Genomic DNA, 40,926 nt, shown 5'->3' on the forward strand with positions numbered 1-40,926 from the left:
CTTCTGATTTGTTAGCGCAACCAGTAGATCACACTTCATCGTGCTTTTCATTTTTCTGGGGAACCCTCAGCCCACGGGGAGAGGGCGCAAACACTAAAAACGGCAATCAGGGATTGCCGTTTTGCTTTTATTTCCGCGTTAATTTCTCAAGATCCGCTTCAATCTCGCTGATCTTGTTGGTGACAACGCTTTCAAGGTGACGCAGATCGTCGAGGATCTTACGCTTGAGATCGACTTCGGTGCGATCGCGCTGGCAAATCTGATCGAGTTCATCGATCACATAGCGCAGGTTAGGGCTGATTTCCTGCACCTCTTTGTACCCTTGTCCTACGCCGTCAGCGACGACGGTCTTACGCTGGCGTGGATATTTAAACTTCACGCTCTTGGCGAAAAACTCTCCTTTATCCTTGTGAAAATAGATTTTTAAAATGTCGTTGTTGGCTTCCTGGCGAAGGCTGTAACGATCGATTTCATCAGGATTGGTAATGCCCAGACTTTTCAGATTATCGTACATAGCGGTACCCTTATCTCAACATAACCTTTGAATAATTAATGAAAAAATTCCTTTTTGCCACCCTCATATACAAAAAAAGCGGGGTCGATCCTGATTACATTTCACTGAAATTACCGGGCAGGGAAGGTGCATTGCCCCCACTCGTTTATTGTTGTTTTTAACGACTACGTCAAGTGGAAATCAATTTAATACCAAAACCTGACGATCTGAGCGCTAGCGCAGTAAGGCGATGGAGGCCAGCATTTCGCTTTCCGTGGTGGTAATTTCCTGTTCCAACAGTTCGTCGATCCGCTGTTTTTTGATTGCCTGATTGACGCCGAACAGATCGAGCTTATCCAGCAGGATCATCACCAGCGCCGTAATCACGGCGGTCAGGACCGATGAGAGTAAAATGGGGAGCGGTCCTGGTAGACCAAGGCCGCTGAGCCATGACTCAAGGCCAATAGCCGCAAAGACGGAAAGAGAACCTGCTACAAGCTTAAGAATGGCATCGCCTTTTTGGGCCATACTGCTGTGTTTATCCCTGAGGATCGGTACCGTCTGCATCAGGACCTTAAAGCCTTCTTTTACCATCCGCATGATGTTTTTGAACACGCCAACGAAGCAGTTAACAATCCCTTCCAGCAGCATCGAAACGAAATTTTTAATAAAGCCGACGGCAACATCTTTTAATAAAACGACAGCGTTTTTGAGAATGTGATCTTTCATGCGACCAAGACGAATCGACAGAGCCTGCGAAAAATCGCTCGCACCTACGCCAGCTTCAATACCGTGCGTTAAACAGCTGCGCAGCTCATAGTAAAGAGGCTTGATAATGAAGAGAATGAGATCGCCCAGCGACTGATGACCTGATGCCTGGGCCGCATCTTTCGCCAGAACTTTTTGGACGTCGCGATCCTTGCGGATATTATCAAATACGGTTTCATTGGTTTTGGTATCCATCGTTTGCTGCGCGATGTCCATTTTCTCGACCATCGCCTGCCGCGTTTTGATTTCCTCTTCTGTCAGCGGATGCGCGACATCTTTTTTCCCTTTTTTGACAACTACAAAGCCCTGATCGATCTCCTGCTGGAGTTCTTCGCGGGTTTTAGCGAACTTACCGGTTTTCTCGCCACGGTTGTTTTGCATGCTGGTAACAGCATAATTTTCGTCAATATTGAGAATATTTTTGATGTCATCAAGCTTCAGAGCCTTGTTGCTTTTGAGGTTGTTGCATACTTCGGCGCAGGAGACGACATGATCGACTTCGGCAGCCTGCTTCTGCTCTCCCTCGCTTTTCGCATGTTTTTTGTACTGGTAGATCGTGCCGTTACCATATTCATCCTCAGCGCGCAGATTACCGGAGAAATGGTTCTCTTTACGGGCCTTCATTTTTGCACCATCGCGCATGTTCAGAGAGTCGTTGTTGCGCGTCATTTCGCCGCCGTTAAACGACGATTGTTCAGAAAAACGGTCAATGTTTTGACGCTCGTTCAAGTGCTCGCTGTAGCTATCCAGCATAAAGGCATTTCTTTCGGGCGCTTCGTAACTGAACGCCCGGCACTCCTGGTACAGGCGGGACGGGGTAACACCTTGTCGGGTGCCGATATTGCAGGCGCGCATTGTGCCGTCGAGCAGGCTGAGAAACACGGGTTCGAGGATATTGTCGATGGCGCTGCCCGTTGAGATTACCTCCAGGCGGGCCATAACGTCGTCGTTGCTGACCGTCAGGTTGGCCCCCATGATCGCTTCGCGGTAAATGCTGCCGGTATCGCACCCCTTTATAAATGCAGCATCGACTTCTCCGGTCAGATGAGCTTCGATGGCGGACGCCGTCGCCACGGATTTTAGCGCAGGGGCATTCCGTACCTGTTGCAGCTTTTTCATTCTGGCGAGATGTGCATTAAGATTTGTCATCCGTCGTCCTCAGGCCGCAACCAGTAAGTTCCAGGAGGCCATAAAATCACTTTCACTTTGTGTTCTTGGCTCATCCTGACTTGCCATCATGCCAACAATGAGGCTAAACCTCTCCAGGCTTTTCGCATCGTTAAGCTGATATTCATTTATAAGTGACCAAACCGTTGGCAGATTGGGCGGTGTTTCGACCATCTCGACGATCTTCTGCTGAACGGCTTGAGGTAACTTTTCCCGCGGAACAAGACCAGACACTGCATCATCCAGCAGGGCAATATTTTCCGCCGGGGGCTTGCCATTAGCCTTGATGCAGCATGTCCCCAGCGCATACGCCGCGAGGATAAAGTCATCCCGTTTACTGATATCGCGCATCTTGTCCGCCAGTTCAGTCTGGAGTTTTTTGATCTTTTCGGCGTATTCAGCTTTTGCGATCTGCTGCCCTTCAGCAATCCCTTCGTCTTTGCCGTTATTTTTTCCCCATAAATACGTCCCGGCCAGAGTGACCAGACCTGCGATCCCCGCACCAATTATTTTGCCGTAATGACTCATTGCACGATTCCCGTTTATTGCCCGCAAGGCCAGATTATTATTTGCAGTTCACGAATAATATCGTTAATCCTGTTTTTCAACAAACCTATGTTTTAAAAGAAAAAAATTTGCATTAAGTAACGAGGTGAACTTGCTTGTAAAGAGATTCATCATTGTTACTTCAGCTGAGAAAAGGCGAGCGAGACGGGTATTCAAAAGCGGGGAAATGAGGCAAAGTTATCGCACGAAAGCGTAGCCCGCGGGGATAATGACATGTCAGGACGCATTGATTATCAGATCGAAAAATACAGCTTTGGCGCCGCAGATGAGAGCCCAAGGCTCACGCACCAGTGGGCAGAAGTTGCCGCAGAGTGCCGCCAGCTAAAGGCGGGTGCGGAAGAGCGTTTACGTATTGCCTTACTGAACGTGGATTATGTCACCAGCTTCGAACTGCCGTTCCGACTGGTGCTGACCCGCGCCCCTCAGCTTATCGCCGGGCTGCGCGATGAGTTTCAGCTAAGCCAGAAGAACGTCATCTTTAACGGCAAGCGCTTTGGCTGCGTCTACAGCCTGAAAGCCGATCTCAATGCGATTCCTGAGGCTTTTCAGTACCGCATGAGCACCCGCATTCGGCGGATCGATCCCACCGGGCTTACTGCAGAGCCCTTCCGGCAGATCGCCAAAGAGGTAAAAGCGCCGCGTGAGCGACTGAAGCTGGCGCTGGAGTCGGGTCTGGCCGTGACGGCTCTCGACGGGCTTTTCTGGCTGGGGAGCCAGCGTATGGCGGCGGATATCGCAGGGTTGAGAAAAAAGGGAATGGCAATCGCGACTGCGGAAACGGACGTTTTTGATGATTATACCGGGACGCACAGGCGCGTCCCGGTTTATCAACGCGTCGGGGATTAGTCGATGGTGCGCAGCAGTTCGTTGATGCCCACTTTACCGCGGGTTTTCGCATCCACTTTCTTCACGATAACGGCACAGTAAAGGCTGTATTTACCGTCTTTTGACGGCAGGTTACCGGAAACGACCACTGAGCCCGCCGGAACGCGACCGTAGTGCACTTCGCCGGTTTCGCGATCGTAAATGCGGGTGCTCTGGCCGATGTAAACGCCCATGGAGATCACGGAGCCTTCTTCCACGATCACGCCTTCAACCACTTCTGAACGCGCGCCGATGAAGCAGTTGTCTTCGATGATGGTCGGGTTAGCCTGCAGTGGCTCCAGAACGCCACCGATGCCGACGCCGCCGGACAGGTGAACGTTTTTACCGATCTGCGCGCAGGAACCGACGGTTGCCCAGGTATCGACCATGGTGCCTTCGTCAACGTACGCACCGATGTTCACATAGGATGGCATCAGCACGGTATTACGTGCGATGAATGCGCCCTGACGAACTGCCGCTGGTGGGACTACGCGAAAGCCTTCTTTCTGGAAACGCGCTTCGTCGTAATCCGCGAATTTCATTGGCACTTTATCGAAGTAGCGGCTTTCTGCTCCGTCGATAACCTGGTTATCGTTGATGCGGAAAGAGAGCAGCACGGCCTTCTTCAGCCATTGATGAGTGACCCACTGACCGTCGATTTTTTCTGCCACGCGCAGGGCGCCGGAATCCAGCAGGGAAATAACCTGGTTTACCGCTTCACGGGTCACGGTATCCACATTTGCCGGAGTGATCTCGGCGCGACGCTCAAAAGCGGACTCAATAACGTTCTGTAACTGCTGCATTGTTTACTCTTTCCATTTCACTAAAAAACACGTCACCCTTTATCGTTTGGATTGAGGGCTGCTGTCAACCGTTGTTGCACTTCAAGCTGCAGGTCATTATTAAGGGCACGCCGGTCGGCGGTGGCGATTATAAATAAATCTTCTACTCGTTCGCCAATGGTTGTAATTCGGGCCCCATGGAGCGAAATTCCCAGATCGGCAAAAACCTGGCCGACCCGGGCGAGCAGCCCTGGCTGGTCGAGCGCGATCAGCTCCAGGAACGATTTACGGTCGGTGTGGGTCGGCAGGAAGTTGACCTCGGTATCGACAGTAAAATGACGCAGTTTCGCCGGCTGACGGCGCGGCTGCGGTGGCTGCCAGCTGCGCTGCGTGATCGCCTGCTCCAGACCGAAGCGTATCCCTTCATGCCTGTCCGAGGACAGCGGGCTGCCGTCCGGCTCCAGCACAATAAAGGTATCCATCGCCATGCCGTCGCGGGTGGTAAAAATCTGCGCGTCGTGAACGCTCAGGTTACGCCTGTCCAGCTCGGCGCAGACGGCAGCAAACAGATAAGGCCGGTCCGGGCTCCAGATGAATATCTCCGTTCCGCCGCGCGTGGCCTGCGGGCTCAGCAGGATCATCGGTTGAGACAGATCGTGCTTCAGCAGGTGCCGCGCGTGCCAGGCAAGCTGGTTTGGGCTGTGGCGCACAAAATAGTTGGCACGGCAGCGGGCCCAAATCTGATGCAGCGCTTCTTCATCAATGTTATCCATCCGCAGCAGCGCCAGCGCCTGCAGCTGGTGATGACGCACGCGCTCGCGCATGTCCGGGGTGTTTTGCATCCCGCGTCGCAGCTGTTTTTCGGTGGCGAAGTACAGCTCGCGCAGCAGGCTCTGCTTCCAGCTGTTCCACAGGGTCTCGTTGGTGGCGCAAATATCGGCCACCGTCAGGCAGACCAGATAGCGCAGACGGTTTTCCGTTTGAACTTCTTCGGCGAACTGCTTAATAACCTCAGGGTCCTGAATATCGCGACGCTGGGCTGTGACCGACATCAGCAGGTGATGGCGCACCAGCCAGGCGACCAGCTGCGTTTCGCGCGAGTTGAGACCGTGCAGTTCGGCAAATTTCAGCACGTCCTGCGCGCCCAGCACCGAGTGATCGCCGCCGCGGCCCTTGGCGATGTCGTGGAACAGGGCGGCAATCAGGATCAGTTCCGGATGGGTCAGGCGCGGCCACAGCTCCACGCACAGCGGGTGGCGGGAGCGCGTCTCTTCTTTGGCAAAGCTTTCCAGCTTGAGCATCACGCGGATGGTGTGTTCATCCACCGTGTAGGCGTGGAACAGATCGAACTGCATCTGCCCAACGATGTGCGACCACTGCGGCATATAGGCCCACAGCACGCTGTGGCGGTGCATCGGCAGCAGCCCGCGGCTGACGGCACCCGGATGGCGGAGCATGCTCAGGAACAGTGAGCGCGCTTCCGGGATGTAACACAAAGGCTGCGTCAGATGGCGGCGCGCGTGGCGCAGATGGCGCAGGGTGGTGGAGTAGATCCCGGTGATGGTGCTGTTGCGCACCATGGTGTAGAACATCCGCAGGATCGCTTCCGGCTCGCGGATAAACAGCGTTTCGTCGCGCAGATCGATAAGCGTGCCGCGCAGCTGGAATTCATCGTCAATCGGGCGCGGCTTTTCGTCGGCAGTCAGGGCCAGAATGGCCTCGTCGAACAGCTGCAACAGCATCTGGTTCAGCTCGGTAACCCGGCGGGTGACGCGGAAGAAATCCTTCATCATCTGCTCAACCGGCTCGTTGCCTTCGCCCTGATAGTTCAGCCGCTGCGCTACGCTGAGCTGACGGTCAAACAGCAGACGGTTATCGTAGCGGGTAACTTCCAGATGCAGGGCAAAACGGATGCGCCACAGCAGGTGCAGACACTCGTTCAGCTCGTTACGCTCGGCCTCGGTCAGGAAGCCAAAGCCGACCATCTCGTCCATCGAGGTGGCGCCAAAGTGGCGACGGGCGACCCACTGTAACGTGTGGATGTCGCGCAGGCCGCCGGGGCTGCTTTTAATATCAGGTTCAAGATTATAGCTGGTGCCGTGGTAGCGCTGGTGGCGCTGGTTTTGCTCCTCGACCTTGGCGGCGAAGAATTTCTCAGATGGCCAGAAGCCGTCGCTGAAAATATGCTTTTGCAGCTCCAGAAACAGCGCGACGTCGCCAATCAGCAGGCGGGTTTCAATCAGGTTGGTGGCGACGGTCAGGTCCGATAGCCCCTCCAGCAGGCACTCTTCCAGGGTGCGCACGCTGTGGCCGACTTCAAGCTTGACGTCCCACAGCAGAGTCAGCAGCTCGCCTATTTTCTGCGCCTGTTCGTCCGGCAGCTTTTTGCGGCTCAGGATCAGCAGGTCGATATCGGAAAGCGGATGCAGCTCCCCGCGGCCATAGCCCCCCACGGCAACCAGCGCGACGTCGCTCACCTGCCCGAAACCGTAGTCGATCCACAGACGCTGCAGGAGCTGGTCGATAAATTCGGTGCGCGCTTCGATGAGCTGCTCGGCAGAGACGCCCGCGTCGAACGCGCTGCCCAGCCAGCGGTGGAAAACATCCATATGGGCTTTTATGTGCGCGCAGGTCAGCTCGTGCGGCGGCCAGACGCCCGGGTTATCGGGCTGGTCGGGGAGGGTGGGAAGTGCTGTGTTAGCATACTGTTCGGGTAATAGATTACTCATCGTGCGCCACCCATAAGAAAAAGCTATCGCCATTAAAAAAGCCGGCATTTGCCGGCTTCTTATCACTCAATGTTCGTCAGTATCGCCGGGATGGTGTCATCCTTGCGCAACGTCATAATTTCGCAGCCGTTGTCCGTTACCACAATAGTATGCTCGTACTGGGCAGACAAGCTTCTGTCTTTGGTTTTCACCGTCCAGCCGTCTTTCATAGTGCGGATGCGGTAGTCACCGGCGTTGACCATCGGTTCGATGGTGAAGGTCATCCCTTTTTGCAGTACCACGCCGCCGTCATCGGCATCATAGTGCAGAACCTGCGGCTCTTCATGGAAGACGCGGCCAATGCCGTGACCGCAGTATTCGCGCACCACGGAGAAACCTTCCGCTTCCACGAATTTCTGAATTGCGGCACCGAGGGTGCGCAGGCGGATGCCCGGCTTAACCATTTTTAGCGCCAGGTACAGGCTCTCTTGCGTCACTTTGCACAGACGCTCGCCCAGAATCGTTGGTTTGCCAACGATGAACATCTTCGAGGTGTCACCGTGGTACTCGTCTTTAATAACGGTCACGTCGATATTGACGATATCGCCATCTTTCAGCAGTTTTTCGTCGTCCGGAATACCGTGGCAAACCACTTCATTAATAGAGATGCAGACGGATTTCGGGAAACCGTGGTAGCCGAGACAGGCGGAAACCGCGTGCTGCTCGTTAACGATATAGTCATTACAGATGCGATCCAGTTCGCCGGTGCTGACGCCCGGCTTCACGAACGGCTCGATCATTTCCAGCACTTCCGCGGCCAGACGACCGGCGACGCGCATCTTTTCAATTTCTTCAGGTGTCTTAATAGAGATAGCCATGTAATCTGTCCATCGGTGTCGATTTTTTCGACAATACTAGTCTAAGTGTCGTCAATGGTATCAGTCAGGCACACCCCGTGCCAAATTGAGAATCATTAACAGCACACTCCGCCAACAACTGTTGGTTTCTGGTCGTGTTTTGTGGTATAAAGCGCGCCGGACTTCCGATCCATCTCAGATACACAGGCTGGACGGAAGCGACAAATCTCACTTTGTGTAACAACACACACGTATCGGCACATATTCCGGGGTGCCCTTCGGGGTCGGTAATATGGGATACGTGGAGGCATAACCCCAACTTTCAATATAGAGGTTTTAAAACATGGCAACTGTTTCCATGCGCGACATGCTCAAGGCTGGTGTTCACTTCGGTCACCAGACCCGTTACTGGAACCCGAAAATGAAGCCTTTCATCTTCGGCGCGCGTAACAAAGTTCACATCATCAACCTTGAGAAAACTGTACCAATGTTCAACGAAGCCCTGGCTGAGCTGAACAAGATCTCTTCCCGTAAAGGTAAGATTCTGTTCGTTGGTACTAAGCGCGCTGCAAGCGAAGCTGTGAAAGATGCTGCTAACAGCTGCGACCAGTTCTTCGTGAACCATCGCTGGTTGGGCGGCATGCTGACCAACTGGAAAACTGTTCGTCAGTCCATCAAGCGCCTGAAAGATCTGGAAACCCAGTCTCAGGACGGTACTTTCGACAAGCTGACTAAGAAAGAAGCGCTGATGCGCACTCGTGAACTGGACAAGCTGGAAAACAGCCTGGGCGGTATCAAAGATATGGGCGGCCTGCCAGACGCGCTGTTCGTAATCGATGCAGACCACGAGCACATCGCTATCAAAGAAGCTAACAACCTGGGTATCCCGGTATTCGCTATCGTTGATACTAACTCCGATCCGGACGGTGTTGACTTCGTTATCCCGGGTAACGACGACGCAATCCGTGCTGTTAGCCTGTACCTGAGCGCTGTAGCTGCTACCGTTCGTGAAGGCCGTTCCCAGGATCTGGCTTCTCAGGCGGAAGAAAGCTTCGTAGAAGCTGAATAATAAGGTTTTACCCCTTATTAGTACCGTGTATGAATAGGGGCCCATTATCGGCCCCTTTTTTCAATTTACACTGTTTGGCCTCCGGCCGGGCAGTTCACATCTCCCGAGGATTTAAGAATGGCTGAAATTACCGCATCCCTGGTAAAAGAGCTGCGCGAGCGTACTGGCGCAGGCATGATGGATTGCAAAAAAGCGCTGACTGAAGCGAACGGCGACATCGAGCTGGCAATCGAAAACATGCGTAAATCCGGTGCGATCAAAGCAGCTAAGAAAGCAGGCAACGTTGCTGCTGACGGCGTGATCATCACTAAAATCGACGGCACCTACGGCATCATTCTGGAAGTTAACTGCCAGACTGACTTCGTTGCTAAAGATGGCGGTTTCCAGGCATTTGCGAACAAAGTTCTGGACGCAGCGGTTGCTGGCAAAATCACTGACGTTGAAGTTCTGAAAGCACAGTTCGAAGAAGAACGTGTTGCGCTGGTTGCTAAAATCGGTGAGAACATCAACATCCGTCGCGTATCTTCCCTGGAAGGCGAAGTACTGGGTTCTTACCAGCACGGTGCACGTATCGGTGTTCTGGTTGCGGCTAAAGGCGCTGACGAAGAGCTGGTTAAACAGCTGGCAATGCACATCGCTGCAAGCAAACCAGAATTCGTTAAGCCAGAAGACGTGTCTGCTGAAGTGGTAGAGAAAGAGTACCAGGTTCAGCTGGACATCGCGATGCAGTCTGGTAAGCCAAAAGAAATCGCAGAGAAAATGGTTGAAGGCCGCATGAAGAAATTCACCGGCGAAGTTTCTCTGACTGGCCAGCCTTTCGTTATGGATCCAAGCAAGTCTGTTGCTCAGCTGCTGAAAGAGCACAACGCTGACGTAACTGGCTTCATCCGCTTCGAAGTGGGCGAAGGCATCGAGAAAGTTGAGACTGACTTCGCAGCAGAAGTTGCTGCAATGTCCAAGCAGTCTTAATGATTGAAAAGGAGCCGCCTGAGGGCGGCTTCTTTTTGTCACCCGTCACAGGAAATCAGACAGGCTCCAGTATCGCTGTACTGATTTGCGGCATATTATGTCGCCAGAATTAACTCCCATCTTAATCGTTGACAGTCTCAGGAAAGAAACATGGCTACCAATGCAAAACCCGTGTACAAACGCATTCTGCTTAAGCTGAGTGGCGAAGCGCTGCAGGGATCGGAAGGCTTCGGTATTGACGCAAGCATCCTTGATCGCATGGCACAGGAAATCAAAGAACTGGTCGAACTGGGTATCCAGGTTGGCGTGGTCATTGGCGGTGGCAACCTTTTCCGTGGTGCTGGTCTGGCGAAAGCGGGGATGAACCGCGTTGTGGGCGACCACATGGGTATGCTGGCAACCGTGATGAATGGCCTGGCAATGCGTGATGCGCTCCATCGCGCCTACGTGAATGCCCGCCTGATGTCCGCGATTCCCCTGAATGGCGTATGCGATAATTACAGCTGGGCAGAGGCCATCAGCCTGCTGCGCAACAACCGCGTGGTGATCCTCTCCGCCGGTACGGGTAACCCGTTCTTTACCACCGATTCCGCTGCCTGCCTGCGCGGTATCGAAATTGAAGCCGACGTGGTGCTGAAAGCGACCAAAGTAGACGGCGTGTTTACTGCCGACCCGGCAAAAGATCCTTCTGCGACCATGTACGATCAGCTGAGCTACAGCGAAGTGCTGGATAAAGAGCTGAAAGTGATGGATCTTGCCGCCTTCACGCTGGCTCGCGACCACAAACTGCCGATCCGTGTCTTCAACATGAACAAGCCTGGCGCACTGCGTCGCGTGGTCATGGGCGAAAAAGAAGGCACTTTGATCACGGAATAATTTCCGTCGACGATAAATACAGGTAAGATTCCGCTTTACTTTGTAGTGGTATCTTACCTGGACGCGCCTTTGGCGTTGTCATGAATTAAACGCGACTATACTTAGCACACCTGTAGCGCTGTGCTGGCGGATAGTCTGCCTGAGACAAGTTTTCAAGGATTCGTAACGTGATTAACGACATCAGAAAAGATGCTGAAGTACGCATGGACAAATGCGTAGAAGCGTTCAAAAACCAAATCAGCAAAATCCGTACTGGCCGTGCTTCCCCAAGCCTGCTGGATGGCATCATCGTAGAATACTACGGTACGCCAACGCCTCTGCGCCAGCTGGCGAGCGTGACGGTTGAAGATACCCGTACGCTGAAAATCAACGTCTTCGATCGCTCTATGAGCCCGGCCGTTGAGAAAGCGATCATGGCTTCTGACCTGGGGCTGAATCCAAGCTCAGCGGGTGCTGACATCCGCGTTCCGCTGCCTCCGCTGACGGAAGAGCGTCGTAAAGATCTCATCAAAGTGGTTCGCGGTGAAGCTGAGCAGGGTCGTGTTTCCGTGCGTAACGTGCGTCGCGATGCGAACGATAAAGTGAAAGCACTGCTGAAAGAAAAAGAGATCAGCGAAGATGACGATCGTCGTTCTCAGGACGACATTCAGAAAATGACCGACGCTGCCATCAAGAAAATTGATGCGGCGCTGGCAGAAAAAGAAGCGGAACTGATGCAGTTCTGATTTCTGTCGTACACTGATAAACGCCGTTCAGAGGGACTTCGGGTCTTGCTGGCGGCGTTTTGCTTTTATCTGGTCTAACTTTTTTCGGGCATCTCATGAAGCATTTAACACTCCTCGGCTCAACCGGCTCCATCGGTTGCAGTACTCTCGACGTCGTCCGCCATAATCCTGAATTTTACACCGTGACAGCGCTGGTGGCCGGTAAGAATGTGCAGCGTATGGTCGAGCAGTGCCTGGAGTTTATGCCCCGCTATGCGGTGATGGATGACGAAGAGAGCGCGCGCCTGCTAAAAGCCCAACTGCGTGAGAAGGGCAGCCGAACCGAGGTGCTGAGTGGCCAGCAGGCGGCCTGCGAGATGGCGGCGCTGGATGAGGTTGACCAGGTTATGGCGGCCATTGTCGGCGCAGCCGGGCTGCTGCCGACACTTGCTGCGATCGATGCCGGTAAAGATGTTTTGCTCGCCAATAAAGAGTCGCTGGTGACCTGCGGACGTCTGTTCATGGACGCGGTAAAACAGCGCGGGGCGCGTCTTTTACCGGTCGACAGCGAGCATAACGCCATTTTTCAGAGTTTACCGCAACCTTTTCAACAGAACCTGGGGTACGCTGACCTGGAGCAGAATGGCGTTGTGTCGATTCTGCTTACCGGGTCTGGTGGCCCGTTCCGTGAAACGCCACTGTCTGAACTGCGCGCAATGACGCCGGATCAGGCGTGCCGTCATCCGAACTGGTCAATGGGGCGTAAAATCTCCGTGGATTCTGCCACCATGATGAACAAAGGTCTGGAATACATTGAAGCGCGCTGGCTGTTTAATGCGTCGGCGAAACAGATGGAAGTACTGATCCACCCGCAGTCGGTGATTCACTCGATGGTGCGCTATCAGGATGGCAGCGTGCTGGCACAGCTCGGCGAGCCGGATATGCGTACGCCTATTGCCCATTCAATGGCATGGCCGAACCGGGTGAAATCTGGCGTGAAGCCGCTTGATTTCTGTAAGCTCAGTTCTCTGACGTTCAGTGAACCAGACTACGATCGTTATCCTTGTCTGAAGCTTGCAATGAACGCCTTTGACCAGGGGCAGGCGGCGACGACGGCACTGAATGCAGCCAATGAAATTACCGTTGACGCATTTCTGAATCAGCAGATCCGTTTTACCGATATCGCGTCCTTAAATTTATCGGTACTGGAAATGATGGATTTGCGCGAGCCACAAAGCGTGGAGGAGGTACTGGCGGTGGATACAGCTGCTCGTGATATTGCGCGTAAACAGGTGACACGTCTCGCAAGCTGGTGATAAAGCAAGCACTAGTGGTCGTGCTATTTGTTAGCGTTGGGCTTCAGTGATATAGTCTGCGCCACCTGATCGCAGGAATTTGACTTTATGTGGTCAGGTAAGCCGTGGTTTGACACGGCTTTTTTATGTACAGGCTTAAGTATTCCTGAGTACCGTTAAATCCTTTCAGGGACAAAAAACGCGTTATGTTGTCTGCGAATCAACCAATAAGCGAAAACTTGCCAGCTCATGGCTGCCGTCATGTAGCAATCATTATGGATGGCAACGGGCGCTGGGCGAAAAGACAAGGGAAAATACGAGCCTTTGGGCATAAAGCGGGAGCGAAATCTGTTCGCCGCGCCGTCTCTTTTGCCGCCAATAACGGCATTGATGCGTTAACGCTCTATGCTTTTAGCAGTGAAAACTGGAATCGACCTCCGCAGGAAGTGACTGCGTTGATGGAATTGTTCGTGTGGGCGCTAGACAGCGAAGTAAAAAGCCTGCACCGCCACAACGTTCGCCTGCGCATCATTGGCGATACCAGTCGTTTTAACTCACGTTTGCAGGAGCGGATTCGTAAAGCAGAAGCGCTGACGGAAAATAATACCGGTCTGACGCTCAACGTTGCGGCGAATTACGGTGGACGCTGGGATATTATCCAGGGCGTTCGGCATCTGGCCGAACAGGTTCAGGAAGGGCTGTTGAGACCCGACCAGATTGATGAAGAGGCGCTGAGCAAGCAAATCTGCATGAATGAACTGGCACCTGTGGATTTGGTAATTAGGACAGGGGGGGAACATCGCATAAGTAACTTTCTGATATGGCAAATTGCCTATGCTGAACTTTACTTTACAGATGTTCTCTGGCCCGATTTTGATGAACAAGACTTTGAAGGTGCGCTGCATGCCTTTGCCAATCGAGAGCGTCGTTTCGGCGGCACCGAGCCAGGTGGCGACAAAGCCTGATGGGGGTAGCTTTTGCTGAAGTATCGCCTGATTTCCGCTTTTGTTTTAATACCCATTGTCATTGCGGCGCTGTTTTTGCTGCCCCCGGTGGGATTCGCCATTGTCACGCTGGTAGTGTGCATGCTTGCCGCGTGGGAATGGGGACAGTTTAGCGGCTTTACCTCGCGCAGCCAGCGAGTATGGCTTGCGGTACTCTGTGGCTTTATCCTGGCCATAATGCTGTTTATGTTGCCTGAATATCACCATGATATTCATCAACCGCTGGTTGCCGGCTCCTTGTGGATGTCGTTGGCCTGGTGGGTTGTTGCGCTATTACTGGTGCTTTTTTATCCAGGTTCGGCCGCAATCTGGCGTCATTCAAAAGTGCTGCGACTGATTTTTGGTTTGCTCACCATTGTTCCGTTTTTCTGGGGCATGGTCGCGCTGCGCGCCTGGCATTATGACGAAAACCACTACAGCGGTGCGATCTGGCTGCTTTATGTGATGATTCTCGTCTGGGGGGCTGACTCCGGGGCCTATATGTTTGGTAAACTGTTTGGCAAACATAAGCTGGCACCAAAAGTTTCGCCGGGGAAAACCTGGCAAGGCTTCATCGGCGGCTTGTTTACGGCAGCGATCATCTCCTGGGGCTATGGCGTCTGGGCAGATCTGGCCGTGGCACCGTCAATACTGCTGGTGTGCTCGATTTTTGCTGCACTTGCCTCAGTGCTCGGTGATTTAACCGAAAGTATGTTTAAGCGTGAAGCAGGGATTAAGGACAGCGGACATCTTATTCCAGGGCATGGCGGTATACTGGATCGCATTGACAGCCTGACAGCGGCTGTTCCAGTATTTGCTTGCCTGCTTTTACTGGTATTCGGGACGATTTAACGGAAGGTTTTATGCTGAGCATTCTCTGGAATCTGGCGGCGTTCATTGTTGCACTGGGTGTACTGATTACCGTGCATGAATTTGGCCATTTCTGGGTTGCTCGCCGTTGTGGTGTGCGGGTAGAGCGATTCTCCATTGGTTTTGGCAAATCACTCTGGACGCGCACCGACCGTCACGGCACGGAATTTGTCATCGCCCTTATCCCGCTTGGCGGCTACGTCAAAATGCTCGACGAACGTGTTGAGCCTGTCGCTCCCGAACTGCGACACAGTGCGTTTAACAACAAAACCGTTGGACAACGCGCCGCTATCATCGCTGCCGGACCGGTAGCCAACTTCATCTTTGCGATTTTCGCTTACTGGCTGGTGTTTATCATCGGCGTCCCTGGCGTGCGTCCGGTAGTGGGGGATATTGCCCCTGACTCCATCGCGGCGAGTGCGCAAATTACCTCCGGGATGGAACTTAAAGCGATTGATGGCATCGAAACCCCTGATTGGGATGCCGTGCGACTGCAGCTGGTAGCCAAAATTGGCGATCCGCAGACAACTATCAGCGTATCGCCGTTTGGGTCAGACGCGCGTCAGGACAAAGTACTGGATTTACGCCACTGGCGTTTCGAGCCAGACAAAGAGGATCCCGTCGCTGCGCTGGGCATTCGTCCCCGCGGCGCGCAGATTGAGCCGGTATTAGCCGAAGTACAGGCAAATTCGGCGGCGAGCAAAGCGGGTTTGCAAGCTGGCGACAGGATCGTTAAAGTCGATGGTCAACCATTAACAGAGTGGATGACCTTTGTTACTCTGGTGCGCGATAATCCGGGGACGTCCCTCGCGCTGGAAGTTGAAAGGCAAGGCAGTCCGCTTTCGCTGACGCTGATCCCGGATACGAAGTCGGTCGGCAAAAAGGCAGAAGGGTTTGCAGGCGTTGTGCCAAAAGTGATCCCGCTGCCAGATGAGTACAAGACAATACGCCAGTATGGGCCGTTCAGCGCCATTCTTGAAGCCACGGATAAAACATGGCAACTGATGAAGCTGACGGTCAACATGTTGGGGAAATTGATAACCGGTGATGTGAAACTGAACAACCTCAGTGGGCCAATCTCGATTGCTCAGGGGGCTGGGATGTCAGCGGAGTTCGGGGTGATTTACTATCTCATGTTCCTCGCGCTTATTAGCGTGAACCTTGGGATTATCAACCTGTTCCCGCTTCCCGTTTTAGACGGGGGTCATCTGCTGTTTTTAGCGATTGAAAAGCTAAAAGGCGGGCCGGTATCCGAGCGAGTTCAAGACTTTAGTTATCGCATTGGCTCGATTTTGCTGGTGCTGTTAATGGGGCTTGCACTTTTCAATGATTTCTCTCGGTTGTAAGAGAGTTAGTTAGGAAGAACGCATAATAACGATGGCGATGAAAAAGTTGCTCATAGCGTCGCTGCTGTTTAGCAGCGCCACCGTATACGGTGCTGACGGGTTCGTAGTGAAAGATATTCATTTCGAAGGCCTTCAGCGTGTCGCCGTTGGTGCGGCCCTCCTCAGTATGCCTGTGCGCCCCGGCGATACGGTTAATGATGAAGATATCAGTAACACCATCCGTGCTCTGTTTGCCACCGGCAACTTCGAGGACGTCCGCGTCCTGCGCGATGGTGATACGCTGCTGGTACAGGTAAAAGAACGTCCAACGATCGCCAGTATCACTTTCTCCGGCAACAAGTCGGTGAAAGATGACATGCTCAAGCAAAACCTTGAAGCATCGGGTGTTCGTGTGGGTGAATCTCTGGACCGCACAACCCTTTCAGACATTGAAAAAGGTCTGGAAGACTTCTACTACAGCGTCGGTAAATACAGCGCCAGCGTGAAAGCGGTTGTCACTCCGCTCCCGCGTAACCGTGTTGACCTGAAGCTGGTCTTCCAGGAAGGTGTTTCTGCGAAGATCCAGCAGATCAACATCGTGGGTAACCACGCGTTCAGCACCGACGAACTGATCTCGACCTTCCAGCTGCGCGATGAAGTGCCGTGGTGGAACGTGGTTGGCGATCGTAAATACCAAAAACAGAAGCTGGCGGGCGACCTTGAAACCCTGCGCAGCTACTATCTGGATCGCGGTTATGCCCGCTTCAACATCGACTCGACTCAGGTCAGTCTGACTCCGGACAAGAAAGGTATCTACATTACGGTTAACATCACTGAAGGCGATCAGTACAAGCTTTCTGGTGTTGAAGTGAGTGGTAACCTGGCGGGGCATTCTGCTGAGATCGAATCGCTGACCAAAATTCAGCCGGGCGATCTGTACAGCGGATCCAAAGTCACCAAAATGGAAGACAGCATTAAGAAGCTGCTCGGCCGCTATGGTTATGCCTATCCGCGCGTACAAACTCAGCCGGAAATCAACGATGCGGATAAAACCGTTAAGCTGCACGTTAACGTTGATGCGGGTAACCGTTTCTACGTGCGTAAGATCCGCTTCGTCGGTAATGACACCTCTAAAGACTCCGTTCTGCGTCGTGAAATGCGTCAGATGGAAGGGGCGTGGCTGGGCAGCGACCTGGTCGACCAGGGTAAAGAGCGTCTGAACCGTCTGGGCTATTTTGAAACCGTAGATACTGAAACTCAGCGTGTACCGGGCAGCCCGGATCAGGTTGATGTCGTTTATAAAGTGAAAGAGCGTAACACCGGTAGCTTTAACTTCGGCGTGGGCTACGGCACGGAAAGCGGCGTGAGTTTCCAGGTAGGCGTCCAGCAGGATAACTGGCTGGGTACGGGTTACTCTGTTGGTATTAACGGTACCAAAAACGACTACCAGACCTACTCTGAGTTCTCCGTTACCAACCCATACTTCACCGTTGACGGTGTGAGCCTGGGCGGTCGTATCTTCTATAACGACTTTAAAGCGGATGATGCAGATCTGTCTTCCTACACCAACAAAAGTTACGGTGTGGACGGAACGCTTGGCTTCCCGGTTAACGAATACAACACCCTGCGAGCGGGCTTAGGTTACGTGCATAACGACCTGTCCAACATGCAGCCGCAGGTGGCGATGTGGCGTTATCTGGATTCCATCGGCCAGTCGGCGAGTACCTCCAGCGATGACAACGGTTTTGCTGCAGATGACTTCACCTTCAACTATGGCTGGACCTACAACCGTCTTGACCGCGGTTTCTTCCCAACGGAAGGCTCTCGCGTCAACCTGAACGGTAAGGTGACCATTCCTGGTTCCGATAACGAGTTCTACAAGGTGACGCTGGATACCGCGTCCTACTTCCCGATTGATGACGATCACAAGTGGGTGGTGCTGGGTCGTACCCGTTGGGGCTATGGTGACGGTATCGGCAGTAAAGAGTTGCCGTTCTATGAGAACTTCTACGCGGGTGGTTCAAGCACCGTGCGTGGCTTCCAGTCTAACAACATTGGTCCGAAAGCGGTTTATTACGGCGGTAATGATGAAGATAACTGCGCAAGCCGTGATCCAAAACAAGTATGTAGCTCTGATGATGCGGTAGGCGGTAACGCCATGGCCGTGGCCAGCCTGGAGTTCATCACCCCAACGCCATTTATCAGTGATAAATACGCGAACTCCGTACGTACGTCCTTCTTCTGGGATGCGGGTACGGTGTGGGATACCAACTGGGAGAATACTGCCCAGATGCGCGCGGCTGGCGTTCCAGACTATAGCGATCCGGGCAATATTCGCATGTCTGCCGGTATCGCATTACAATGGATGTCACCGCTGGGGCCGTTGGTCTTCTCCTACGCCCAGCCGTTTAAGAAATACGATGGAGACAAAGCGGAGCAATTCCAGTTTAACATTGGTAAAACCTGGTAATAATCCGCTGCAATGGAATGCGTTGGCAGTGTAGCGCTGACAACCGGCGATCGGTAAAACGGTCGCCTTGCCACGCAAAGAACGGTACCTTCTGGTGCCAATGGGATGGTAAGGAGTTAATTGTGAAAAAGTGGTTATTAGCTGCAGGTCTCGGTTTAGCGATGGCAACTTCTGCTCAGGCAGCAGACAAAATCGCAATCGTCAACATGGGTAATTTGTTCCAGCAGGTCGCTCAGAAAACAGGTGTTTCTGCGACTCTGGAAAACGAATTCAAAGGCCGTGCGAGCGAACTGCAGCGTATGGAAGGCGATCTTCAGTCCAAAATGCAGCGTCTGCAGCGTGATGGTTCTACCATGAAAGCAAGCGATCGCAGCAAACTGGAAAAAGACGTTATGGCTCAGCGCCAGACCTTCTCCCAGAAAGCGCAGGCTTTCGAGCAGGATCGTCAGCGTCGTTCTAACGAAGAGCGTGGCAAGCTGGTGACTCGCATTCAGACTGCTGTTAAAGCAGTTGCTGCCGATCAGAGCATCGATCTGGTTGTTGATGCGAACGCCGTTGCTTTCAACAGTAGCGATGTTAAAGACATCACCGCTGATGTTCTGAAACAGGTTAAATAAGTAATGCCTTCAATTCGACTGGCTGATTTAGCTCAGCAGTTGGATGCAGAATTACACGGTGATGGCGATATCGTCATCACCGCTGTTGCGTCCATGCAATCTGCTAAAGCTGGCACGATTACCTTCATGGTAAGCCCTAAGTACCGTGAACAACTGGCTCAATGCCAGGCGTCAGCTGTTGTTCTGACGCAGGACGATCTTCCTTTTGCCACTGGAAGCGCGCTGGTAGTGAAAAATCCCTACCTGACGTATGCACGCATGGCTCAAATTCTTGATACCACGCCGCAGCCGGCGCAGAACATTGCTGCCAGTGCAGCGATTGATCCGACGGCTAAGCTGGGTAACAACGTGGCCGTTGGCGCGAATGCGGTTATTGAATCTGGCGTTGAGCTGGGCGATAACGTCGTCATTGGCCCTGGATGCTTCGTTGGGAAAAATACGAAAATCGGCGCTGGCACCCGTTTATGGGCCAATGTGTCCGTTTATCATGACGTTGAAATTGGCGAAAACTGCCTCGTCCAGTCCAGTACCGTGATTGGTTCTGATGGCTTTGGTTACGCGAACGATCGCGGTAACTGGGTTAAGATCCCGCAGCTTGGTCGCGTTATTATTGGCGATCGCGTGGAGATCGGGGCCTGTACCACGATCGATCGTGGTGCACTCGACGACACGATCATTGGCAATGGTGTTATCATCGATAACCAGTGCCAGATTGCGCATAACGTTGTGATTGGCGACAATACCGCGGTTGCGGGGGGCGTCATCATGGCGGGCAGCCTGAAAATTGGTCGTTACTGCATGATTGGCGGCGCGAGCGTGATTAATGGCCATATGGAAATATGCGACAAGGTGACGGTGACGGGCATGGGCATGGTAATGCGTCCTATCACTGAACCTGGCGTCTATTCCTCCGGTATTCCGCTGCAACCCAACAAGGTATGGCGTAAAACAGCAGCTCTGGTGATGAACATTGATGATATGAGCAAGCGACTCAAGTCTCTTGAGCGTAAGATCGATCAACAAGACTAAACGTCACCCGTTTAACGCTATCTTTCCCGGCCTGTCGGCTTTCTAATAAACCGGCAGGCCGTGTTATTATTGTTATCAGTACATTTTGACAGGAAGAGTATTTTGACTACTGACACTCATACTCTGCATATTGAAGAGATTTTAGAACTTCTGCCGCACCGCTACCCGTTTTTGCTGGTAGACCGTGTGCTGGATTTTGAAGAAGGTCGTTTTCTGCGCGCAGTGAAAAATGTTTCCGTGAACGAGCCGTTCTTCCAGGGACACTTCCCGGGTAAGCCTATCTTCCCGGGTGTGTTGATTCTGGAAGCGATGGCTCAGGCTACCGGTATTCTGGCGTTTAAAAGCGTCGGTAAGCTGGAGCCGGGTGAACTGTATTACTTCGCAGGTATTGATGAAGCGCGCTTCAAGCGTCCTGTCGTGCCTGGTGATCAGATGATCATGGAAGTCACTTTTGAAAAAACGCGTCGTGGCCTGACTCGCTTCAAAGGCGTAGCGCTGGTTGACGGCAAAGTTGTTTGCGAAGCGACGATGATGTGTGCTCGTAGCCGGGAGTCCTGATACGTGATTGATAAATCCGCCTTTATTCATCCTACCGCTATTGTGGAAACGGGTGCCATCATTGGCGCAAACGTCCACATTGGCCCGTTCTGTATTGTTGGACCCCATGTCGAAATTGGTGAGGGTACAGTACTGAAATCTCACGTTGTCGTGAATGGTCACACGACCATTGGCTGCAATAACGAGATCTATCAGTTCGCTTCCATCGGCGAAGTTAACCAGGATCTGAAATATGCTGGTGAGTCGACCCGTCTGGAAATTGGCGATCGTAACCGTATTCGCGAAAGCGTCACCATTCATCGTGGAACAGTGCAGGGTGGTGGGTTGACGAAGGTGGGCAGCGACAACCTGTTCATGGTGAATGCGCACATTGCGCACGACTGTGCCGTGGGCGATCGCTGTATTCTTGCCAACAACGCAACGCTGGCAGGACACGTATCGGTTGATGACTTCGCAATTATTGGCGGCATGACCGCAGTCCATCAGTTCTGCATCATTGGTGCACACGTGATGGTCGGCGGATGCTCCGGTGTGGCGCAGGACGTCCCGCCGTATGTGATTGCGCAGGGCAACCATGCCACGCCGTTTGGCGTGAACATCGAAGGCCTCAAGCGTCGTGGCTTTAGCCGCGAAGCGATTACTGCTATCCGCAACGCGTACAAACTGCTGTACCGTAGCGGTAAAACGCTGGAAGAGGCGAAGCCGGAAATTGCCGAGCTGGCGAATAAGCATCCTGAAGTGAACGCGTTCATGGAGTTCTTTGACCGTTCCACGAGGGGTCTGATTCGTTAATGGTCGACAGTCGTCCGCTTACGATAGCCCTGGTCGCCGGAGAAACCTCCGGCGATATTCTTGGTGCAGGTCTCATCCGGGCGCTTAAGGCGCGCGTACCCAATGCTCGCTTTGTTGGCGTGGCTGGCCCGCTGATGCAGGCCGAAGGCTGTGAAGCCTGGTATGAAATGGAAGAGCTGGCCGTGATGGGCATCGTCGAGGTGCTGGGGCGCCTGCGACGCCTGCTGCATATTCGTGCCGATCTCACCCGCCGCTTTACCGAACTCAAACCCGATGTGTTTGTCGGTATCGATGCACCTGATTTCAACATTACCCTCGAAGGTAATCTGAAAAAGCAGGGCATCAAAACCATTCACTATGTCAGTCCGTCCGTCTGGGCGTGGCGACAGAAACGCGTTTTCAAAATCGGACGGTCCACCAATCTGGTGCTGGCTTTCCTGCCTTTCGAAAAAGCGTTTTACGACAGATTTAATGTTCCGTGCCGTTTTATCGGTCATACCATGGCGGATGCGATGCCGCTGGATCCGGATAAAAACGCGGCGCGAGACGTGCTGGGTATCCCGCATGATGTGCACTGTCTGGCGTTGCTGCCGGGCAGCCGTGGCGCAGAGGTCGAGATGCTGAGCGCTGATTTCCTGAAGACCGCGCAGATTCTTCGCCAGACCTGGCCCGATCTTGAAGTGGTTGTGCCGCTGGTGAATGCTAAACGCCGCGAGCAGTTCGAGCGTATCAAAGCCGACGTTGCCCCGGATCTTCACGTTCGTCTTCTCGACGGGAAAGGGCGGGAAGCCATGTATGCAAGCGATGCCGCACTGCTGGCTTCCGGCACGGCAGCGCTGGAGTGTATGCTGGCGAAATGCCCGATGGTGGTCGGTTATCGCATGAAGCCGTTTACCTTCTGGCTGGCAAAACGTCTGGTGAAAACGGATTATGTCTCCCTGCCAAACCTGCTTGCCGGGCGCGAGCTGGTGAAAGAGCTGTTGCAGGATGAGTGCCAGCCGCAGGCGCTTGCGGATGCCCTGCTGCCGCTGCTGGCCAACGGCAAGACCAGCCACCAGATGCACGATACTTTCCGTGAACTGCATCAGCAGATCCGCTGTAATGCTGATGAGCAGGCGGCTGATGCAGTGCTGGAGTTAGCAAAATGATGGAATTTACTTATCCCCACACGCACCTCGTTGCCGGAGTGGATGAAGTCGGGCGCGGCCCGTTGGTCGGTGCCGTGGTGACCGCGGCGGTGATCCTCGATCCAACGCGCCCGATTATGGGTCTGAACGACTCAAAAAAACTCAGTGAGAAGCGCCGTCTTGCGCTGTTCGATGAAATTAAAGAGAAGGCGCTGGCGTGGAGCGTAGGGCGCGCAGAGCCGAATGAAATCGACGAACTGAATATTCTGCACGCCACGATGCTGGCAATGCAGCGAGCCGTTGCTGGCCTGAAGGTTGTGCCTGAATATGTGCTGATCGACGGTAACCGTTGCCCGGCGCTGCCGATGCCTTCGATGGCCGTCGTTAAAGGCGACAGCCGCGTCGCAGAGATCAGTGCAGCGTCTATTATTGCCAAAGTGACGCGCGACGCCGAAATGGCCGCGCTGGACCTCACTTATCCCGCGTATGGTTTCGCCCAGCATAAGGGATATCCAACGGCTTTCCATCTGGAAAAGCTGGCTGAACATGGCGCAACTGAACATCATCGGCGCAGCTTTGGCCCGGTGAAGCGCGCGCTGGGACTGGTGTCCTGAATCAAGACGCAAGCAATTAAGTAACGCGGGATCTAAAGATGGCTGAACCACGTTTCGTACACCTGCGGGTGCATAGCGACTACTCCATGATCGATGGGCTGGCAAAGACCGGGCCGCTGGTAAAAAAGGCGGCCTCGCTTGGCATGCCTGCGCTGGCGATCACCGATTTTACCAACCTGTGCGGCCTGGTTAAGTTCTACGGGACGGCGCATGGCGCGGGGATGAAGCCTATCGTCGGTGCGGATTTCCATGTGCAGAGCGATCTCATCGGCGATGAACTGACGCAAATCTCCGTGTTGGCTATGAACAATACGGGTTACCAAAACCTCACTCTGCTTATCTCAAAAGCCTATCAGCGCGGTTATGGGGCGCTGGGTCCGTGGATTGACAGGGAATGGCTGGCTGAGCTGAACGAAGGGCTGCTGCTGATCTCCGGCGGCCGTATGGGCGATGTCGGTAAATCCCTGCTGCGCGGTAACAGCGCGCTGGTGGATCAGTGCGTCTCGTTCTATGAAGAGTACTTCCCGAATCGTTACTATCTGGAGCTGATTCGCACCGGCCGTCAGGATGAAGAGAACTATCTGCACGCTGCTGTCGCGCTGGCAGAAGAGCGCGGCTTGCCCGTGGTGGCAACGAATGACGTGCGTTTCCTGGAGTCCGGCGATTTTGATGCGCATGAAATTCGCGTCGCTATCCACGATGGCTTCACTCTCGACGATCCAAAGCGTCCGCGGAACTACTCATCGCAGCAGTATATGCGCAGCGAAGAGGAGATGTGCGAGCTCTTCTCCGACATTCCGGAAGCGCTGGAAAACAGCGTAGAGATTGCCAAGCGCTGTAACGTGACCGTGCGCCTCGGCGAATACTTCCTGCCGCAGTTCCCGACCGGGGACATGACCACGGAAGATTTCCTGGTCATGAAATCGAAAGAAGGTCTGGAAGAGCGTCTCGAATTCCTGTTCCCGGATGAAGAAGAGCGTAAAAAACGTCGTCCGGAGTATGACGAACGCCTGGATATTGAACTCCAGGTGATTAACCAGATGGGCTTCCCGGGCTACTTCCTGATCGTAATGGAGTTTATCCAGTGGTCGAAGGATAACGGCGTGCCGGTAGGTCCGGGCCGTGGCTCGGGTGCGGGCTCACTGGTGGCGTATGCGCTGAAGATTACCGACCTCGATCCGCTGGAATTTGACCTGCTGTTCGAACGTTTCCTTAACCCGGAACGTGTCTCCATGCCCGACTTCGACGTCGACTTCTGCATGGAAAAACGCGACCAGGTGATTGAGCACGTGGCCGATATGTACGGTCGTGACGCGGTTTCGCAGATCATTACCTTCGGTACCATGGCGGCGAAAGCGGTTATCCGCGACGTGGGCCGCGTGCTGGGTCATCCGTACGGTTTTGTCGATCGTATTTCAAAGCTGGTGCCGCCCGATCCGGGCATGACGCTGGCAAAAGCCTTTGAAGCTGAACCTCAGCTGCCGGAAATCTACGAAGCTGATGAAGAGGTAAAAGCGCTGATCGACATGGCGCGCAAGCTTGAAGGCGTGACGCGTAACGCCGGTAAGCATGCGGGGGGCGTGGTTATCGCCCCGACCAAAATCACCGACTTTGCGCCGCTCTACTGCGACGAAGCGGGCCAGCACCCGGTCACCCAGTTCGATAAAAACGACGTGGAATACGCCGGGCTGGTGAAGTTCGACTTCCTCGGCCTGCGTACGTTGACCATCATCAACTGGGCGCTGGAGATGATCAACGCCCGCCGCGAGAAGAACGGCGAGCCGCCGCTGGATATCGCGGCCATCCCGCTGGATGACAAGAAAAGTTTCGACATGCTGCAGCGCTCGGAGACGACAGCCGTCTTCCAGCTTGAATCCCGCGGCATGAAAGATCTGATTAAGCGCCTGCAGCCCGACTGCTTCGAAGATATGATCGCGCTGGTGGCCCTGTTCCGTCCGGGCCCGCTGCAGTCAGGGATGGTGGATAACTTTATCGACCGTAAACACGGGCGCGAAGAGATTTCCTACCCGGACGTACAGTGGCAGCATGAAAGCCTGAAACCGGTGCTGGAACCGACCTACGGCATCATCCTGTATCAGGAACAGGTCATGCAGATCGCCCAGGTGCTTTCCGGCTATACCCTTGGCGGCGCGGACATGCTGCGTCGTGCGATGGGTAAGAAAAAGCCGGAAGAGATGGCCAAGCAGCGCTCTATCTTTGAAGATGGGGCGAAGAAAAACGGCGTCGATGGCGAACTGGCGATGAAAATCTTCGACCTGGTGGAGAAATTCGCCGGGTACGGATTTAACAAATCTCACTCCGCCGCCTATGCTTTGGTTTCGTATCAAACGCTGTGGCTCAAGGCCCACTATCCCGCTGAGTTTATGGCGGCGGTAATGACCGCCGATATGGACAACACTGAGAAGGTGGTTGGCCTGGTGGACGAGTGCTGGCGCATGGGGCTGAAGATCCTGCCGCCGGATATTAACTCGGGTCTGTACCATTTCCACGTTAACGATGACGGGGAGATCGTCTACGGGATCGGCGCGATCAAAGGCGTGGGTGAGGGGCCGATCGAGGCGATCATCGAAGCGCGTAATAACGGTGGCTACTTCCGTGAGCTGTTCGATCTGTGCGCCCGTACCGATACCAAAAAACTGAACCGCCGCGTGCTGGAAAAACTGATCATGTCCGGCGCGTTTGACAGGCTGGGGCCACACCGTGCCGCGCTGATGAACTCGCTCGGCGATGCGTTGAAGGCGGCCGATCAGCATGCAAAAGCGGAAGCCATTGGCCAGGCGGATATGTTCGGCGTGCTGGCGGAAGAGCCAGAGCAGATCGAGCAGTCCTATTCCAACTGCCAGCCGTGGCCAGAACAGGTAGTACTGGACGGCGAGCGGGAAACGTTAGGTCTGTACCTGACGGGTCACCCGATCAACCAGTATCTTAAAGAAATTGAGCGCTATGTCGGCGGCCACAGGCTTAAAGACATGCATCCGACAGAACGTGGTAAGATCACCACGGCTGCGGGGCTCGTGATTGCTGCAAGGGTAATGGTCACCAAGCGCGGCAATCGTATCGGCATCTGTACGTTAGATGACCGTTCCGGGCGTCTGGAGGTGATGCTGTTCACCGACGCGCTGGATAAATACCAGCAATTGCTGGAAAAAGACCGCATACTTATCGTCAGCGGACAGGTCAGCTTTGATGACTTCAGCGGGGGGCTTAAAATGACCGCCCGCGAAGTGATGGACATTGACGAAGCCCGGGAAAAATATGCTCGCGGGCTTGCTATCTCGCTGACGGACAGGCAAATTGATGACCAGCTTTTAAACCGACTCCGTCAGTCTCTGGAACCCCACCGCTCGGGGACCATTCCAGTACATCTCTACTATCAGAGGGCGGATGCACGTGCGCGGTTGCGCTTTGGTGCAACGTGGCGTGTCTCTCCGAGCGATCGTTTACTGAACGATCTCCGTGGCCTCATTGGTTCGGAGCAGGTGGAACTGGAGTTTGACTAATACAGGAATACTATGAGTCTGAATTTCCTTGATTTCGAACAGCCGATTGCTGAGCTGGAAGCGAAAATCGATTCTCTGACAGCGGTAAGCCGTCAGGATGAAAAACTGGATATTAACATCGACGAAGAAGTGCATCGTCTGCGCGAAAAAAGCGTAGAGCTGACGCGCAAAATCTTTGCCGATCTCGGCGCATGGCAGATCGCGCAGCTGGCGCGTCATCCACAGCGTCCGTACACCCTGGATTATGTCCGCCTGGCGTTTGACGAATTTGACGAACTGGCAGGCGACCGCGCATACGCTGACGATAAAGCTATCGTCGGCGGTATCGCGCGTCTGGATGGACGTCCGGTGATGATCATTGGTCACCAGAAAGGCCGTGAAACCAAAGAGAAGATCCGTCGTAACTTCGGTATGCCAGCACCAGAAGGCTACCGTAAGGCCCTGCGTCTGATGGAGATGGCTGAGCGTTTCAATATGCCAATCATCACCTTCATCGACACGCCGGGTGCATACCCAGGCGTAGGCGCGGAAGAGCGCGGCCAGTCTGAAGCTATCGCACGCAACCTGCGCGAGATGTCTCGCCTGAAGGTTCCGGTCATCTGTACCGTTATCGGTGAGGGTGGTTCCGGCGGCGCGCTGGCGATTGGCGTGGGCGATAAAGTGAATATGCTGCAGTACAGCACCTATTCCGTTATCTCCCCGGAAGGCTGTGCGTCCATTCTGTGGAAAAGCGCCGACAAAGCGCCGCTGGCCGCGGAAGCGATGGGCATCATTGCGCCGCGTCTGAAAGAGCTGAAGCTGATCGACACCGTTATCCCGGAGCCTCTGGGCGGCGCGCATCGTAAGCCGGAAGTGATGGCTGCTTCCCTGAAAGCACAGCTGCTGGCCGACCTGGCCGATCTGGACGTCCTGAGCAAAGAAGACCTGCTCAACCGTCGTTACCAGCGTCTGATGACCTACGGTTACGCGTAAGCTTCACAATTATCTGAAAAGCCGCACATTGTTGCGGCTTTTTTTATACCTGCCGTTTACCTTAACTATGCTTATCTGATGTTTTTCAAGGAGGTAAACCATGAACATCATTGCCATCATGGGGCCACACGGCGTCTTTTATAAAGACGAGCCCATCAAGGAGCTGGAGCAAGCTCTTAAAGCACGCGGTTATCAGCTGATCTGGCCGCAAAACAGCGCCGATCTGCTGAAATTCATCGAACATAATCCGCGCATCTGTGGCGTGATATTCGACTGGGACGAATACGACATGGAGCTGTGCAGCGAGATCAACAGGCTGAATGAATACCTTCCGCTCTACGCCTTTATCAACACACACTCGACCATGGACGTCAGCGCGCACGATATGCGCATGGCGCTGTGGTTCTTCGAATACTCGCTCGGCGTGGCCGAGGACATTGCGACCCGCATTCAGCAGTACACCGGTGAATACCTGGATAACATCACGCCGCCGTTTACGCGCGCGCTGTTCACCTATGTGAAAGAGGGGAAATACACCTTCTGTACGCCGGGACACATGGCCGGAACGGCCTATCAAAAAAGCCCGGTGGGGTGCCTGTTCTATGATTTCTTCGGCGGCAACACCCTGAAAGCAGACGTGTCGATTTCAGTGACAGAACTGGGTTCTCTGCTGGATCACACCGGCCCACATCTTGAAGCTGAAGAGTATATCGCCCGCACCTTTGGCGCCGAGCAGAGCTATATGGTGACCAATGGCACCTCGACCTCGAACAAAATCGTCGGGATGTACGCCGCGCCAACCGGAAGCACGTTGCTGATTGACCGTAACTGCCATAAATCGCTCGCGCACCTGCTGATGATGAGCGACGTCGTCCCGATCTGGCTGTCACCCACACGTAACGCGCTCGGTATCCTCGGCGGCATTCCGCGACGGGAGTTCACGCACCAGGCCATCGAAAGTAAGGTTGCGGCGATCCCCGACGCAAGCTGGCCTGTCCATGCGGTAATCACCAACTCCACCTATGACGGTCTGCTGTATAACACGAACTGGATCAAGCAGACGCTGGACGTACCGTCGATCCACTTCGATTCCGCGTGGGTGCCGTACACCAATTTCCACCCGATTTACGCGGGTAAAAGCGGCATGAGCGGCGAGCGCGTGCCGGGCAAGGTCTTTTTCGAAACGCAGTCGACGCACAAAATGCTGGCCGCGTTTTCGCAGGCTTCGTTAATCCATATTAAAGGCGAGTACGATGAGGATACGTTTAACGAAGCCTTTATGATGCACACCACCACCTCACCGAGCTATCCGCTGGTGGCCTCTATCGAGACGGCGGCGGCGATGCTGCGCGGCAATCCGGGTAAACGCCTGATTAACCGCTCGGTGGAACGGGCGCTGCATTTCCGTAAAGAGGTCCAGCGGCTGAAGGATGAGGCCGACGGCTGGTTCTTCGATATCTGGCAGCCGGAAGAGATCGACGAGGCGGAGTGCTGGCCCGTCGCGCCGGGAGAGAGCTGGCACGGCTTCCGGGATGCTGATGCGGACCATATGTTCCTCGATCCGGTTAAGGTGACGATCCTGACGCCGGGCATGGACGAACAGGGCGTGATGGGCGAGGAGGGGATCCCTGCCGCACTGGTGGCGAAGTTCCTTGACGAGCGCGGCGTGGTGGTGGAGAAGACCGGTCCTTACAATCTGCTGTTCCTGTTCAGCATAGGGATCGATAAAACACGGGCGATGGGTTTGCTCCGCGGGCTGATGGAGTTCAAGCGCGCGTACGATCTCAACCTGCGGGTGAAGAACATGCTGCCGGATCTCTACGCGGAAGATCCTGACTTTTACCGCAACATGCGCATTCAGGATCTGGCCCAGGGGATCCACCGGCTGATCCGCCAGCACGATCTGCCGCGCCTGATGCTCCAGGCGTTTGACGTCCTGCCTGACATGAAGCTGACGCCGCACAAGGCCTGGCAGCGGCAGGTGAAAGGCGAAGTCGAAACCGTTGAGCTGGAAAATCTGGTCGGGCGGGTATCGGCCAACATGATCCTGCCGTATCCGCCGGGCGTGCCGCTGCTGATGCCGGGTGAGATGATCACCGAGGAGAGCCGGGCGGTGCTCGATTTTCTGCTGATGCTCTGTTCGGTAGGACGTCACTATCCAGGCTTTGAAACGGATATCCACGGCGCGAAACGCGATGAAAACGGCGTGTACTGGGTGCGAGTCCTAAAATAAAGGTGACCGCTTGCCAGGTGTGGGTTTTCGGTTGTAACGTTCAGGCATCATAAAAAGGAGAAGCTATGCTGGGTTTAAAAGCGGTTCACCATATTGCGATTATCGCCACCGATTATGCGAAAAGTAAGGCCTTCTACTGCGACATTCTTGGGTTTACGCTCATGAGCGAGGCCTACCGCGAGGAGCGTGACTCCTGGAAGGGCGATCTCGCGCTAAACGGGCAGTATGTGATTGAGCTGTTCTCTTTTCCTTTCCCGCCTTCGCGTCCGTCCCGTCCGGAAGCCTGCGGACTGCGTCATCTGGCTTTCAGCGTTGATGACCTTGATAGCGCAGTAAAACACCTGGAAGCGCACGGCGTGACGTGCGAGGCGATTCGCGTCGATCCGTTTACCGATAAGCGTTTCACCTTTTTCAACGATCCGGACGGCCTGCCGCTGGAGCTTTACCAGCAGTAATGTTTGTCCTGTGTGATAATGCCCGCTCAGTTCGGGCATTTTTTATGTGTAATTTCCTATGACCTTACCCGCTATCGCACAAGCCGTTTCACCGTACCGCCAGCTGCTGGTGGGGTTTAGCGGTGGCCTGGATTCCACCGTGTTGCTACATCGCCTTAAGCTCTGGCGCGAGCGGGACCCTGGCGTCCAGCTTCGGGCTATACATATCCACCACGGACTAAGCCGTCATGCAGAGGATTGGGTGGCGCACTGTGAAGCCTTGTGTGAGGCGTGGGCTATCCCGCTCATCGTTGAGCGCGTCACGCTTGCTGATGAAGGATTGGGTATTGAGGCGCAGGCGCGTAAAGCCCGCTATACCGCTTTTGCAGGCGTATTGCTGCCCGGCGAAGCGCTGGTCACGGCGCAGCATCTGGACGATCAGTGCGAAACTTTTTTGCTGGCGCTTAAGCGGGGCAGCGGACCCGCGGGGCTTTCCGCCATGCCGGCACGTTCTGATTTTGCCGGAACGCAATTATTGCGTCCGTTGCTTGGCGAGACACGCGCGTCGCTGGAAGCCTGGGCGCGGGAACATCAGCTGAGCTGGATCGAAGATGAGAGCAACCAGGACGATAGCTACGATCGTAACTTCCTGCGTCTGCGCGTCCTCCCGCTTTTAAGCGAGCGCTGGCCGCATTTCGCCGACGCGACGGCAAGAAGCGCCATGCTGTGTGCCGAACAGGAAAGCCTGCTGGATGAGTTACTCAGCGAGGAGCTGTCTGACCTCATTTCAGAAGACGGAGCGCTGGCAATTGCGCCTCTGGAGGCGATAAGCCCGGCGCGTCGGGCCGCGCTGTTACGTCGCTGGCTCGCCACTCATCATGCTGCGATGCCGTCGCGGGCAATGCTGAGCCGTATCTGGGACGAAGTCGCGCAGGCGCGGGAAGATGCTTCCCCCTGCGTACACCTCAGCGGATATGAGGTCAGACGCTATAAAGGCAAACTCTGGTGGGTAAAATACTCCCCCTCGCTGACCGATGTGGTGCTTCACTGGACCTCACCAGAGGCACCGCTGATATTGCCCCGTGACGCGGGGAGTGTCTCTCTGATGCCGACTGGGCATGTGCGTCTGCCAAAGCCCGGAGAATCCGTCAGCGTGCGCTTTAAGGCTGGCGGATTGCTGCATATCGTCGGACGCAACGGGGGACGGAAGCTGAAAAAGATATGGCAGGAGTACAACGTGCCGCCGTGGCTACGCGACACCACGCCGCTGCTGTTCTACGGTGAAACGCTGATTGCTGCTGCAGGGGTTTTCATCACGGAAGAGGGGTGGACAGAAGAGGGGGCCAGCTTCGAGTGGCGGAAAGCGTAACGGGCAGCCCGGCTGCCCGTTAATGTCATCAGGATTCGCTCACCACGACGGTGCCGATTTGCGGGTGGCTGAAGCTGGCTATTTTGTCCAGACGCAGCTCGCGCGTCGCACCGGCATCTTCCACGACCAGGTATTCCACATTCTTGCGTGAAAGCAGATCGCTGGCCTTCGCCTTCAACACTTCGCCATCTTTTAGCTCCAGCGTCAGTATTAAATGATGCTGGCAGGCGAGTTCGAGGTTGTCATAGTCATCACAATTGATGGGTTGATAAGTATCATTCATCGACATAATCGCTCACCAGTAAATTCGCCGCAGCATACGCTGCTTTTTCCCTGACCGACTCTGAAAGGCTCTCATCAGAGGCCACTTCATTAAGCACTTTCAATACACAGCCCAACGCGTCCGGGACATACCCCAGATCTCCGCTGGCGATTTCCGCATACCGTTTGCGAATTAACTCACAATAATTATTCACATCCCCTCCCGCCAGCGCACTGACTTACTGTGAGATATCATTAAGCCTACGAAGATAAACTCGGTTTAGCAAGGTGACTATACCATACTCATTTAAGCAATATCAGCGCCTTGATAGCGGTGTATTTATTACTCGGTAACAGCCTTTTGCCTCCGTTTTCGCTACAATGTGCGGCTGATTCGAATGGAGTTCTCTCATGGCGCTGAAAGCGACAATTTATAAAGCAGTGGTCAACGTGGCCGATCTTGATCGCAACCAGTTTCTGGACGCGTCGCTTACGCTGGCACGCCACCCCTCCGAAACACAGGAGCGTATGATGCTGCGCCTGCTGGCGTGGATTAAGTATGCTGATGAACGTCTGCAGTTTACCCGTGGGTTAAGTGCGGAAGACGAGCCTGAAGCCTGGCTGCGCAACGACCATCTGGGGATCGATTTATGGATTGAACTCGGTCTGCCGGACGAGCGCAGGATTAAAAAGGCGTGTACTCAGTCTGCGGAAGTGGCGTTATTCGCCTACAACCAGCGCGCGGCGGAGATTTGGTGGCAGCAAAATAAGAATAAATGCGCGCAGTTTAAAAATCTCGCCGTCTGGTATCTGGATGATGAACAGCTGGCGCAGTTGAGTGAGTTCGCCAGCCGGACGATGGCGCTGCAGGCAACGATCCAGGACGGAGCCATCTGGCTTTCTGATTCTCAGAATAATCTGGAAATTCATCTGACAGCCTGGCAGCCTGCGTCATGATCGTCTTGTCCCGAAGCGTCAGCATCCCTGATAGCGAGCTGGAGATCGCCGCCATCCGTGCTCAGGGCGCGGGCGGGCAGCACGTCAACAAGGCGTCGACGGCTATCCATTTGCGTTTTGACATTCGGGCATCAAGCCTGCCAGAGTATTATAAAGAAAGCCTGCTTGCCGCCAGCCATCATCTGATCACCAGCGATGGCGTGATTGTGATCAAAGCCCAGGAGTACCGCAGCCAGGAATTAAACCGGGAAGCGGCGCTAGCCAGGCTGGTGGCGGTCATCAAAGAGTTAACGGCAGTACAAAAAAGCCGCCGGGCAACGCGGCCAACCCGCGCATCGAAAGAGCGTCGGCTGTCCTCGAAAGCCCAAAAATCCACAGTGAAAGCATTACGCGGTAAAGTTCGTCGCCCGATGGAGTGACGAGAGGGAACACAATTTTCATAAGGAATTCATTGTGAAAAAAACATTATTTTCAGCGCTGGCAGTGAGTACATTGTTTGCGCTTTTCGGGTGTAACAACCGTTCTGAAACGCAGGTTTTGCAGCCAGCGCAGAATGAAGAGTTAAAGCCAATGCAGCAGAGCTGGCGCGGCGTATTGCCTTGCGCGGACTGCGAAGGCATTGAAACGTCACTGTTCCTGCAAAAAGACGGTACCTGGGTGATGAACCAGCGCTACCAGGGCGCGAAAGAACCCTCTTCATTTGCCACCTACGGGACATGGGCGCGTACGGCGGAGAAGCTGGTCCTGACAGATACCACCGGTGATAAAACCTGGTTCCGCCCTAAAGGTGAGAACATGGAAATGCTCGACCGGGAAGGCAATCCGATTGAATCCCAGCTCAACTACACGCTGACGCCGGTGAAAGCGTCGCTGCCAGCCACGCCAATGGCGATGCGGGGGATGTATTTCTATATGGCGGATGCGGCGATCTTTACTGACTGCGCTACCGGTAAGAAAGTCAGCGTGGCAAACAATGCGCAGCTTGAACGTGATTACGCCGTGGCGCGCGGCAATGACAGCAAGCCGGTATTGCTGACGGTTGACGGCCACTTTACGCTGGAGCCAAACCCGGATAGCGGGGAGATGGTGAAAACGCTGGTGGCAGATAAAGACGCGAAGTTTGCCGCGGGTAAAGACTGTAACAGTAAATAATTTGACGTTGAGCCATTAAAAAACCCCGCCAGAGCGGGGTTTTTTGTTTAGCCTTTGACGGCTTTCACCAGGTAATCAAGAATATCGCCGGTCTTGATCATCTGTTTTTCGCCGCTGCGACGGTATTTGTATTCAATCTCATCGCTGTCGAGGTTACGGTCGCCGATGACGACGGTGTGCGGGATACCGATCAGTTCCATATCGGCAAACATCACGCCCGGACGCTCTTTACGGTCATCCATCAGCACTTCGATACCCTGAGCGCGCAGCTCGGCATACAGCTTCTCGGCCAGCTCCTGCACGCGGTAAGACTTGTGCATGTTCATTGGCAGAATGGCCACCTGGAACGGCGCGATATTGTCCGGCCAGACGATGCCGCGCTCGTCGTAGTTCTGCTCGATGGCCGCAGCCACCACGCGCGTTACCCCGATACCGTAGCAGCCCATGGTCAGGATCTGGTTACGGCCATCTTCACCCTGAACGGCGGCGTTCAGCGCACGAGAGTATTTATCACCCAGCTGGAAGATGTGGCCCACTTCGATACCGCGCTTGATCATCAGCGTACCCTGGCCGTCCGGGCTTGGGTCGCCTGCAACCACGTTACGGATGTCTGCCACTTCTGGCGTCGCTACGTCGCGATCCCAGTTGATGCCGAAGTAATGTTTACCGTCGATGTTAGCACCCGCGGAGAAGTCGCTCATTGCAGCAACCGTGCGGTCAATAACGACAGGAACCGGCATATTCACCGGACCGAGAGAGCCTGGGCCGGCATTCACGACGGCGCGGATTTCCGCTTCCGTGGCGAACGTCAGCGGGCTGGCGACCTGCGGCAGCTTTTCGGCTTTCACTTCGTTCAGTTCATGATCGCCACGCACCAGCAGGGCAACCAGCGGGTAAGCGCTGCCTTCGGTGGATTTCACCAGCAGCGTTTTCACGGTTTTTTCGACTGGCAGACTGAACTGCTCAACCAGCTCGGCGATGGTTTTCGCATTTGGCGTATCAACCAGCGTCATCTCTTGCGTTGCCGCACCGCGAGGTTCTTTTGGTGCCAGCGCTTCTGCAAATTCGATGTTCGCCGCGTAGTCTGAAGAGTCAGAGAAGATCACATCGTCTTCACCGCTCTGCGCCAGAACCTGAAACTCATGGGACGCGCTACCGCCGATGGAGCCGGTATCAGCCTGCACAGCGCGGAAATCCAGACCCATGCGGGAGAAGATTTTGCTGTAAGCCTCGTACATTTTGTCGTAGGTCTCTTGCAGCGATTCCTGTGACGTATGGAAAGAGTAGGCATCTTTCATCAGGAATTCGCGAGAGCGCATCACGCCGAAACGTGGGCGCACTTCGTCACGGAACTTGGTCTGGATCTGGAAGAAGTTCAGCGGCAGCTGTTTGTAAGAGCTCAGTTCATTACGAATCAGATCGGTAATGACTTCCTCATGCGTTGGACCGAGAACGAACGGACGCTCGCCGCGATCGACGAAGCGCAGCAGTTCTGGGCCATATTGCTCCCAACGACCGCTCTCCTGCCACAGGTCAGCGGGCTGAACCACGGGCATGGACACCTCGATAGCACCGGCGTTGTTCATCTCTTCACGCACGATGTTTTCGACTTTTTTCAGGACGCGCACGCCGGTCGGCAGCCAGGTGTATAACCCGGAGGCCAGCTTGCGGATCATCCCGGCGCGCAGCATCAGCTGATGGCTGATCACTTCGGCGTCGGCAGGTGTCTCCTTCAGAGTGGAGAGCAGATATTGGCTAGTACGCATGTTGTTACGGTTCCATTTCGACGATTGGAACAGGCTGAAACGCCAGCCTGACACAAAAAAAGTGGTTTAGTTTACCAGTGTGGCAAAGATGCCAAAAGAGAGGAGAACAAAATTACCTGGGTTCAAGGGCAAACACTTCGAAACCTGCCCCAGTGACGCGCCAGCGCACGTTAAAATCCAGCAGCCAGACGGCGTACGTCTTTCCTGCTTCCTCTTCTTTACGGTAGGCCGGACGGGGGTCCTGTGCCAGAACTTCAGTGATGAAATGCCGTAAGCGAGGATAGCGTTTCTCCAGCTGACTCAGCTGTAAGGCTATCTCAGGCGTAAACGAGACTGGCATATCCGCCTGCGGTGCGTCCTGAGCGTAGCTTGCACGCGCATTCGGGAAGGATTCGGCGAAAGGCAAATAGGGTTTAATGTCGATAACCGGCGTGCCGTCAACCAGGTCCAGGCTGCCCAGCTCAAGGATGACCTGATCCTTCTGGCAACGTATGCCTTTCAGTTCAACCAGCGACATCCCGATCGGATTGGGGCGGAAGGTCGAACGAGTCGCAAACACGCCCATTCTCGCATTTCCGCCCAGGCGCGGGGGACGCACGGTGGGACGCCAGCCGCCTTCCATTGTCTGGTGAAAAACAAATACCACCCATAAGTGACTGAAAGACTCGAGCCCGCGTACCGCATCGGCCTGGTTATAAGGTGCCTGAAGATGAAGCTCGCCGCTGCCGCTGGTGACCAGACCGGGCTGGCGGGGCACGGCGAACTTCTCTTTATACGGAGAGTGGATAACGCCTATTTGCTCAAACTGAAATGCACTCATTTCGCCGTAATGTTCAGCGCAGAACCGATGCAAACCGCCTGACGGTAGCAGCCCGGCGTGCCGCTGGTGACTTCGCAGCTGTGCAGCAGCACCGCGTTAGCTTTCATTTTTGCGGCGTTAATCTGCATGCGTTTACGCGCAGTCGGGATATTCGGTGGAGAGTCCTGATTGGTTGCCTGACAGGATTCACCGCTCACTTCACCCAGTTCACGGAACGGTTTGCCGACCAGTTCGTCAGCCTTGGTGATAATGCGAACCGGCGCAGGGCGAACCACTTTCGGTTTTGCAGGCTCTGTTTTTGGCGGGGTTGCCGTGCTTTGAACGGGTTCAACAGGAGATCTGCTTAGCATAGAACAGCCGCTCAGCATGAGTGCTAAAAGACAGATCGGTAAAGCACGCATAATAATTCCTCAATGGATAATCAAAACGTCAGATATTGAATCAGGTGACTGCACAAATGACAAGACGGGCATAAGCCCGTCCTGATGATATTACACTGAGGTGAGATTACCAGCCTTTAACAGCGCCGCCGTTAAACACTTTGTTGGCTTCCTGGTAAACTTCGTCTGACTGATAGGCCTGGACGAACTTCTTCACGTTTTCCGCGTCTTTGTTATCTTCGCGAGTCACGATCAGGTTAACGTACGGAGAGTCTTTATCTTCAACGAAGATACCGTCTTTCGCTGGCGTCAGGCCAATCTGGCTGGCGTAAGTGGTGTTGATAACGGCCAGGGCAATCTGCGCATCGTCCAGAGAACGCGGCAGCTGCGGTGCTTCCAGTTCAACAATTTTCAGATTTTTCGGGTTCTCGGTGACATCCAGAACGGTTGGCAGCAGGCCAACGCCGTCTTTCAGTTTGATCAGGCCCACTTTCTGCAGCAGCAGCAGGGAGCGTCCGAGGTTGGTTGGATCGTTAGGCACGGCTACCTGAGAGCCCGGCTGCAGTTCGTCCAGCGATTTAATTTTCTTGGAGTAGCCTGCAATCGGGTAGACGAAGGTGTTACCCACGCCAACCAGCTTATAGCCGCGATCTTTGATCTGCTGATCCAGGTATGGCTTATGCTGGAAGGCGTTGGCGTCGATATCGCCTTTGCTCAGCGCTTCGTTCGGCAGAACGTAATCGTTGAAGGTTACGAGCTCAACGTCCAGACCGTATTTTTCTTTCGCCACTTTCTGAGCAACTTCAGCAACCTGCTGTTCTGCACCTACGATAACGCCCACTTTAATATGGTTTGGATCTTTTTCGTCCTGACCGCAACCCACCAGTGCCAGAGATCCAATCAGCGCGCCTACTGCTGCAAAGGTCTTTAATTTAAACGCCATGTTTTATCCTTAACTCATCGAGTTTGTGTTGTGTGTAACGTTATTTGTGCGTAACAGCCCGGACGATGCGATCGCCAGAGAACTGGATTAAGTAAACCAGAACAACCAGCAATACCAGAACGGTATTCATCACGGTAGCGTTATATCCAATATAGCCGTACTGATAACCAATCTGCCCTAAACCGCCAGCGCCAACTGCACCGCCCATCGCGGAATACCCTACCAGAGTAATAAGCGTAATCGTTGCCGCGTTCACCAGGCCCGGCAGTGCTTCAGGCAGCAGAACCTTGCGGACGATCTGCATAGGTGTTGCCCCCATTGCACGAGAAGCTTCAATCAAACCGGTTGGGATCTCCAGCAGGGCGTTCTCCACCATACGGGCGATAAACGGCGCAGCGCCTACGGTCAGCGGAACGATAGCCGCCTGCAGACCAATCGATGTGCCGACGATCACGCGGGTAAACGGAATCATCCACACCAGCAGAATAATGAAGGGGATAGAACGGAAGATGTTCACCAGCGCGGAGAGCGTACGGTAGAGCTTCGCGTTCTCAATGATTTGACCCGGACGCGTCACGTACAGCAGTACGCCTACCGGCAGGCCAATCACAAAACCAAAGAAACCCGATACAAAGGTCATTGCCAGCGTTTCCCAAACGCCGCGAACCAGTAGCCACATCATCGGCTCAGACATAACCCAGTACCTCTACTTTTACATGATGTTCTTGCAGCCAGGCGATTGCCGCCTGGGTTTCTTCCTGCGTGCCGTGCATTTCCGTCAGCATGATGCCGAACTTCACGCCACCGGCGTAATCCATCTGCGCGCTAATAATGTTGTTGTTCACGTTAAAGCGACGCGCGGTTTCGGAAAGCAGAGGGGCATCAACGGACTGACCGGTGAATTCCATACGCAACATCGGGACGCTGTCCGCCGTTGCCTCGGTTTTCAAACGCTCCAGATAATCTTCTGGAATATCCAGATGCAGCGTGGACTGAATAAACTGCTGCGCCAGCGGCGTTTTCGGATGGGAAAATACTTCGCTTACCGTGTCCTGCTCGATCAGTTCACCGTTGCTAATGACCGCCACGCAGTCGCAGATGCGTTTCACCACGTCCATCTCGTGCGTAATAAGGAGGATCGTCAGGCCCAGGCGACGGTTTATGTCCTTCAGCAGTTCCAGAATAGAACGTGTGGTGGCCGGATCCAGTGCGCTGGTAGCTTCGTCGCACAGCAGTACTTTTGGGTTGCTGGCCAGCGCGCGGGCAATAGCAACACGCTGCTTCTGCCCACCGGACAGATTTGCCGGGTAGCTATCATGCTTATCACCCAGACCCACGAGGTCGAGCAGTTCGGTAACGCGACGCTTCACTTCTTCTTTCGGCGTGTTATCCAGCTCCAGCGGTAAGGCGACGTTGCCGAACACCGTGCGGGAAGCCAGCAGGTTAAAGTGCTGGAAGATCATGCCAATTTGACGGCGCGCTTTGGTGAGTTCTTTTTCTGAAAGGGCGGTAAGTTCCTGACCGCCAACTTCTACGCTGCCCTGGGTTGGGCGCTCAAGCAGGTTAACACAACGGATCAGCGTGCTTTTACCCGCACCCGATGCGCCAATGACGCCATAAATTTGACCAGCAGGAACATGCAGGCTGACGTTGTTCAGCGCCTGAATGGTTCGGTTCCCCTGCTGGAACACTTTGGTGATATTGGAAAGTTTAATCATTAGATTATTTTTATCGTATGTAAGTTAGCCGTGGCATTTTCTTCTGCCAGATACGGGTGATGACCGTAAACAAAACGGATGTTAAGGCATCCAGACGTCTAAATCAATCCAACTCTGTACGATGAGCACTTTATTGCGCTGCGATTCATGAGATACTAGCTCAACAGGCCTTTTTCAGGAGCAAACCGGTGGCAAAATCAGTACCCGCAATTTTTCTCGACCGTGATGGCACTATTAATGTGGATCACGGTTATGTGCATGAGATCGATGAATTCGAATTTATCGACGGCGTTATAGAGGCAATGCGCCAGCTAAAAGAGATGGGCTATGCGCTGGTGGTCGTAACGAACCAGTCCGGCATCGCGCGCGGTAAGTTCACCGAAGCGCAGTTTGAGACGCTGACGGAATGGATGGACTGGTCGCTGGCCGATCGCGGGGTCGATCTTGATGGCATTTACTACTGCCCGCACCACCCGCAGGGAACGGTAGAAGAGTATCGTCAGACCTGCGACTGCCGTAAACCGCATCCGGGCATGTTTAACTCTGCGCAGGAGTTCTTGCACATTGATATGGCTGCTTCTTATATGGTGGGCGATAAGCTGGAAGATATGCAGGCGGCCGCAGCGGCGGGAGTGGGTACCAAAATATTAGTGCGTACCGGTAAGCCCGTAACACCAGAAGCAGAAAGTGCAGCGGATTGGGTGATTAATAGTCTGGCAGAGCTGCCAAAAGAGATAAAAAAGCATCAGAAATAGACTTTTTGGCGAAAAGGTGAGCGGTCGAAATAAAAATGCATATTTCCGCTTGTCATTCCTCGGCAGCTCCCTATAATGCGCCTCCATCGACACGGCGGATGTGAATCACTTCACAGTTAACCCGGTCGGTTGAAGAGAAAA

Annotated in this window: 39 protein-coding genes; 25 read left to right on the plus strand and 14 right to left on the minus strand. The window is 54.2% G+C overall.

All coding sequences use genetic code 11. The features are described 5' to 3' along the window. Positions 1-127 precede the first annotated feature (127 nt). From IM299_RS21375 to IM299_RS21385, 3 genes are all read right to left on the minus strand, one after another. Positions 128-514: a DUF3461 family protein gene (locus tag IM299_RS21375; protein ID WP_014168696.1), complete on the minus strand. Its 387-nt coding sequence runs from the start codon at positions 512-514 to the stop codon at positions 128-130. A gap of 213 nt (positions 515-727) precedes the next feature. Beyond that, complete coding sequence (locus tag IM299_RS21380) at positions 728-2,410, minus strand: hypothetical protein (protein WP_193358081.1); 1,683 nt, start codon at positions 2,408-2,410, stop codon at positions 728-730. A 9-nt stretch (positions 2,411-2,419) separates the two neighbouring features. Next, a complete protein-coding gene (locus IM299_RS21385; protein WP_153656661.1) occupies positions 2,420-2,956 on the minus strand; it encodes a hypothetical protein in 537 nt (178 codons plus the stop codon). Between the two features lie 252 nt (positions 2,957-3,208). Here IM299_RS21385 and IM299_RS21390 point away from each other — a divergent pair, with 252 nt between their 5' ends. Next, on the plus strand, positions 3,209-3,841 hold the full coding sequence (locus IM299_RS21390; RefSeq protein ID WP_041911197.1) for a DNA-binding protein: 633 nt from the start codon (positions 3,209-3,211) through the stop codon (positions 3,839-3,841). Here IM299_RS21390 and dapD read toward each other — a convergent pair. From dapD to map, 3 genes are all read right to left on the minus strand, one after another. After that, positions 3,838-4,662: a 2,3,4,5-tetrahydropyridine-2,6-dicarboxylate N-succinyltransferase gene (gene dapD, locus IM299_RS21395; protein ID WP_008501915.1), complete on the minus strand. Its 825-nt coding sequence runs from the start codon at positions 4,660-4,662 to the stop codon at positions 3,838-3,840. The genes IM299_RS21390 and dapD overlap by 4 nt on opposite strands. Before the next feature lie 32 nt (positions 4,663-4,694). After that, positions 4,695-7,370 carry a bifunctional uridylyltransferase/uridylyl-removing protein GlnD gene (gene glnD, locus IM299_RS21400; protein WP_008501914.1) on the minus strand — a complete coding sequence of 892 codons (2,676 nt, stop codon included), beginning with the start codon at positions 7,368-7,370 and terminating at the stop codon, positions 4,695-4,697. Between the two features lie 62 nt (positions 7,371-7,432). Then, positions 7,433-8,227, minus strand: a complete 795-nt coding sequence (gene map / locus IM299_RS21405) for a type I methionyl aminopeptidase (RefSeq protein ID WP_028015578.1) — start codon at positions 8,225-8,227, stop codon at positions 7,433-7,435. A gap of 322 nt (positions 8,228-8,549) precedes the next feature. Here map and rpsB point away from each other — a divergent pair, with 322 nt between their 5' ends. The 20 genes from rpsB (at position 8,550) to tilS (ending at position 32,033) form a co-directional block, all read left to right on the plus strand. Further along, entirely contained in the window at positions 8,550-9,275 is a 726-nt protein-coding gene (rpsB, locus tag IM299_RS21410; protein WP_003856207.1) for a 30S ribosomal protein S2, read from the plus strand. Positions 9,276-9,392: 117 nt separating this feature from the next. After that, entirely contained in the window at positions 9,393-10,244 is an 852-nt protein-coding gene (gene tsf / locus IM299_RS21415; RefSeq protein WP_028015579.1) for a translation elongation factor Ts, read from the plus strand. Positions 10,245-10,394: 150 nt separating this feature from the next. Continuing rightward, a complete protein-coding gene (gene pyrH / locus IM299_RS21420; protein WP_008501910.1) occupies positions 10,395-11,120 on the plus strand; it encodes a UMP kinase in 726 nt (241 codons plus the stop codon). Between the two features lie 167 nt (positions 11,121-11,287). After that, positions 11,288-11,845 carry a ribosome recycling factor gene (gene frr, locus IM299_RS21425; protein ID WP_003856180.1) on the plus strand — a complete coding sequence of 186 codons (558 nt, stop codon included), beginning with the start codon at positions 11,288-11,290 and terminating at the stop codon, positions 11,843-11,845. Between the two features lie 95 nt (positions 11,846-11,940). Then, positions 11,941-13,140, plus strand: coding sequence for a 1-deoxy-D-xylulose-5-phosphate reductoisomerase (gene ispC / locus IM299_RS21430; RefSeq protein WP_193358082.1), 1,200 nt, complete (start codon positions 11,941-11,943; stop codon positions 13,138-13,140). A gap of 185 nt (positions 13,141-13,325) precedes the next feature. Further along, on the plus strand, positions 13,326-14,084 hold the full coding sequence (gene ispU / locus IM299_RS21435; RefSeq protein WP_028015581.1) for a (2E,6E)-farnesyl-diphosphate-specific ditrans,polycis-undecaprenyl-diphosphate synthase: 759 nt from the start codon (positions 13,326-13,328) through the stop codon (positions 14,082-14,084). 12 nt (positions 14,085-14,096) lie between these two features. Next, entirely contained in the window at positions 14,097-14,954 is an 858-nt protein-coding gene (gene cdsA, locus IM299_RS21440; protein WP_045631181.1) for a phosphatidate cytidylyltransferase, read from the plus strand. A gap of 11 nt (positions 14,955-14,965) precedes the next feature. Then, the gene (gene rseP / locus IM299_RS21445) at positions 14,966-16,318 is read left to right on the plus strand and encodes a sigma E protease regulator RseP (protein WP_041911192.1); all 1,353 of its coding nucleotides are present in this window, start codon (positions 14,966-14,968) and stop codon (positions 16,316-16,318) included. A 31-nt stretch (positions 16,319-16,349) separates the two neighbouring features. Then, on the plus strand, positions 16,350-18,767 hold the full coding sequence (bamA, locus tag IM299_RS21450; RefSeq protein ID WP_028015584.1) for an outer membrane protein assembly factor BamA: 2,418 nt from the start codon (positions 16,350-16,352) through the stop codon (positions 18,765-18,767). A 122-nt stretch (positions 18,768-18,889) separates the two neighbouring features. Further along, on the plus strand, positions 18,890-19,384 hold the full coding sequence (gene skp, locus IM299_RS21455; protein WP_014882635.1) for a molecular chaperone Skp: 495 nt from the start codon (positions 18,890-18,892) through the stop codon (positions 19,382-19,384). Between the two features lie 3 nt (positions 19,385-19,387). Then, entirely contained in the window at positions 19,388-20,413 is a 1,026-nt protein-coding gene (lpxD, locus tag IM299_RS21460) for a UDP-3-O-(3-hydroxymyristoyl)glucosamine N-acyltransferase (protein ID WP_193358083.1), read from the plus strand. Between the two features lie 102 nt (positions 20,414-20,515). Then, a complete protein-coding gene (gene fabZ / locus IM299_RS21465) occupies positions 20,516-20,971 on the plus strand; it encodes a 3-hydroxyacyl-ACP dehydratase FabZ (RefSeq protein ID WP_010426706.1) in 456 nt (151 codons plus the stop codon). 3 nt (positions 20,972-20,974) lie between these two features. Beyond that, positions 20,975-21,763 carry an acyl-ACP--UDP-N-acetylglucosamine O-acyltransferase gene (gene lpxA, locus IM299_RS21470; protein WP_041911189.1) on the plus strand — a complete coding sequence of 263 codons (789 nt, stop codon included), beginning with the start codon at positions 20,975-20,977 and terminating at the stop codon, positions 21,761-21,763. Beyond that, a complete protein-coding gene (gene lpxB / locus IM299_RS21475) occupies positions 21,763-22,911 on the plus strand; it encodes a lipid-A-disaccharide synthase (protein ID WP_041911188.1) in 1,149 nt (382 codons plus the stop codon). Before lpxA ends, lpxB begins: the two co-directional genes overlap by 1 nt. After that, positions 22,908-23,504, plus strand: a complete 597-nt coding sequence (gene rnhB / locus IM299_RS21480) for a ribonuclease HII (protein ID WP_193358084.1) — start codon at positions 22,908-22,910, stop codon at positions 23,502-23,504. Before lpxB ends, rnhB begins: the two co-directional genes overlap by 4 nt. A gap of 38 nt (positions 23,505-23,542) precedes the next feature. After that, positions 23,543-27,025, plus strand: coding sequence for a DNA polymerase III subunit alpha (gene dnaE / locus IM299_RS21485; RefSeq protein WP_041911187.1), 3,483 nt, complete (start codon positions 23,543-23,545; stop codon positions 27,023-27,025). Positions 27,026-27,037: 12 nt separating this feature from the next. Continuing rightward, positions 27,038-27,997: an acetyl-CoA carboxylase carboxyl transferase subunit alpha gene (gene accA / locus IM299_RS21490; protein WP_013095666.1), complete on the plus strand. Its 960-nt coding sequence runs from the start codon at positions 27,038-27,040 to the stop codon at positions 27,995-27,997. Positions 27,998-28,097: 100 nt separating this feature from the next. Continuing rightward, positions 28,098-30,230 (plus strand): lysine decarboxylase LdcC, encoded by a 2,133-nt coding sequence (locus IM299_RS21495; RefSeq protein ID WP_048957421.1) that lies wholly within the window; start codon positions 28,098-28,100, stop codon positions 30,228-30,230. 65 nt (positions 30,231-30,295) lie between these two features. Next, positions 30,296-30,685: a VOC family protein gene (locus IM299_RS21500; RefSeq protein ID WP_028015591.1), complete on the plus strand. Its 390-nt coding sequence runs from the start codon at positions 30,296-30,298 to the stop codon at positions 30,683-30,685. Positions 30,686-30,743: 58 nt separating this feature from the next. Beyond that, the gene (tilS, locus tag IM299_RS21505; RefSeq protein WP_193358085.1) at positions 30,744-32,033 is read left to right on the plus strand and encodes a tRNA lysidine(34) synthetase TilS; all 1,290 of its coding nucleotides are present in this window, start codon (positions 30,744-30,746) and stop codon (positions 32,031-32,033) included. Between the two features lie 28 nt (positions 32,034-32,061). Here tilS and rof read toward each other — a convergent pair whose 3' ends face one another. Both rof and IM299_RS21515 read right to left on the minus strand, forming a co-directional pair. Further along, positions 32,062-32,322: a Rho-binding antiterminator gene (rof, locus tag IM299_RS21510; RefSeq protein ID WP_028015593.1), complete on the minus strand. Its 261-nt coding sequence runs from the start codon at positions 32,320-32,322 to the stop codon at positions 32,062-32,064. Then, on the minus strand, positions 32,309-32,509 hold the full coding sequence (locus IM299_RS21515) for a YaeP family protein (protein WP_008501889.1): 201 nt from the start codon (positions 32,507-32,509) through the stop codon (positions 32,309-32,311). The genes rof and IM299_RS21515 overlap by 14 nt, the downstream gene beginning before the upstream one ends. Positions 32,510-32,705: 196 nt before the next feature. Here IM299_RS21515 and IM299_RS21520 point away from each other — a divergent pair, with 196 nt between their 5' ends. The 3 genes from IM299_RS21520 to nlpE are packed head-to-tail and all read left to right on the plus strand — an operon-like array spanning position 32,706 to position 34,403. Continuing rightward, positions 32,706-33,251, plus strand: coding sequence for a YaeQ family protein (locus IM299_RS21520; protein ID WP_047367365.1), 546 nt, complete (start codon positions 32,706-32,708; stop codon positions 33,249-33,251). Further along, positions 33,248-33,670, plus strand: a complete 423-nt coding sequence (gene arfB, locus IM299_RS21525) for an alternative ribosome rescue aminoacyl-tRNA hydrolase ArfB (protein WP_028015595.1) — start codon at positions 33,248-33,250, stop codon at positions 33,668-33,670. Before IM299_RS21520 ends, arfB begins: the two co-directional genes overlap by 4 nt. Positions 33,671-33,704: 34 nt before the next feature. Further along, positions 33,705-34,403 (plus strand): envelope stress response activation lipoprotein NlpE, encoded by a 699-nt coding sequence (gene nlpE, locus IM299_RS21530; protein ID WP_193358086.1) that lies wholly within the window; start codon positions 33,705-33,707, stop codon positions 34,401-34,403. A 47-nt stretch (positions 34,404-34,450) separates the two neighbouring features. Here the strand turns inward: nlpE and proS are convergent, their stop codons facing one another. The 6 genes from proS to metN form a co-directional block, all read right to left on the minus strand. Then, the gene (gene proS / locus IM299_RS21535) at positions 34,451-36,169 is read right to left on the minus strand and encodes a proline--tRNA ligase (protein ID WP_041911180.1); all 1,719 of its coding nucleotides are present in this window, start codon (positions 36,167-36,169) and stop codon (positions 34,451-34,453) included. Positions 36,170-36,281: 112 nt separating this feature from the next. Next, positions 36,282-36,989 (minus strand): tRNA (N6-threonylcarbamoyladenosine(37)-N6)-methyltransferase TrmO, encoded by a 708-nt coding sequence (gene tsaA, locus IM299_RS21540; protein ID WP_193358087.1) that lies wholly within the window; start codon positions 36,987-36,989, stop codon positions 36,282-36,284. Beyond that, a complete protein-coding gene (rcsF, locus tag IM299_RS21545) occupies positions 36,986-37,390 on the minus strand; it encodes an Rcs stress response system protein RcsF (RefSeq protein WP_008501883.1) in 405 nt (134 codons plus the stop codon). Before rcsF ends, tsaA begins: the two co-directional genes overlap by 4 nt. A 106-nt stretch (positions 37,391-37,496) precedes the next feature. After that, positions 37,497-38,312: a methionine ABC transporter substrate-binding lipoprotein MetQ gene (gene metQ, locus IM299_RS21550; protein ID WP_014168729.1), complete on the minus strand. Its 816-nt coding sequence runs from the start codon at positions 38,310-38,312 to the stop codon at positions 37,497-37,499. Positions 38,313-38,352: 40 nt separating this feature from the next. Then, positions 38,353-39,006, minus strand: a complete 654-nt coding sequence (locus IM299_RS21555) for a methionine ABC transporter permease MetI (protein ID WP_003856130.1) — start codon at positions 39,004-39,006, stop codon at positions 38,353-38,355. Continuing rightward, positions 38,999-40,030 carry a methionine ABC transporter ATP-binding protein MetN gene (metN, locus tag IM299_RS21560; protein ID WP_028015600.1) on the minus strand — a complete coding sequence of 344 codons (1,032 nt, stop codon included), beginning with the start codon at positions 40,028-40,030 and terminating at the stop codon, positions 38,999-39,001. Before metN ends, IM299_RS21555 begins: the two co-directional genes overlap by 8 nt. Before the next feature lie 188 nt (positions 40,031-40,218). On the opposite strand from metN, the gene gmhB reads away from it, so the two are divergent. Next, entirely contained in the window at positions 40,219-40,785 is a 567-nt protein-coding gene (gene gmhB, locus IM299_RS21565) for a D-glycero-beta-D-manno-heptose 1,7-bisphosphate 7-phosphatase (protein ID WP_028015601.1), read from the plus strand. Positions 40,786-40,926: the final 141 nt, after the last annotated feature.

This window comes from Enterobacter cloacae complex sp. P47BA, assembly GCF_014930485.1.
Lineage (GTDB): Bacteria > Pseudomonadota > Gammaproteobacteria > Enterobacterales > Enterobacteriaceae > Enterobacter > Enterobacter bugandensis.

What these genes read in the sequence shown, in the direction of transcription:
- map (WP_028015578.1), bottom strand. Translation starts at nt 8,227, where the DNA reads ATGGCTATCTCTATTAAGACACCTGAAGAAATTGAAAAGATGCGCGTC.
- IM299_RS21495 (WP_048957421.1), top strand. Translation starts at nt 28,098, where the DNA reads ATGAACATCATTGCCATCATGGGGCCACACGGCGTCTTTTATAAAGAC.
- tsaA (WP_193358087.1), bottom strand. Translation starts at nt 36,989, where the DNA reads ATGAGTGCATTTCAGTTTGAGCAAATAGGCGTTATCCACTCTCCGTAT.
- rof (WP_028015593.1), bottom strand. Translation starts at nt 32,322, where the DNA reads ATGTCGATGAATGATACTTATCAACCCATCAATTGTGATGACTATGAC.
- bamA (WP_028015584.1), top strand. Translation starts at nt 16,350, where the DNA reads ATGGCGATGAAAAAGTTGCTCATAGCGTCGCTGCTGTTTAGCAGCGCC.
- arfB (WP_028015595.1), top strand. Translation starts at nt 33,248, where the DNA reads ATGATCGTCTTGTCCCGAAGCGTCAGCATCCCTGATAGCGAGCTGGAG.
- glnD (WP_008501914.1), bottom strand. Translation starts at nt 7,370, where the DNA reads ATGAGTAATCTATTACCCGAACAGTATGCTAACACAGCACTTCCCACC.
- accA (WP_013095666.1), top strand. Translation starts at nt 27,038, where the DNA reads ATGAGTCTGAATTTCCTTGATTTCGAACAGCCGATTGCTGAGCTGGAA.
- IM299_RS21375 (WP_014168696.1), bottom strand. Translation starts at nt 514, where the DNA reads ATGTACGATAATCTGAAAAGTCTGGGCATTACCAATCCTGATGAAATC.
- metN (WP_028015600.1), bottom strand. Translation starts at nt 40,030, where the DNA reads ATGATTAAACTTTCCAATATCACCAAAGTGTTCCAGCAGGGGAACCGA.
- IM299_RS21500 (WP_028015591.1), top strand. Translation starts at nt 30,296, where the DNA reads ATGCTGGGTTTAAAAGCGGTTCACCATATTGCGATTATCGCCACCGAT.
- pyrH (WP_008501910.1), top strand. Translation starts at nt 10,395, where the DNA reads ATGGCTACCAATGCAAAACCCGTGTACAAACGCATTCTGCTTAAGCTG.
- dapD (WP_008501915.1), bottom strand. Translation starts at nt 4,662, where the DNA reads ATGCAGCAGTTACAGAACGTTATTGAGTCCGCTTTTGAGCGTCGCGCC.
- dnaE (WP_041911187.1), top strand. Translation starts at nt 23,543, where the DNA reads ATGGCTGAACCACGTTTCGTACACCTGCGGGTGCATAGCGACTACTCC.
- lpxD (WP_193358083.1), top strand. Translation starts at nt 19,388, where the DNA reads ATGCCTTCAATTCGACTGGCTGATTTAGCTCAGCAGTTGGATGCAGAA.
- IM299_RS21385 (WP_153656661.1), bottom strand. Translation starts at nt 2,956, where the DNA reads ATGAGTCATTACGGCAAAATAATTGGTGCGGGGATCGCAGGTCTGGTC.
- proS (WP_041911180.1), bottom strand. Translation starts at nt 36,169, where the DNA reads ATGCGTACTAGCCAATATCTGCTCTCCACTCTGAAGGAGACACCTGCC.
- rnhB (WP_193358084.1), top strand. Translation starts at nt 22,908, where the DNA reads ATGATGGAATTTACTTATCCCCACACGCACCTCGTTGCCGGAGTGGAT.
- IM299_RS21555 (WP_003856130.1), bottom strand. Translation starts at nt 39,006, where the DNA reads ATGTCTGAGCCGATGATGTGGCTACTGGTTCGCGGCGTTTGGGAAACG.
- rpsB (WP_003856207.1), top strand. Translation starts at nt 8,550, where the DNA reads ATGGCAACTGTTTCCATGCGCGACATGCTCAAGGCTGGTGTTCACTTC.
- ispC (WP_193358082.1), top strand. Translation starts at nt 11,941, where the DNA reads ATGAAGCATTTAACACTCCTCGGCTCAACCGGCTCCATCGGTTGCAGT.
- rseP (WP_041911192.1), top strand. Translation starts at nt 14,966, where the DNA reads ATGCTGAGCATTCTCTGGAATCTGGCGGCGTTCATTGTTGCACTGGGT.
- IM299_RS21390 (WP_041911197.1), top strand. Translation starts at nt 3,209, where the DNA reads ATGTCAGGACGCATTGATTATCAGATCGAAAAATACAGCTTTGGCGCC.
- rcsF (WP_008501883.1), bottom strand. Translation starts at nt 37,390, where the DNA reads ATGCGTGCTTTACCGATCTGTCTTTTAGCACTCATGCTGAGCGGCTGT.
- tilS (WP_193358085.1), top strand. Translation starts at nt 30,744, where the DNA reads ATGACCTTACCCGCTATCGCACAAGCCGTTTCACCGTACCGCCAGCTG.
- IM299_RS21520 (WP_047367365.1), top strand. Translation starts at nt 32,706, where the DNA reads ATGGCGCTGAAAGCGACAATTTATAAAGCAGTGGTCAACGTGGCCGAT.
- metQ (WP_014168729.1), bottom strand. Translation starts at nt 38,312, where the DNA reads ATGGCGTTTAAATTAAAGACCTTTGCAGCAGTAGGCGCGCTGATTGGA.
- ispU (WP_028015581.1), top strand. Translation starts at nt 13,326, where the DNA reads ATGTTGTCTGCGAATCAACCAATAAGCGAAAACTTGCCAGCTCATGGC.
- IM299_RS21380 (WP_193358081.1), bottom strand. Translation starts at nt 2,410, where the DNA reads ATGACAAATCTTAATGCACATCTCGCCAGAATGAAAAAGCTGCAACAG.
- lpxB (WP_041911188.1), top strand. Translation starts at nt 21,763, where the DNA reads ATGGTCGACAGTCGTCCGCTTACGATAGCCCTGGTCGCCGGAGAAACC.
- tsf (WP_028015579.1), top strand. Translation starts at nt 9,393, where the DNA reads ATGGCTGAAATTACCGCATCCCTGGTAAAAGAGCTGCGCGAGCGTACT.